Here is a 55,983-nt window from a genome sequence, read left to right on the forward strand (position 1 = left end):
TCGACGCCTGCGGGTTCAAGCGCAAAGGCCGTGGTCCCATCGTCGTCGCCAAGGTGCGGCACGTGGTCAACAAGGGGGCCGAGCGTTACCCGCCCCCGCCGCCTGAAATCAAGCACACGCCTGTGGCCGCCAAGAGCGCCTCCGGCCTGTGCGCGGCCGAATGGCTGAGTGCGGCGAACCCGAAGCAGACCGTGCTGTATTTCCACGGCGGCGGCTACTTCTTCTGCGGCCTGAGCACGCACCGCCCGGCCTGCGCCTACCTGGCCAAGTCGGCCCAGGCGCAGGTGCTGTCGGTGGATTACCGCATGGCGCCCGAGCACATCTTCCCGGCCGCGGTCGACGACGCCGTGGCTTGGTGGAAGGAGCTGCTGGCCCAGGGCATCTCGCCCAAGAACGTGGTGTTCGCGGGCGACTCGGCCGGCGGTGGCCTGGCCCTGGCCTGCCTGGTCGCTTCGCGCGACCAGGGCTTGCCCATGCCTGCTGGCGCCGTGCTGTTCTCGCCCTGGACCGACCTGTCGTGCTCTGGCGAAACGATGAAGACGCTGTCGGACGCGGACGTGATGTTCAACCCCGAATCCCTGCCCCAGGCCGCGGACTTCTACCTGGCCGGTCAGTCGGCCACGCACCCGCTGGCCTCGCCGCTGTTCGCCGATCTGAAAGGCCTGCCGCCTTTGATGATCCACGCCAGCCGCCATGAGATCCTGCTGTCCGACTCGACCCGCCTGCACGACCGCGCCCAGCAACAAGGCGTGCAAAGCGAGATCCACCTGCGCTCGAAGCTGCCGCACGTGTGGCCCACCATGGTCATGTTGCCCGAAGGGCGCCAGAGCCTGAAAGAATCCGCGCAGTTCATCAGCCGCGTCACGTCCGGAGCCTGAGCCCCATGAAATCCTTCAAGAACAAGGTCGCCGCCATCACCGGCGCGGCCTCCGGCATGGGCCGGACCCTGGCCGTCGAACTGGCCAGCCGCGGCTGCCACCTGGCGCTGAGCGACGTCAACGAGGCCGAACTGGTCAAGACCGCCGAACTGGCGGGCGCGCATGGCGTCAAGGTCACCATCACCAAGGTGGACGTGGCCAAGCGCGACGAGGTCTTCGCCTGGGCCGACCAGGCCGCGCGCGACCATGGCCGGGTCAACCTGGTCTTCAACAACGCCGGCGTGGCGTTGACGGTGCCGCTCGAATCCGTGTCGATCAGTGATTTCGAATGGATCATGGGCATCAACTTCTGGGGCGTGGTGCACGGCACGCAGGCCTTCCTGCCCCACCTCAAGAAGTCGGGCGACGGGCACGTCATCAACACTTCCAGCCTCTTCGGCCTGCTGGCCATCCCCAGCCAGGGCACCTACAACGCCGCCAAGTTCGCGGTGCGCGGCTACACCGAATGCCTGCGCATGGAGCTGGACATGGAAGGCGCCTGCGTCAGTGCCACCTGCGTGCACCCGGGCGGCATCGCCACCAACATCGCGCTGGCCGGCAAGGTCGACCCCGCGATGGAGAAGGTCACCGGCATCACGGCCGAGCAACAGAAGCGCCGCGCCAACAAGATGATCAACGTCACCACCGCGCAGAGCGCCGCACTGCAGATCCTGGCCGCCGTCGAGAACAACGAGCGCCGCGTGCTGGTGGGCCCCGATGCCAAGCGCCTGGACAAAATCGTGCGCTTGCTGGGCTCGTGGTACCAGGTGCTGGTGATGCGGCAACTCAAGCGCATGAACAAGCCCCGCCAGCCGGTTCGCGCCACCCACTGACCACCGCATGAACTGGCTCAACCGCGTTTGGTGGTCCAGCATCCTGCTGAGCCTGGGTGTGGCCATCGCCGTCACCGTGTCCTGGGAACCTGATCGCCAGATCGGCCCCCTGGTGGCCAAGTGGGCCAAGGAGCCCTCGACCTTCATCGAACTGGATGGCATGCAGGCGCACATCCGCGACACCGGGCCGCGCAACGATCCGGTGCCCATCGTGTTGCTGCATGGCATGGCCTCCAGCCTGCACACCTGGGAAGGCTGGCAGCATGACCTGCAAGCCACCCGGCGTGTCATCTCGGTCGACCTGCCCGGTTTTGGACTGACCGGCCCCAGCCCCCAGGGCGAATACCACATCGACTCCTACACCCGCTTCCTGTTGCGCCTGCTGGACTCCTTGGGGGTCAAGCGCGTGATGCTGGTGGGCAATGCCCTGGGTGGCGAAGTCGCCTGGCAGACGGCCATCCTGGCGCCGGAACGGGTTCGCAAGCTGGTGCTGATCGACTCGGACGGCTATGCGCAGTCGAGCCTGTCCATGCCCATCGCTTTCCAGATCGCGAGCGCGCGCAGCTGGCGCTGGATCTCCGAACGCATCCTGCCGCGCGCCGTGGTCGAATCCAGCGTGCGCAGCGTGTTCGGCGACCCCGGCAAGGTCACCCCCGACAAGGTTCAGCGCTACTTCGAACTGGCCTTGCGCGTGGGCAACCGCCGGTCGCTGTTCCAGCGCATGGACCAGGCGCAATGGGGTGCCAGCGCTCACATGATCCGGCGCGTGCAGCAACCCACGCTGGTGCTGTGGGGCCTGAAGGATGGCATGGTCTCGCCGGCCAACGGCCCGCAGTTCTGCCGGGACATCCCGCACTGCACCTTGGTGACCTTTCCCGAGCTGGGCCACATCCCGCAAGAGGAAGATCCTCAAGGGACTCTGAAAGCGGCCAGTCCTTTCCTGGCCCGCTGAAGTCGTCGGTACCTCGCGCTCGCGGGGACCGGTTCAGCCGGCCTTGCGCCAGCGGGCTTGCTGGACGACCGAGGCCACCACCTTGTCCAGCACCTTGTCCAGTCCGGGACTCTTCAGGTCGCCAGCGTCGTCAAAGGCCTGGTCGGCCATCGGCACGCCCAGTTGCTCGGGCACGACGACCATGGCGAAATTGGTGCTCAGGAAGGTGCGCACGATGGGCAAGGCCCGGATGCCACCCAACGCCCCCGTCGAGGCCGACAACAGCCCGGCGGGCTTGGTGGGCGTGGTGGCCGAGCCGGCCGGCAAGCCATCGCTGGCCGCCACGGTGGACAACCAGTCGAAACTGTTGATCAGCAAGGGGGTGGGCAAGGCGTTGTACTCGGGGCAGGTCAGCAGCAGGCCATCGTGCGTGGCGAACAGCTCGCGCAGCTTCAAGGCACCGGGGTGCACGCCATGCCGCTCTTCCCAGTTGGCGTGGAAGATGGGCAGGTCGAGGCCGGCCAGGTCGACCGAGGTGGTCTCGGCACCCAAGGCTTGTGCCTTGCGTGCGGCCAGGTCGGCCAGCTGGCGGTTGTGGGAGCCGTGACGGGCGCTGCCCGAAATCACGAGCAGTCGAACGGGGAGGGGGGTATTGCTCATGCCCCGATCATGCCGCGAACACCGATCTTTTCGCGCGCGTGGATCTCCGCTTGCAAAAAGCCGCTACCCTTGCGCCATGTTCAGTTATCGACACGGCTTCCACGCGGGCAACCACGCCGATGTGCTCAAGCACATGGTATTGGTGCAGCTGCTTTCGCACCTGCTGCTCAAAGACAAACCTTTCTGGGTGATCGACACCCACGCCGGCGGCGGCGTCTACGACCTCACCAGCACCTACGCGGCCAAGAGCGGCGAAGCGCTCGATGGCATCGTCAAGGTCTGGCAATCACGCAATGCCGCGGACTTGCCCAAAGGCGTGGCCGACCTGCTCGACCAGCTCCGCGCCATCAACACCGGCGACCGCTTGGATTGGTACCCCGGCTCGCCGCAGATCGCCGCGCAAATGCTGCGCGAAGGCGACCACCTGCGCTTGTTCGAACTGCACCCCAGCGAAATCAAAAACCTGCAGAACCACTTTTCGTCGGTCAAACGCGGCGTGAGCGTGCAGGCCGCCGACGGCTTTGGCGGCCTCAAGGGCTGCGTGCCACCGCCACCGCGCCGTGGCCTGATCCACATGGACCCGTCCTACGAGATCAAGGAAGACTACCGCCGTGTGGTGCAGGTGTTGAAAGACACCGTGCCGCGCTTTTCCTCGGGCGTTTATGCCATCTGGTACCCCGAGGTCGCGCGGCGCGAGTCCAACCAGTTGCCGGCGCAGCTCAAGCGCGCGGCGGCCGAGCTGTCGGTCGACTGGCTGCACGCCACCTTGCGGATCAAGGGCGCCTCGAAAGATGGCCTGGGCCTGCACGGCAGCGGCATGTTCGTGATCAACCCGCCGCACACGCTGTACGACACCCTGGCCGAAGCGTTGCCTTGGCTGGTCGAAACCATCGGCATCGACGAACACGCGGCCTATTCGCTGGAAGTGCAAACGCGCTGATCTGCCGATCAAAGCGCCGAGCCCTCAGGCGCCCATCCCTCAGGCGCCGAGGTCGAACACCAAGACCTCGGCCAACTGCCCTTGTTCCAATTTCAAGCCGGACTCGCCTTCAAGCAGCAGGGCGTCGCCAGCGTCCAGCCGTTCGCCGTTGACCACCACCCGGCCCCGCGCCACGTGCACACAGGCCTTGCGAGCTGGGTTCAGCACCAGCTCGGCTTGCTCGTCCCCATCGAACAGCCCCACCGACAAGCTGGCGTCCGCGTGCACCGTGACCGAGCCCTCGCGGCCGTCCGGTGAGGCCACCAGGCACAGCCGACCGCGCTTGTCGCCCTCCGAAAATCGCTTCTGCTCATAACCCGGCGGGAGGCCGGTGCGGGTCGGGGTGATCCAGATCTGCAGCAGGTGCGTGCGATCGTAGAGCGCGCGGTTGAACTCGCTGTGCACGATCCCCGTGCCGGCGCTCATGCGCTGCACATCGCCAGGCCGGATGTCTTCGCCATTGCCCAGGCTGTCTTCGTGGTGCAGCACCCCTTCCAGCACGCAGGTCAGGATCTCCATGTCGCGGTGGCCGTGCTGGCCAAATCCGCGGCCAGGGGCGATCACGTCCTCGTTGATCACCCGCAAGGGGCCAAAGCCCATGTGCGCCGGGTCATGGTAATCGGCGAAGGAAAAGCTGTGAAAGCTTTGAAGCCAGTCATGGTCGGCATGGCCACGTTCCTGTGATCGGCGAAGGGTCTTCATGGCGTGGCGGGCTCCTGTCCAGACAACTCGGTGGAACATCCACTGTAGGCGGTCGGGCCGGGCCGACCGTTCACCGGCATCTGATGGCATCATTCGATCCATTTGAACGGCACTGCGATGTCCGAACGCCGCCAAGTCCTCACCCCCGACGCCCTGCTGATGATGGACACCATCGACCGCACCGGCAGTTTCGCGGCGGCCGCGCGCGAACTGGGCAAGGTGCCCTCGGCCCTGACCTACAGCGTGCGCCAACTTGAAGAAGCGCTCGACGTGCTGCTGTTCGACCGCCGCTCCCGCCAGGCCAAACTCACCGCCGCCGGCGAAGAGCTGCTGCACGAAGGCCGCCTGCTGCTCAAGCAGATGGACGCCGTGGCCAACCGCGTGCAGCGCGTCGCATCGGGCTGGGAAACCCAACTCACCATCGCCATCGACAACGCGGTGGCGCCCAGCGCCGTGTTCGACCTCATCGAGGCCTTCTACGCCTTGAACCCGCCCACCCGCGTGAAGATCCGCAACGAGGTGCTCAATGGCACCTGGGAGGCCTTGGTCTCGGGGCAAGCCGACCTGGCCATCGGCGTGCCGGGCGACCGCCAGTCCTCGTCCACCCTGCGTTTCGAATTGCTGGGCGACCTGGAGTTCGTTCTGTCGGTGGCGCCGCACCACCCGCTGGCGGGCGAGCCCGAGCCCTTGTCGACCAGCACGCTGGCGCTTCACCGCATCATCGCGGTGGCCGACACCGCGCGCGACCTGCAGCCCCTCACCGTCGGCATCCAGCCCGGCCAGGACGTGCTGACCCTGCCCTCCATGTCCGCCAAGCTGGAAGCCATGCTGAGAGGCCTGGGCTGCGGCTTCCTGCCCGAACCCATCGTGCGACCGCACATCGAGGCCGGCCGGCTGATCCGCAAGAGCGTGGACCAGCCACCGCGCTTGAGCCCGGTCCACTATGCCTGGCGCCAACCCTCGACCCGGCCCGGCCATGCCCTGGATTGGTGGCTTCAGCAACTGGGCCGCCCCGCCACCCGCACCGCCTTGTTGTCGCGGCACGGAGACTTGCAGCTGTGAGCCCTTATGTCGGCCGCTTCGCACCCTCGCCCACCGGCCCGCTGCACGCGGGCTCGCTGGTCGCGGCCCTGGCCAGTTGGCTGGACGCGCGCGCCCATGGAGGCCAGTGGCTGGTGCGCATCGAAGACGTGGACACGCCGCGCTGCGTTCCCGGCGCCGATCTGACCATCCTGGAACAACTGAGGGCCTGCGGCCTGTCACCCGATGCCCCACCGGTCTACCAAAGCCAGCGCGGCCCCCTGTACCAGGCCGCCCTCGACTCGCTGGTGGCGCGCGGCCTGGCCTACCCTTGCGCCTGCACACGCGCCGACATCGCGCAAGCCAACGCCGCGCTGGGCCGACTCAAGCCCCGACATGGCGAACTGGTCTACCCGGGCACCTGCCGGCCCGAGAACGGCGGGCTGCGTGGCCGCCCCGCCCGTGCCTGGCGCTTGAAAGCGCCGCCCGTGGAGCAAGCCTGCTGGCACTGGGTCGACCGCCGCCTGGGCCCGCAGGCGCAGGACCTGGTGGAGACCGTCGGGGACTTCGTCATCAAGCGGGCCGATGGCCTGTGGGCCTACCAACTGGCCGTGGTGGTCGACGATGCCGATCAGCAGGTCACCCACGTCGTGCGCGGCGAAGACCTCGCGGACAACACGCCCCGCCAACAATGGCTGCAGCGCTGCCTTGGCCTGCCAACGCCCAGTTACCTGCACACCCCGCTGGTCACCGATGCGCATGGTGAAAAATTGTCCAAGCAGCATGGCGCGGCGGCAGTGCCAATCAACCAGGCCTTGTCCGAACTTCGAAGGGCAGGGCGTGAACTCGGCGTGCAGGTCGAGGCCGATACCATCCAGGGCTGGCTGAAAAATGCGACTTTGTGCCGTTTCCTTCACCTGAATGAGGGGGAACCCCTGTGATCAAGGGGGCGCGAATTTCCCACGAGACGTCAGGAATCGCAACAATCGATACCAGTTCGCAAGTCATTGGTTGGCCAACGCAGGCCATAGCAAAGGAAAGTACCTTCATGTTGTACCGTGCCGCCATCGCCAGCCTGATCGCCATCGTCGGCGTTCATACCACCGCCCAAGCGGCCCCCGTGGCCGATTACTCGGTCCAGTTCGACAGCAGCTTCAACGCCGCCGCCAACACCCAGCTGACCCTGGTCAACGCCGATGTGCAAGCCGATGGCCTGCACACCAATGAAGCGCTGTGGGGCACCTCCAGCGTCAGCCTGGCCAACGTGCTGAGCACGGGCAGCGAATACACCATCAGCCTGGACTTCGCCTACGTCGGCCGCACCGACTCCAGCCGCAAGATCCTGGACTTCTTTGGTCGCTCCTCGGAAGCCGGCTTCTACCTGAACAGCGGTGGCTTCGTGTTCTACGACGGTCTGGGCCATCCCCAGGCTGAAAGCTTCGCCAGCGTCCTGTCGCCCTACGAAGCCTTCAACGTCACCGTGAGCCGCACCTCGGCCGGCATTTTCACCGCTTATTTCAATGGCGTTGAACAACTGCAGTTCGAAGACAGCGCCGGCCTGGCCGTCTTCAACTCGCCCGGCTTCGCCGCCTACATCCTGACGGACGAGGTCGACGGCTACGAGATCACCAACGGCGCCCTCACCGGCATCAGCGTGTACAAGACGGCGCTCAGCACGTCCGACCTGGGCGGTGGCATCTCGCCCGTGCCGGAACCAGAATCCTACGCCCTGGCGCTGGCTGGCCTGTTGACCGTGGGCTCACTCATGAAGCGCCGCCGCGCCTGATTTTTTCAGCCTGGCTTGACAAAAAAACCGCCCTGCAAGGGGCGGTTTTTTTTGGGGCCAGCGGATCGAATCAACCCCGCTCACTTCACCAGGAAATGCTCGCGGTAGTAGGCGAGTTCATCGATCGACTCGTGGATGTCGGCCAGGGCCGTGTGCTTTTGCGCCTTCTTGAAGCCTTCCGACAAGCCCGGCTTCCAGCGCTTGGCCAGCTCCTTGAGCGTGCTCACGTCCAGGTTGCGGTAGTGGAAAAAGGCCTCCAGCTTGGGCATGTAATTGGCCAGGAACCGCCGGTCCTGGCAAATGGAATTGCCACACATCGGCGACTTGTTGGCCGGCACGTATTGCTTCAGAAACGCGATCACCGCTTGCGTGGCCTGTGCCTCGTCCACCGTCGAGGCCTTGACCCGGTCGATGAGGCCACTGCGGCCGTGCGTGCCCTTGTTCCAGGCGTCCATGCCGTTGAGCATCGCATCGGACTGGTGGATGGCGAACACCGGGCCTTCGACGCGCACGGTCAGGTTCGGGTCCGTCACCACCACGGCGATTTCGATGATCCGGTCGGTGTCCGGCTTCAGGCCAGTCATTTCCAGGTCGATCCAGATCAGGTTCTGGTCGCTGGACGCCAGGGTCGGCGCGGGGTTGGAAGGCGTGGTATCGAGCATGAGGGGCAAACAAGGGATGGTCGAGCCAGGATTGTCGGGCAACTCGTACACTTGCGGCCATGCAATCGAGCACCCTCTCTCTGGTTTTTGCCGCGTTCCTGCTGGCGTCCGTGGCCACCAAATGGTGGCTGGCTCACCGCCAGATCCGGCACGTGGCCCTTCACCGTGGCCAGGTTCCCGCCGGTTTCGACCTGGCCGTGGGCCTGTACAACCACCAGCGCGCCGCCGACTACACCGTCGACAAGCTCCGCTTCGACCTGATCACCACGGCCATCAGCACGGCCGTGCTCGTGGGCTGGACGCTGCTGGGCGGCCTGGATGCCCTCAACGTGGCCCTGCGCGAGGCCCTGGCACCGCGTTTCGGCAACCTCGCCTACCAACTGGCCCTGCTGCTGTCCTTCGGCCTGATCGGTGGCCTGGTCGACCTGCCCTTGGCCGCGTGGAGCACCTTCCGCATCGAGCAGCGCCACGGCTTCAACCGCATGACGTTTGACATGTGGCTCGGCGACCAGGTCAAGGAAGGCCTGCTGGGCCTGGCGCTGGGCGCCCCCATCGCCGCGCTGATCCTGTGGTTGATGGGCGCCGCCGGGCCGCAATGGTGGCTGTGGGCCTGGGGCGCCTGGGTGGCGTTCAGCCTGCTGCTGATGATCGTCTTCCCCATCTTCATCGCGCCGCTGTTCAACAAGTTCTCGCCCCTGGAAGACCTGGCCTTGAAAGACAAGGTCGAATCGCTGATGAGCCGATGCGGCTTCGCGGCCAAGGGCTTGTTTGTGATGGATGGCAGCAAGCGCTCGGCCCACGCCAACGCCTATTTCACCGGCCTGGGGTCGTCCAAGCGCGTGGTGTTCTACGACACGCTGCTCAGCCGCCTCAACCACGGCGAGATCGAGGCCGTGCTGGCCCACGAACTGGGCCACTTCAAGCACAAACACGTGTTCAAGCGCATGGTCGGCATGTTCGTGATGAGCCTGCTGGGCTTTGCGCTGCTGGGCTGGCTGTCGCGCCAGGTGTTCTTCTACGAGGGCCTGGGTGTCACGCCCAACCTGGGCGCGCCCAACGATGCCCTGGCCTTGCTGCTCTTCATGCTGGCCGTGCCGGTGGTGATGTTCTTCGTGGCGCCCGTCTTCGCGCATTTCTCGCGCCGCGACGAATTCCAGGCCGATGCCTACGCCTGCGCCCACGCCCAGGCCAGCGACTTGCGCCAGGCCCTGATCAAGCTGTACAAGGACAACTCGTCCACCCTCACACCCGACCCGCTCTACGTGCGCTTTTACTACTCACACCCACCTGCCGCCGAACGCATGGCGGCCATGGGCCTGTGACGCTTGTGCCCCCCGCCACCATGACCTCAGCCCTGCCCCTGGCCCAACAACACTGCGCGCACCGCACCGGCGACCCCTTGTCCGAACGGGGCTGCCAGATGATGCTGACGCAGGTGCCCGGCTGGTCCATCGACACCACCGTGCCGGGCGGCCTGCTGCGCCGCAGCTTCAACTTCAAGGATTTCCACCACACCATGGCCTTCGTCAACGCGGTGGCCTGGATCGCGCACCAGCAGGATCACCACCCCGACCTGGCCGTGAGCTACAACCGCTGCACCTTGCGCTGGTCCACCCACTCGGTGGGCGGCCTGTCCCTGAACGATTTCATCTGCGCCGCCCGCGTTGATGCACTGAGCCCCTGAGCCCATGCGATCCCACCAACGCGTTTCCACCCGGTCCCCGTCCACCCCCAAAAGCCACGACGTCCCCGCAGGCACCGAGCTCGAAAACGGCCTGGTCGTGTCCACGCACGGCCGCCACTGCTTCGTTGAAACGGCCGACGGCCGCCGCCTGATCTGCCACCCGCGCGGCAAGAAAAGCGATGTGGTGGTAGGCGACCGCGTCACCTGGCACCTCACGCAAGACGGCTCGAACGAAGGCGTCATTGTCAAGATCGAAGACCGCCGCAACCTGCTCTACCGCCAGGACGAATGGCGCAGCAAGTCCTTCGCGGCCAACCTCGACCTGCTGCTGATGTGGATCGCGGTCGAGCCAGTGTTCAGCGAAGCACAGCTCACGCGCGCCCTGATCGCCGCCGAGATCGCCGGCATCACGCCCTGCATCGTCCTGAACAAGACCGACCTGCCTGGCACCGACACCGCGCGCCAACGCCTCCAGCCCTACCGCGACATGGGCTACGAGGTGATCGAGCTGTCGCTCAAGCACCAGGGCGAGGCCGCCAAGGAGATCATCCTGCCCAAGCTGCGCGGCAAGGCCACGCTGGTGCTGGGCCCCTCGGGCGCGGGCAAAAGCACGCTGATCAACACCCTGGCCCCGCACGCGCGGGCCGAGGTGGGCGAGATCTCGCAGGCGCTCAATTCAGGCAAGCACACCACCACGCACTCAACCTGGTACTGGGTCGAAGGCGAAGCCACCAGCGACGCCGACCAGCGCGCCGCCGTGATCGATTCGCCCGGCTTCCAGGAGTTCGGCCTGCACCACGTCACGCCCGTGCAACTGCCCCACCTGATGCCCGACATCGCCCGCCACGCCAATGACTGCCGCTTCGCCAACTGCACGCACCGGCAGGAGCCCGGCTGCGGCGTGCAGGCCGCTGTGCAAAAAGGCGAGATCAGCGCCATGCGCATCAGCCTGTACACCGCCCTGTTCGACGAACTCAGCCAGACCCGCTGGTGATTTTTGACAAGCCCGCCGCACCGCCATGCCCGACCAACTCAGCCCCCTGCCCGCCACGCTCGACGCCTTCAAGCAAGGCAGCCTGCCGCTGACCCAACTCGTCCAGCAATGGCGCACCGCCGCCAAGGACCACCAGCCGGCCCTGCCCCCGCGCTACCACGAGGTGCTGGAACGCATCCTCACGCAGCTGGAATCCAGCGCACTGTTCTCGGAAGAAAGCTGCTCGTTCAGCCAGGCCGACATCGTCAACGCGCTGGGCGACTGGCTGGCCAAGGCGCGGGCCCTGAACGCCTGACCCCGACAACGCTCAAGCCGCGTCGTCCAGCGCGCCAGGACGGGCCACCGAACTCCACGCGGCCTCGGCCAGCATGTCGCGGTACTGCTGTGGCGAGGTCTTCACCCGCCCGGACAACCAGGCCCGGCAGTAGCTTTCGGCCTGACCAATGATGAGGGACGCGAACAGCTCGGCCGGCCATTCTCGCAACACGGCCAGCCGCTCGGGCTGGTTGAACCAGGCGATGAGCGCCTTGCCGCGCTGCCGGTTGCGCTGCTGCAGTTCCGCCCCATGCGGCCCCTTGGCCACGCTGGAACGCGCCTGGTACAGGTAGCGGGCCAGCTCCGGCTGCGCGGTCACCCAGTCCACATAGCTTGTCACCAGGGCCGCCACGCCTTCCCGCACGCTGCGGGCTTGGGCGAACCGCGGCTCGGTCAGGCCCGCCTGGTCGGCCAGGGCACAAAAAAACAGCGCAGCCACCAGCCCTTCCTTGCTGCCGAAGTGGTGGTACAGGTTGCCCACGCTGGCATCGCAGCGCTCTTTCAGCATGTCGATGGTGGTCGACTCGATGCCATGTTCATTGAAGCAGGCCAAGGCGCCCGCGAGGATGCGCCGCTTCAAGTGCGCCCTCGCACCCGGGTAGGCGCGCTCCAGCACGGCATTCAAGGCAGCAGAGGTGGTGGCGGTCATCACAAGGCGATCAAGGCTTTCATGGGTCCGTATTTGACACCGAATAATATTCCAGAATATTATTCTGCAAACGACATCCTTCGTTCATCACTGCGAACCATCCCCATGAGCCAACTTCTCAATCTGTACAACAGCGCGGGAGCCGAACAGTTCACCGCCGCCGTGTGCCAGTTCGCCCCCTACTTCAGCACCATCACCCCGCAATTCGTGGACCTTCGCGCAGGCCGCGCCGAAGCCACCGTGCCCTTTCGCCGTGAAATCACCAACCACCTGGGCACCATCCACGCCATCGCCTTGTGCAACGCGGCCGAGTTGGTGGCCGGCACCATGACCGACGCTTCAATACCCGCCGGCGCGCGTTGGATCCCCAAGGGCATGACGGTGCAATACCTGGCCAAGGCCAAGAGCGATGTCCGCGCGGTGGCCGACGGCAGCCAGGTGGCCTGGACCGAGCCGGGCGACCACGAGGTGCCGGTCGATGTCTTCGACGCGCAAGGCACGAAGGTGTTCCACGCCCGCATCACCATGAACATCAAAATCGACTGAGCAAGGACACCCCATGAACGACATGCTTGCCATGGGCCGCCAGGTGCTGGAAATGCAGAACTTCAGCCGCCTGCTGGGCACCGAACTCACGGCCTACAGCCCCGAGGGCGTCGAACTGCGGCTGCCCATGCGCGCCGAACTGCTTCAGCAGAACGACTTCGCGCACGGTGGCGTGGTCAGCTACCTGGCCGACAACGCCCTGACTTTCGCTGGTGGGTCACGGCTGGGACTGGCCGTGCTCACGGCCGAGTACAAGATCAACTACCTGAGGCCCGGCGTGGGCACCGCCTTGGTGGCACGGGCCCAGGTGGTCTATGCCGGCAAGACCTTGGCCACCTGCCGGTGCGATGTGTTCAGCGTGCTGGAAGATGGCAGCGAAAAGCTGTGCGCCACGGCGCAGGGCACGATCGCCAAGGTGGGCGGCTGACTAACCGATCAGGTTGGCCAGCGACAGCAGCGCCAGCAACAGCATCCACAACACCACCGACCGCCAGATCAGGGCCACCACACTGCGCAGGTGCGCCATCTGGGGCGGTGCGCCGGTGGTGCTGCCGGCCGACGCGGTTGCGTCAGGGTCGTCCCCGCCCGTCAAGGTGCGGCTGACGTCGAGGGTTTCAGAGGCGGCCGGGGGCGCCTTGCCGCCCAGCCGCACGCCCACCGCGCCCGATGCCGCCGCGAGGATCGTGCCCTCGTTGCTGCTGATCCAGAGTTGGGCGTGGCGCCGCCAGGCCTCGACCGCGTCCTCGAAGTTGCCGACCACGGCGAAACCGAAGGCCGTCATGCGCGATGGCACGTGGTCCAGCCACGAGAACAGCTTTTGCGACAGGTTCATCAAGCCATCGTGCGTGGGCGCGCCGGTGACATGGCTCTTGTACGCCCAATAGCGGCTGGTGAACTCGGCCATGCGGTACAGCACCGCGCCCATCGGGCCCAGCCCCAAGGTGGACAAGGCCACGAACCAGAAGAACACGCCGAACACGTGGCGGTGCGCCGCCAGCAGCGAATGCTCGATCACGTGGCGCAGCAATTCGGCGCGGGGCAGCTCGCTGGCGTCCACGTGGCGCCATTCGGCCAGCAGCTCGCGCGCGCGGTCCTCGCGCCCTTTGTCGAGCGCATCGCGGATGTGGGTGAAGTGGTGGCTGAACTGCCGAAAGCCCAGCGTGGTGTAAAGCACAGCCACGTCCCACACCAGCGCCAGCACCGTGCTGTAGCGGTTGAGGAGCACGTAGACCAAGCCCAGCGCCGTGGCCGGCCCCAGCACCGTGATCGCCCACACCACGCGCGAATGCGAGGGTGCACCGGCGTCGAAATTGCGCCCAGTCCAGAGCACCCAGCGCGTGAGGCTGTGGTGGATCGGATTGCGGGTCGACAGGGGCTTGAGCTGTTCGATCAGCAAGGCGAACAGCACGGCGAAGAAACTCATTGGGTGATCATAGCGGTGCACCCCGCTGCCCAAGGTGAAAAACCGGGCACAGGCCTCATGCGGCCAGGAATCGGTACAAATTTCGCAACATCGCGGCCGTGGCGCCCCAGATGAAATAAGGCTCTTCGGCCAGCGTCGATGACCAGGGCATGGCCAGGAATTCGACCGGCGCGCCGCCCAAGATGAGCACCCGACGCTGGTGGTGGGCCGGGTCCATCAGGAACCGCAGTGGCACTTCGAAGATCTCGTCGACCTCGCCGGGCTGGCGCTCCAACCGCAACAACTCGTCGTCCAGGTCCCAGGGCTGCAACAAGCCCACCACCGGGGTCACCAGGAAGCCGGAATTGGTGGTGTAGGTGGGCAGGCTGCCCAGTACCTCGACGCGCTCGGGGTGCAGGCCCACTTCTTCGTGGGCTTCGCGCAAGGCGGTGTTCACAGGAGTGATATCCGCAGCTTCGTGCCGCCCGCCCGGAAAGCTGATCTGACCACCGTGCGCTTTCAGGTGGGCCGAGCGCTGCGTGAGCAACACGGTGGGCTCGTCACCCCGCATCACCAAAGGGATCAGCACGGCCGCGGGGCGCAGGCTGCCTTCGTTGAACCAGCGCTCGATCTCGACATCGGGGGTCCACTCGGGCGGGTTCAGGAAACGCTGCCGCAAGGCGGGTGCCGTCAAGCGATCCGCCGGCACGGCCGGCAGGTGCTGGTCGTATCCAAGGACTTCGGTGGCTTGCGGGTCAAATGGCAGGGCCATGTCGTGTGGTTTGAAAAGCAAAAAACCGCCTGGGCGTGAGCAACAGGCGGTTGAGGGAGTCGCTGAAATTAAGCGAGCTTCTCTTTGATCCGAGCCGACTTGCCGCTGCGTTGACGCAGGTAGTACAGCTTGGCACGGCGGACGTCGCCGCGGCGCTTGACTTCGATCGTGGCGATCAGGGGGCTGTACAGCTGGAACGTGCGCTCCACGCCTTCGCCGCTGGAAATCTTGCGCACGATGAAGCTGCTGTTCAGGCCGCGGTTGCGCTTGGCAATCACGACGCCTTCGTAAGCCTGCACGCGCTTGCGGGTGCCTTCAACGACGTTGACGCTGACAATCACGGTGTCGCCAGGGGCGAACACGGGGATGGTCTTGTTCAGGCGAGCAATTTCTTCTTGCTCAAGCTGCTGGATCAGATCCATGGATAACTCCTAAGTGATCGTGTCTGCGCACAGTCGCCAGTGTGGCGGGCCAGATAGAGGATCGGGGAAAAGACCGCGATTATAGCAGGAAAGTTTTCAGGAAGCGCTCATCTTCTTTGCTGAGCGCGCCAGACTGGCGGGCGATTTCGATCAATTCCGGCCTCCTGCGGGCCGTGATCGCCAGTTGCTGCTCGCGCCGCCACTTCGCGATGTGGGCGTGGTGACCCGACATCAGCACCTCGGGCACGGGCCGATCGACCCCATTGATGGCCAGCACTTCAGGGCGGCTGTAGTGCGGGCAGTCCAGCAAACCATCGGAAAAGCTGTCCTGCTGGTGCGAGGCTGCATCGTTCAGCACGCCGGGCTGCAATCGGGCCACGGCATCGATCAGGGTCAGTGCCGGCAACTCGCCACCCGACAACACGTAGTCGCCCAGGCTGACTTCTTCGTCCACATGGGCATCGATGAAACGCTGGTCGATGCCCTCGTAGCGTCCACACAGCAGCACAGCCCCAGCGCTTTGCGCCAGGGATTGCACACGCGCCTGGGTCAGGGGCTTGCCAGCCGGGCTGAACAGGACCACCGGCAGGGGCGACAAGCCTTGGGCGGCCTGATCCGCCTGAATGGCGGCCAGCGCTTTGCCCAAGGGCTCGACCAGCATGACCATGCCGGGGCCACCGCCATAGGCGCGGTCGTCCACGCGCCGGTAGGTGTCTTCCGCGAAATCGCGCAGCGGCCACAGGCGCACATCAACCGATTTGTTTTCAAACGCGCGGCGCGTCACGCCCACCGACTGGAAGGGCGCGAACAACTCGGGAAACAGGGTGATGACGTCAAAGCGCACGAGCGTGCCGCCTTGTTCAGTAGTCGAGGCCCCAATCGGCCACGATGCGCTTGTCAGCCAAGCTGACGCTGTCGATGTAGGCCGACACGAAAGGGATCAAACGCTCGACGCCAGCCTCGTCCACGCAGCGCAACACGCTGTGGGGGCCCGTGTCGATCAGGTCGGCGACGGTGCCCAGGACTTCGCCCTCGCGGTTGACCGTGGTCAGGCCGATCAGGTCGATCCAGTAGAACTCGTCGTCGGAATCGGGTGTCGGGAAGGCGGAACGCGACACGAACACGCGCGCGCCACGCAGGGCTTCGGCGCCATTGCGGTCGGTGATGCCATCAGCAGTGGCGACGATGCCGTCACCTTGCTCGCGGGCATGCTTGATCTTGAGTGTGCGGGGGGCACTGAGGCGCACCGCGGCGGGCGCACCGGATTTGGCCGGGGCCTTGGCGGCAGGGGCTGCGGTGGCAGCCGACGCACCAGGACGTGCAACCGCGCCCGGCTGAACTTCAGCGGGGCGCAAAAACCAGCGTTTGGTGCAGAACAGGGCCTGAGGATCACCCGAAAAAGGCTGGACCTTGAATCCACCCTGGATGCCCCAGGCCTCGCCGATGCGCGCGACTTCGACCGCGTCCTCGGGCCAGGCGATGTCATCGTCCAGCCCTGCAGAGGGCGCCGCCGCGCGATCGTTCATGCCAATCAAGCGGCCGGAGCAGCCTTGGACTTGGCTTCGCGGAACAGGCGTTCCACGGTGGGCGACACTTGTGCGCCGTGGCTCACCCAGTGCTCGACGCGGTCGAAAGCGACGCGCAGCGACTCGGCTTGACCGGAAGCCACAGGGTTGTAGAAACCCACGCGCTCCAGGAAGCGGCCGTCACGGCGGTTGCGCTTTTCAGCGGCAACGATGTTGAAAAAGGGGCGCTTCTTGGAGCCACCGCGAGCAAGTCGAATCACGACCATGATGTGTCCTTCAAATGAATGGGGCGGCTGCCTTTCCCGGGAGACACTCGGGGTCCGGCGACCTGTCGGCCGGCCTGAGCTGTCCATCTTGGACAAAACCTGGGCCGACACCTTGATCCTTCCAGCACATTTAGATACGCGCCTTGCCCGAGACACACCGTGACAGCGAACCGCCGGGCAAAACACATGCTGGAAAACCGCGCATTATAGTCCGAGCAAATCGTTTTGTGCGCATTCAATGGCGCCGCCCCATGACAAACACCCCCGCGATCGACCTGAATTACAAGTCCAAGACCCTGGCCACGTGGGTGACGCTGATCGGCGGACCGGTGGGATTGCACCGCTTCTACCTCCACGGATTTGGCGATTTTTGGGGCTGGCTGCACCCCATTCCGACCTTGATCGGCGCCCTGGGCATCCACCGCGTGGCCGAGCTGGGCCAGGACGACAAGCTCTCGTGGCTGCTGATCCCCATCCTGGGTTTCATGGTGGCCTACACCATGCTGCAGGCCATCGTCTATGGCCTGATGGCCGATGACAAATGGCATGCGCGCTTCAACCCTTCGCTGCGCGGCAGCCCCGATGCCCCAGCCAGCGGCTGGGCAGCCGTCATTGGCGTGGTCCTGGCCCTGCTGCTGGGCGCCACGGTGCTGATGGCCACCATCGCGTTCTCGGGCCAGCGCTACTTCGAATACCAGGTCGACGAGGCCTTGAAGATCAGCCAGTGATCGGCCTTCTTTTGAACGACCCAACATGAAGAACGATGTGGCCTCAGGGCTGGCCAAGCTGCTCCGCGGTCTGCGTGAAGACACCTTCCTCATGGTTCTCCTCGCCGGCCTGGCATGGCTCAGTGCGTTCGCGCCGGGTCGCGTGAGCTCCTACGCGTCGCTCGTGGACTGGCCGACGATCGCCGCCCTCACGGGTCTGCTGCTGCTCACCAAAGGCCTGGAGGTCAGCGGCGCGCTGCACCGGCTCGGCCACGCGCTGATCAGCAGGCTATCGACCGAGCGCCAAGCCGCCCTGTGCTTGGTGACGGCTGCCGCGCTGCTCTCGACCGTGCTGACGAACGATGTGGCCTTGTTCATCGTGGTGCCGCTGACGATCGGCATGTGCCGCATCGCGAAAATGCCCTCCACCAAGTTGATCGTGTTCGAGGCCATGGCCGTCAACGCCGGCTCGGCCCTGACGCCGATCGGCAATCCCCAAAACCTGTTCTTGTGGCAACTGTCGAAGGTCTCGTTCGGCGAGTTCGTTTGGCACATGCTGCCGCTGGTGTCGCTGATGATGATCCTGTTGCTGGTGCTGACGGCCTGTGCGTTTGGCGGCGGGCGAATTCAAGCCCGCGACGACACTGCTGCCGAACCACTCGACCACACGCTGCTCGGCCTGTCGCTCACGCTGTACCTCCCCTTCCTGATCGCCACCGACATGCACCACGCCGGTGCTGCAGTGGGGGCCGTGTTGGCCGTGTTTCTCGTGCTGCGCCCGCGCGTGCTGGCCCAGCTCGATTGGCGGCTGCTGCTGGTGTTCGTGCTGATGTTCATCGACCTGCGGCTGATCGCTGGGCTGGCGGTGGTGCGCGATGCGATGCAAAGCCTGGGCCTCGATCAGCCTGCGCACCTGTACTTCACGGGCATCGTCGCGTCCCAGTTGGTGAGCAACGTCCCCGCGGCGATTGCCTTGGCAGAGTACTCCCACAACTGGCGTGTGATCGCCTACGGGGTGAGCGTCGGAGGCTTCGGGTTCATGGTCGGCTCGCTGGCAAACCTGATCGCACTGCGCCTGTCCGGCGACCGCCGGGCCTGGCTGAGTTTTCACCTCTACGCCATCCCCGCGCTGTTGGTGGTGGCCGCCGTGGGCTACGCGCTGCTGTTCACCATGCGGTGAGTGGCTTCATGCCGCGGTTTTGAACAAGTGCCGGATAATCGCGCTTTTGCCTTTCCCATCGCTGCGCCATGACTGCTGAAAATCCGTCCACCCCCCTCACCTACGACCAGGCCGGCGTCAACTACGACCTGATCGACCCGTTGAAGGTGGCCGCGCAGCGTGCCGCCGCCCAGACCGGCGTGCACCTGGCCAGCCATGGTTTCAGCGAAGTGGGCGCCTCGCGCGGCGAATCGGCCTACGTGGTCGACGTGGGCCCGATGTACCTGGCCAGCATCGTCGAATGCCTGGGCACCAAGACCCTGGTGGCCGACGACATGGCCAAGCTGACCGGCAAAAGCTATTACGACGGCATCGCGCAAGACACGATCGCCATGGCGGTGAACGACCTGATCACCGTGGGCGCCACGCCCCTGGTGGTGCAGGCCTATTGGGCCGCCGGCGGCTCCGACTGGTTCGGCGATGCCGAGCGATCGCAAGCCCTGGTGGCTGGCTGGAAAAAAGCCTGCGACGTTTGCCAGGTGGCCTGGGGCGGCGGTGAAACGCCTGCGCTGGCCGGTATCGTGGCCGATGGCCGCGTCGACCTGGCCGCGTCCTGCACCGGCATCATCAGCCCCAAGACCCGCCTGTCGGTGGGCGACAAGCTGGGCGCGGGCGACGCCATCGTGCTGCTGGCGTCCAGCGGCATCCACGCCAATGGCCTGTCGTTGGCGCGCAAGCTGGCCGAGCGCCTGCCCCAGGGCTACCTGACCGACATCGGCAACGGCGAAAGCTATGGCGAGGCCTTGCTGGCTCCCACGGTGCTGTACTCGCCCGTGACGGAGGCCCTGGCCGCCGCCGGCATCCACCCGCACTACTGCGCCAACGTCACCGGCCACGGCTGGCGCAAACTGCTGCGCCACCCGAAGCAACTCACCTACCGAATCACCCAGGTGCCCGCCGTGACGCCCGTGCTCGCCTACCTGCAGCGCGAATGCCAACTGGACGACCAGGAAGCCTACGGCACGCTGAACATGGGTGCCGGCTTCGCGCTGTACGTGGCGGCCGCCGACGCGCAACGCGTGGTCGACATCTCGCAAGGGTTGGGCATCCCGGCCATCATCGCGGGCCACGTCGAAGAGGGCCCCAAGCAGGTCGTGATCGAACCTTTGAACGTGGTCTACGGCGCCGACGAACTCCAACTGCGCTGAAACCGTTCAGTGCAGGCTAAACCGAGGTTTAGCCTGCCATTTCCTCGCATGATTCTTGTTACTATTTTGTTCAACGGATTGTTCAAACGCTGTCCGTTCACGACAAAAAAGGCATCTGCTCAGGGAACGTCAGTGGCCTCTATCCGTGGGTTGGAGAAGTTGCAACCATGCGTGTATTGATCATCGACGACCATCCTCTCTTCCGAGAGGGTTTGCAAAGTCTGCTGCTCTCGCTGGATGCCCACAATCAAGTGGTGCAGGCAGCGAGGGTCGCAGACGCTTGCAAGCACCCCCCCGATGGTTTCGACCTGGTCCTGCTGGACCTCAACCTGCCCGGCCAAAGCCGCCTCGACGCCTTGCGCGACGTGCGCCAGCGGTTCGAGTCCGCCTCGGTGGTGATCATTTCCGCCGACGACGAGTTGGACACCATCCACGCCTGCATCCAGGCAGGCGCTTCTGGCTTCATCCCCAAAGACACCGACTCCGACGTGACCATCGAGGCGCTGCGCACGGTGCTGGACCAGGGCATCTATCTGCCCCCGAAAGCCGTCAGCGCACCGGGTTTCGGCCACGCTGCGGCGGCCAGCCAGGACGAAGCGCCGGCCGCACCGGTCACCTTCAGCGACCGGCAACTGGCCGTGTTGCGCAGCCTGCTGCAGGGCAAGCCCAACAAGGTCATTGCGCGCGACATCGGCATCGCCGAAGGCACGGTCAAGGCTCACCTGTGGGCGGTCTACCAAACGCTGGGTGTGAGCAGCCGCGCCCAAGCGATGTACCGCGCCCACGAATTGGGCTTGTTCCGGCAACTGGACACCCTGCAGCGCCCAGCCCCCCGCAAAAAGCGCGACGTGTGATGGACACTGGCGTGCAAGCTTCGGCCGATGCACCCTTGAGCCCGCCGCGTTCGGCAGAGCACGAGGTGCTGAGCCTGGTGGCGCGCCAGGTCGGCCTGATCCCCTGGCCAGTGTTCCTGGCCGCCGTGCTGATCATGTCGATCGCCATGCGCAGCCATCCGACCTGGCTGGTGATGGCCTGGTTGCTGATGGTGACAGGCGTGTTGATCCTGCGCTGGAAGTTGCTGGTCCCGCCCCCGGACGATGACCGCGCCCTGCGCCCTGCGCTTCACAAGGCCATCGCGCTGAGTGGACTCAATGGTGTCACCCACGCCTTGTGCGTGCTCTTCTTCCCGCACATGACCGAGTTGGAGCGCTCGGTGCTGACCATGCTGCTGGCGGGCTTGTCCAGCGGCGCGGTGGGCAGCACATCGGGCCACACGGCCATCTATTCGGCCTACACCGTGCCGGTCATGGGCGGGCTGGCACTGGGCTGGGCCATCGTGCCATCCAATGCGCAACAGGGCTGGCTGGGCACCTCGATGTCGGTGCTGATCGTGATGTACCTGCTGGTGCTGATGTCGCTGGCGCGGGGCAACTACCAGGCCCTGCAACGCGCCGTGAACCTGCGCCAGCGGGCGTTCGAGCTCAACCGCGACCTGCGCGATGCGCTGGAGGCGGCCGAGCACGCCAATGTGGCCAAGACGCGCTTCCTGGCGTCGGCCAGCCACGACCTGCGCCAGCCGCTGCACACGCTCACCTTGTTCAGCGCCTCGCTCAACAACGAGAACCTGTCGGACCGCGCGCAAGACATCGTCGGCCACATGAACACAGCCATCCGGGCCTTGGGCGAACAGCTCTCGGGCCTGCTGGATTTGTCCAAGCTGGACGCCGGCATCATCCAGACGCAGGCACGCGTCATGGACCTGGCCCCCTTGTTGCGGCAACTGCACCATGAGTTCACGCCACTCGCACAGAGCAAGGGCCTGCGCCTGGTGCTGAACTGCCCAGGCACCCTGGGCGTGCATTCCGACGAGGTGCACCTGGGCCGCATCGTTCGCAATCTGCTGGACAACGCCATCAAATACTGCGATGCCGGCACGGTGTGGCTCGCGGCCGAAACCCTCCTCGATCAAGACGACCGTCCTGATCGGGTCTTGATACGGGTGCAGGACACCGGGCGCGGCATCCCGGCCGAGCACCAGAAGCAGGTCTTCGAAGAATTCTTCCAGCTCGACAACCCGGAGCGCGACCGCACCAAGGGCCTGGGACTGGGCCTGTCGATCGTGCAGAGAATGGCGCAGCTGCTGGACATCAGGGTGGCGCTGAAATCCGAGACCGGGGTGGGCACCCAGGTGACGCTGGAACTGAACGCGGCCACCTCGCCCTTGCCGCCAACCTCGGTGGCCGACGATGCCGACACCGCCGTGCCCATGTGCCACATGCTGGTCATCGACGACGAGACCGAGGTGCGCGCGGCCATGAAGGCCTTGCTCACCTCGCGCGGGTGCCGCGTCACGCTGGCCGCCTGCACGGACGAGGCCATTCGACTGGCCGCCGAGGATCCACCCGACATCGCCCTGGTGGACTTCCGCCTGCGCGCCGAGGAAAACGGCATCAAGGCCATCCGCAAGCTCAGGCAGCAACAGCCGGGCTTGCCGGCGCTGCTGGTCAGCGGCGACACCGCGCCCGACCGGCTGCGCGAGGCGCAAGAAGAAGGCCTGCTGCTGCTGCACAAACCCGTGTCCGCAGAGAACCTCCTGCACGCCATCCGCCTGGCACTCGAAGAAGAAAACTGACCATGCCACCCGATCCTTCCGAGCATCTTTTTTCCATGGGCTTGGAATCGTTGATGGCCCGGCAAGATGGTCCTCATGCCGAGCGTGCCGCCGCCAAACCTGGCACCTTCGATTGCGATGTGCTCATCGTGGGCAGCGGTTATGGCGGTGCGGTGACGGCGGACGCGCTGGCCGGCGTCCTTGATGGCCACACGGGCCAGGCCAGCCGGGTGTGGGTGCTCGAACGCGGCCAACCCTATGCACAAGGCAGCTTTCCCGCGCGCCTGTCCGAGCTGCCCGGACACGTGCGCTTCACCACGCCAGGCGGCCCCAGCGCCCAAGGCTTGCGCACGGGCCTCTTCGACGTGCGCCTGGGCCCGGATGTGTGCACCGTGGTGGCCAATGGCCTGGGCGGTGGTTCGCTGATCAACGCGGGGGTGATGGAGATGCCCACGCCCAGCGTCTTCGCGCAAGCGGCCTGGCCAACTGCCTTGAGGCAGGACGCGAGCCAGCTCGTGGCCTTGTCGCACGGCTTGCAGGCGCGGCTTGGCGCGCGGCCCATGCCCGCCGACTCCCAGCGCCTGACCAAGCACGCTGCGCTCGAAGCCTTGTCGCGGGGATCGGCGGTCTCCGAAGGCCGGTTCAGGTCGGTGCCCATCACCGTGGATTGGTCCGCCTGCCAGCGTTGCGGCGATTGCGCCACGGGCTGCAACCACAACGCCAAGCAGTCGCTGGACAAAACCCTGCTCAACACCGCGCGGCACCGAGGCGCGACGCTGGTCACCGGGGCCAGCGTGCAGCGCGTGGAAGCACTGACCGGCGGTGGATGGCGGGTGTGGGTCGAACACACCCACCCCCTGTTCGCGGCCCAGACCGACCAGGCTTTCACCGTCCGGGCCAAGCGGGTGGTGCTGGCGGCAGGCACCTTCGGGTCGTGCGAAATCCTGATGCGCTCACGGGCCCATGGGCTGGCGCTGTCGAGCCGATTGGGCGAGCGTTTCTCCACGAACGGCGATGTGCTCGCCGCCGTGCATGGCCAGACTTCGCCGGTCAACGCCGTGGCCGATGAACAGGACGATCCGGCCGAACGCCAGGTGGGGCCCACGATTTCCGGGATGATCGATGTGCGACAGGCGCCGGGGCAGGGTCCGGGCCTTGGCCATGTGGTCCAGGAACTGGCCATCCCGGGCCCGCTCAAGCGCCTGTTCGCCGAGATGTTCACCACCGCCAAGGCCCTGCACGACCTGGACCGTTTCGACCTGAGCCAGCACCACCCGGACGACGGCGATCCGCTGGTGCTGCAAGACCAGCCACTCAGGCACACGCAGGTGCTGGCCATCATCGGCCACGACAGCGCCAGCGGCCGCTTGTGTCCGCCGGACATGGTCGACTGGCAGGACCCGAGCCGTGGCGAAGGCCTGCTCACCGTGTCCTGGCCCGACCTGCGCGAAGACCAGCGACCCGAGCAGCAACTGGCCGAAGTACGCCGTTGGACCGAGTCCTCGGGCACCCGAGGCCAGGTGCTGCCGATGCCCTTGTGGCAACCCCTGCCGGCCAGCATGAGCGCCTTGACCGGCGACCAGAAGGGCCCCGCCATCAGCACCCACCCGCTGGGCGGCTGCGCCATGGGCGAATCGGGCACCCAAGGCGTGGTCAACCACCTGGGCCAGGTGTTCAAGGGCTCGGGGGAAGAGGTCTACCCGGACCTGGTCGTCCTCGATGGGTCGATCATCCCCACCTCGCTGGGCATCAATCCCGCGCTGACCATCGCCAGCGTGGCCCAACGCGCCATCGACCGACTGCGGGTTTTCTGGAAGTTGACCGAGCCGGCACCAGCGCAACACACCCCCGTGACCGCACCGCGCGTCTACCGCCAGCCGTCGAGCCTGTACTCGGCCACCGCGCGGCACAAGGCCCCCACCACGGTCGAAGTCACCGAGCAATTGCATGGCTGGGTGAACCCCAAGGACTGGATGCAGCCCGCCTGGCCGGCGGACCACCAGTTGGCCCTGCGCCTGACCCTGCGTTTTCGCCCGGTCGAAGCCTTGGCCTTGCTCAGGACCCATCCCGAGGCCCGCACGGTCGAACTGGACCCACAGCACAGCCTGCTGGAGTTCGCCCTGGTCAAGGGCCCGGAATCCCGCGTGGCCACGGCATTCGAATGGGGCCAGGTGGTCTTGTCCGCGCCCTTGTCGGGCCAGCTCCGATTCATGCAACGCGAGGCCTCAGCGCCGTGGACCCGCGCCACCCGCGCCGGCTGGGCCTGGTTCTTCAACCGCGGACTGCGGGACACCGTGCTGCACTTGCTGGGCAAAGATTCGCCATCACCGTCGGCCGCCAAGCTCGGCGCCTGGGGCAAGGCGAAAGGGCTGCTGCGACTGGCGACCCGCGCAGGCGAAGTGCGCCGCTTCGACTACGCGCTGAGCACGCTCGACGCCACCGCCCACCACGACGCGCCCTGGGTCAGGCAACTCAAGGAGGCCTGGCAGGGCCAGACCTTGGCGGGACACAAGCGCCTGAGCTACACACGGCGCGGCAACCCCTGGGCGCAACTGACCAGCATGAGCCTGACGCACCACCCAGGCCAGCCACCCTGGGCCGGCGCCGACATCCCGCTGCAGGTGAATTTGTCCTACTTCGCCGAACAAGGCGTGCCCTTGCTGCGCCTGCTGCGTTTCGAGACCATGCCAGATGCCCTGGCCGACCTGGGCAGCCTGCTGGCCTGGGTGACCCGCGTGCTGCTGCACACCCACATCTGGACCTTCCGCAAACCCGACACGCCGCCGCCTCGACTGGCCCACCGTTTGCCAGGCCAACTCCCGCAGCTCCCGCCCCCCGAGATCATCGAACTGGACATGGGACCGCCCGGCGTGCGCATCCGGCTCACCCGCTATGCCCAAACCACCGGCCGACCGGTGCTGATGATCCACGGCTACAGCGCCAGCGGCACCACCTTCGCCCACCCGGCCGTGCGCCCCAACCTGGCCGAAACCTTGTGGAAGGAAGGCCACGACATCTGGATCCTGGACATGCGCACCAGCCCCGGCATGCCCAGCGCCAGCCAGCCTTGGAGCTTCGAAGAAGTTGCCTACAACGACATCCCCGAAGCCGTGGACCACATCACCCGCGCCACAGGGCATCCGCAGATCGACATCGTGGCCCACTGCATGGGTTCGGCGATGCTGTGGATGGCCTTGCTGGGCGCCCCCACCACCAGCCCCGACCCCATCGACACGCGCCCCAACTTGCGCGCCGCCTTGCAGCAGCGCATCCGCCGCCTGGTGATCTCTCAAGTCGCGCCCAAAGTGGTGTTCAGCCCGGCCAACGTCATGCGCGCCTACCTGGGGCGCTACCTGCGCCAGTTCATGCCCTTGGGCCGCTTCGACTTCCGCCCGGAACACCCCACCCTGGCCGACACCCTGCTCGACCGCCTGCTGGCATCCCAGGCCTACCCCGACCCGGAATACAGCGTCGAGAATCCCTTCTGGCCACCATGGCGCGAAACCCCCTGGACCGGCACCCGGCACCGCATGGACGCGCTGTACGGGCGGGACTTCAACGCCTTGAACCTCTCGGCCGACCTGCTGGCCGCCATCGACGATCACTTCGGGCCGATGAACCTGGCCTCGGTCAGCCAGGCCATCCATTTCGCGCGCTGGCGCTGCCTCACCGACCAGCAAGGCCAGCCGGTGTATGTGACGCCCGCCCGCATGGCCGCCGTGTTCACCTTTCCCTGCCTGTACGTGCACGGCGAGGAGAACGGCCTGTCCGACATCACCGGCATGCGCCTGTTCCGCGACTTCGTGGACAGTTTGGGCCCCAGCCATGCCGCACGCCTGACGTGCCAAGCCATTCCTGGCCATGGCCACCAAGACTGTTTGGTGGGAAAGCACGCCCACCGCGACGTTTTTCCGCACATCACACGCTTCTTGCATTGAGCAAGCTCCGGTGCTTGTTGTCGTCGCCATGCAGTCATGTCAAAAAACACGTCCCAGGGCCCAGGGAGGCTCGCCTGCACATCGCCGGGCCATGGTCCCTACATGGTGCTGCACCAGTGCGCCCAAGGTGGCCACGATGTGGTGCGCGTTGCCATGGGATCGGCGCCCGGTCAATGCGCCCCCCAGTACGCTGCGCTGGTGGCACCGGCCGCGCCGGATTCGCCCGGCTGGCACGTTCACCTGTGGCCCTGGCCTGCGCGAGCAGCCACCGTGCACTTCTTTGACATCCCCGACGACTGGCTGCGGCAGCACACCCATTGCGCGGCCCTGTTGTTGACGGACGAAGCGTCCACGCCGGTGAACTGGTCACAGCAAGGCATCACCGAGGCGATTGACCAGCAGCTGACCCTGGCCGATTTCCAGGGCCTGGCACAACTCGACTTGGTCGCCGCCCGGCACACGCGGTGGCCGGAGGCCGAGCCCCACGGAGGCCGCGACGCCACCCACATCGCCGTGGCCAGTTGCCAATACGCCAGCGGCATGATCGACGGCGCGCCGCCCGCCAGCACCTGGACACCCGGCCCCGCCGACCTGTCCTACCACCGCCTGGGCCAATGGCGGCGCCACACCCACCTGGATGCCTTGTTGCTGGTCGGCGACCAGGTCTACAACGACGCCACCGCCGGCCTGTTCGACCCGGCCGCGGTCGATGACCGTTACCACGGCCCCTACCGGCACTGGCTGTCGCGCCGGGTGGTGCGCCAGGCCCTGGCCGGCCCCATGGTGCACGCCTTGCCAGACGACCACGAATTCCACGACAACTGGTCACCCATCGGCCCGCTGCACACCAGGTTCGGCGACAACAACCACGTCCGAGACAACGGCCTCGCCGCCTACTTCGCCCACCTGCGGGGCAGCGCCGATCAGACGGGCAGGCCGGTCTGGTCTCACTTCCAGCAGGGGCCCATCGCCTGCTTCATGATGGACACGCGCACCGAACGCGAACGGCGCCAGGCGCGCACCTTGGGACAGGCCCGCATCATGTCCAGCGTCCAGCGACACGCCCTGAAGGCCTGGCTGGGCCAACACGCCAGCGGCTGGGCGCCCAAGGTCGTGGCCAGCCCCTCCATGCTGCTGCCACGCCGGCACACCAGCGTGGCCAGCGAGGCCGGCGCGCTGCACTCCGACGCCTGGGACGGCTACCCGGCCGCCCAGCATGACCTGCTGGGCCTCTTGTGGGAGCAACAGGCCAAGAACGTGGTGTTCGTCTCAGGCGATGAACACCTGGGCTGCGTGTGCGAAATCACGATCACTTGCCCCGACCAGCCCGAGCGCAACATCACCGCCTGGTCCGTGCACTGCCCCGCCCTGTACGCACCCTACCCTTTCGCCAACTCGCGGCGCGAGGACTTCGTGCCCCGCGAATCCTTCTCCCTGCGCCGCCCAGGCCCACACCCCGAACTGATCTGCCATGTGGACACCTGGTACCCGCGCCCCGGGGATGGATTTGCCGTGCTGCGCTTTCACCGGCCCAACGAACGCTGGCAAGGCCAGGTGAGCTTCGTCCAGGAAGACATCGCCCACGGTTTGCCCCAATCGCCCGAGGTTTGCCGCACCCTGTTCTGAGTCCTCGTTTACAATGGTCGGTGACGGGCCTTCCCGCATGGGGGCGCGGCCAACCGGGTCAGATTGGGAACGAAGCAGCCCTAACCGTTTGCCTCCAGTGCCGGGGTCAGGCTCGTCACCTTTTTTTGATTGGATGCCCCATGCGTCGCGGCTGGGACGCGGGCCTGGGGACCTTCTTCAGGACCCTCCAGCGCTCATGGCATCGATCCCCTCCAGCACGTCACCCACGGCCACCGTCGCCATCGATCTGGGCGACCGCAGCTACGACATCCTCATCGGCCAGGACCTGCTGGGCCGGCCCGAAACCTACGCTGGCCTGCCCAAATCGGCCACGGCGCTGATCGTCACCAACACCACCGTGGGCCCGCTGTACACGGCCAGGCTGACGCAGGCCCTGCAGGCCCACCACAAGCGCGTGCTGTCGGTCGAATTGCCCGATGGCGAAGCCTTCAAGGACTGGCCTTCACTCAACCAGGTCTTCACCACCCTGCTCGAGCACGCCTGCGACCGCAAGACGGTGCTGTACGCCCTGGGCGGCGGCGTGGTGGGCGACATGACCGGTTTCGCAGCCGCCTGCTACATGCGCGGCGTGCCCTTCGTGCAGGTGCCGACCACCCTGCTGGCCCAGGTCGATTCCAGCGTGGGCGGCAAGACCGCCATCAACCACCCGGTCGGCAAGAACATGATCGGGGCGTTCTACCAGCCCCAGCGAGTGATCTGCGACATCGACACGCTCGACACCCTGGCGCAAAGCGAGCTGCTGGCCGGCCTGGCCGAAGTCATCAAATACGGGCCCATCGCCGACGCCGAATTCCTGAGCTGGCTGGAAGCCAACCTCGACGCCTTGCTGGCCCGCGACCGCGCCGCCTTGCGCCACGCCATCCGCCGCTCCTGCGAGATCAAGGCCTGGGTGGTCGGCCAGGATGAAAAGGAAGCCGGCCTGCGCGCCATCCTGAACTTCGGCCACACCTTCGGCCACGCCATCGAAGCCGGCCTGGGCTATGGCGAATGGTTGCATGGCGAGGCCGTGGGCTGCGGCATGGTGATGGCGGCTGATTTATCGGCCCGACTGGGTCTGATCGACCAGGCCACCTCGCTGCGCATCAAGGACTTGGTCGAACGCACCGGCCTGCCTGTGGTGGGCCCGGCCCTGGGCGCCGACCGCTACATCGAACTGATGCGCGTCGACAAGAAAGCCGAGGACGGCGAGATCCGCTTCGTGGTGATCAACCAGTTGGGCACCGCCAGCATGCGGCCCGCGCCTGACGCCATGGTGCGCGAGGTCATCGCGGCGCACACGGCCTGATCAACCGGATTTCTGAGCGGCGGCTTTGCTGGACACGCCCAGCTTGCCTCCTGCGGGCTGCGGCCGTTGGCACAGCGGCGCCCAGAGTTCGATGGCTTGCTCGGGCGTCGTGATCAGTTGTTCACCCTCGTTGGTGACCAATCGGTATTGCTCGAACTTCTTGCCAGCCGTCGAGGCTTCCTTGGCGCTCTGAAGCGCCGCACACGCTGGCGACTGTTCCTTGCTGAAGGACGAGCCCACGCAGGCAGCCAGGACAGCGGCGATGACCACGTGCTTCATGAACAGACTCCTTCATGCTTCAGCCACGGAAAAACGGTAAGACGCCAGCTTGCCCCAACCCGGGCGCCAACGGGGTCACGCGCTGGCGGATGAATGAAGTGTTCAGTGATTCCTGCACAAAGACACTAAGATTTGGAATCCTTGGCTCTCGCATCAAAAGCTCATGTGGTTAGCGCCTTATGCCTCTCACCCCGACCAGTCCAAAGGCCGGCGGCACGCGGAAGCACCCGCCCCCACGCGCAATGACTACCAGCGCGACCGCGACCGCATCGTGCACAGCACGGCTTTCCGGCGCCTGGTCTACAAGACGCAGGTCTTCCTGAACCACGAGGGGGACCTGTTCCGCACGCGCCTGACGCATTCGCTGGAGGTGGCGCAGCTGGGGCGTTCCATCGCCCGATCGCTGGACCTGAACGAGGACTTGGTCGAGGCCATTGCCTTGGCACACGACCTGGGCCACACGCCCTTTGGCCATGCGGGCCAGGACACGCTCAACGAGTGCATGAGCGGCCATGGCGGCTTCGAGCACAACCTGCAATCACTGCGGGTGATCGACGAACTGGAAGAACGCTACCCCGCCTTCAATGGCCTGAACCTGAGCTTCGAGGCCCGCGAAGGCGTGCTGAAGCATTGCTCCCGCAAGAACGCCGAACTGCTGGAAGCGCGCGAACCCAAGGGCATCGGCCACCGCTTTTTGCAAGGCACGCAACCCAGCCTGGAAGCGCAGTTGTGCAACCTGGCCGATGAGATCGCCTACAACGCCCACGACATCGACGACGGGGTGCGCTCGGGCCTGATCACCATTGAGCAGCTGGAAGACGTACCGTTGTTCACCCGCTTCAGGGACGAGACCTTGTCGGAGTTCCCGGAGGTCAAGGGCAGGCGGCTGTTGTTCGACACCATCCGCCGCATGCTGTCGCAGCAGGTCTACGACGTGATCGACGCCACGCGCGATGCCATCACCGAGCACGCGCCCACCTCGGCCGGCGCCGCGCGCCTGTGCCCGTCGCTGGTGCGTTTCAGCCAGCCCATGCGGGAAGCCAGCACACAGCTCAAGCGGTTTCTGTTCAAGGAGTTGTACCGGCACCCGCAGGTCAACGAGACGACGGTCAGGGCCAAGCAGGTGATCGCCGAACTGTTCGCGGCCTATGTCGAGAAGCCCTCAGAGATGCAGCTGGATTTCGCCCAGCGCGAGGACTTGCACCGGTCCGTGGCCGACTACATCGCCGGCATGACGGACCGCTTCGCCATCCGCGAGCACGAACGGCTCACGGGGCAGCGGTTGTTCTGATCAGGCGGCCAGACCCGCGGCGTGCGGGTGCAGGGGCTCCGCGGCCACGGGTTGATCGCCAATGGGCAGGTCGTCGGGGAGCGCAAAGTCGGCGCGCATGACGCGGGCCGCCGTTCGCTCCTTCATCGTGGTCACCACCTTGGTCAGCACCACGCGCATAAAAGCGGCCTTCTCGCGGCCGCATTCCTTGAGCTTGTCGTCCAGGTAAGTGAACTGGTCCAGCGTGAATCGGTGCTCGAACCAGCCCAGGTACCAGAACCAGTCCGTGTAGTACAGCCAGGATTTCTCGTTCAGGGCACGCAGGTGCGTGGGGTCCTGCCAGGCGGTCGCGGCGTGTTCGTAGGGCACCTCGATGATGAAGCGCCCGCCGGTCTTCAACAGCTTCAGGCAGTTGCCCATCAGCTCCGGCAGGTCGGGCACGTGCTCCAGCACGTTGTTGGCGTAGACCGTGTCGGCGCTCTCGGCCTGAAGGCAGACCGGGCCACCATAAGGCGTGGCGGCCTGCACGGGCCAGGTGACCGGCCGGCCCAGGTCCAGCACCAGGTCGGGCTGGGCGCGGTCGAGCACATCGATGTTCAGCCAGCCCGGCTTGTAGTCCTTGCCCGAGCCCAGGTTGATGCGGCTCGGTTGCCAGGCCTCGTGTGGGCGTGACTGCTGGTGCGTGCGGCCATAACCGGCGGCGAAGGCCAGCAGGTCGGCGTAGGCCTCAAGGGGGTCGGCATCCTGGAAGTTCACCAGCCCCTGGATGGCCTGCTCGTAGAAAGCGGGTGTGCAGAACTGCTCGGCGAAGTAGGTGTCCAGTTGGGCATCCTCCAGCCAGATCACGCTGTTCTCGAAGGCGGCATGCGGCCTGGCCAGCGGCGAGCGTTCCGAAATCACCGGCGTGCCCACCGACAGGCAGTGCGACACGCGGGCCTGCTCGAAGCGGCTGCTGGCGTAAAAATGCGCGTTGAACACGGCCTTGGACTGCACGATGATCTGGTCGCGCTCGGGGCCGTAGAGGGGGCTGTCGAACAGGCTGACCTTTACGCCCTGGGCTTCGATGCGGCTGATCATCGAACGGCGGCGCTCGTTCATGCTGCCAATGAACAGCAGGTCGATCGGGCGGTCCTCCAGCGGCAGGAACTCAACTTGCGACACATAGGGCGCATAGAGGAAAGGCACGAGCGGCACGTCATCGGCGTGCGATGAATAGGCGGCCACGTTGTCGGCGTCGTAATCGACCACGGCGGAGCCGGCCAGCAACTGCAGGTAGTCGCGCGAGACGGGCGCACCGCCCTGCCCCAGCTGTTCCAGATTCACGAAGATGCAGCTGTAGCGCTGGCGCAGCGTGGCGTCGAAGCCCAGGTGCGCGCCAAAGACGAAGTTGACCGCGTCGTGCCGCAGGCGGTTTTTTGCCAGGCTCACGTGCGCGCCCATGCGGCGAAACTGGTGGCGGAAGTACCGCGCTTGGTCCAGGAAGCCCAGCGAGTGCACATAGCCACTGGGCTGGACGATGCACAGGTGGATGTGGGGAAGCTGGGTCATGGTGCGTTTCCGTCGGTGAGGGTGATGTGGTCGCAAGGCAGGCCTTGCGACCAACGCTCGGCCATGGCCCGCAGCAGGCGGCCGAAGTCTTGCGTGAAGCCGTGGCTGTCGAACAGGGGCGCGGTTTCGCGCGCCTGGACGAGGTGGTCCCGGATCGACTGGCGCCGGGCCGGGTCGGTGGCCAGTTGCACCACCCGGGTCTCGTAATCGGCCAGGGTGGTGGTGACGAGGTCGGGCAGCCCGACATCGTTCAGCAGGCTGGCGGCCACGCGCGAGGCAAAGGTCTCGCCAGCATAGGTGATCAAGGGCACGCCTGCCCACAAGGCATCGCTGGCGGTGGTGTGGGCGTTGCAAGGCCAGGTGTCGATGAAGATGTCAGCCAGTGCAAGGCGGCTCATGTGCTCCTTGGCACCGACACGGGGCGCGAAGAACAGACGGCTGGGGTCCACACCCCGGGCTTCGGCTTCGGCGCGCAGTTGCGCGGGCGACTGGTCATTCCACTGCAAGAGCCAAAGCACCGAATCAGGCAGTTGGTGCAACAAGCGGCACCAAACATCGAACACGTCCGGTGACAGTTTGAACGGCTGGTTGAAGCCGCACAGCACCAAGGCATCCTGCGGCAGCCCAATTTCCGCGCGGGCACAAGGCTGTGGCTTGGCGCGTTGGCGGTCATTCGGCTGGTAACAGCGCGGCATCAGGGCCAGCTTCTCGCTGTAGCTGCTCGCATGATCAATGGGCGACACGACGGCATCGCCAATGAAATAGTCCATGTAGTCGGCCCCGGTCGTGCCGGGGAAGCCCAGGAAGCTCGCCTGCACCGGTGCCGCGCGGTACCCGAAGATGCCCAGGCGGCAGGCTCGTGTGTGACCCTTGAGGTCGACCAGCACCTCGATGCCGTCATCGCGCACCATCTGAGCGACCTGCAGGTCGCTCAAGGCATCAACTTTGACGAACCTGGTGCAGGCGCGCTTGAGCCGCTCGCGCATGGGGCTGCCGTCTTCCGGACCATGCGAATACATGGTGACCTCGAAGCCAGGGTCGGCGTGCAGGTGTTCGAAGACCTCGGCCATCAGGATGGCGGTGGCGTGCTGGTGGAAGTCTGCCGACACGAAGCCCACGCGCAAGCGTTCGCCCAGGGTCCGGGGCGTCAAGGGCTCGAACGGCTCGGCCATGCGGGCTTGGAAGCGCGCGCATGAGCGGGCAACACGCAAGTGTTCTTGTGGATCGTCCGTGACCGTGACATGCGCGAACACGGACGCCCATGCGCTTGAATCGGCTGGTAGTTTGGCGGCCAGTCCGCGCAGAACCTCCAGATCGGTCCGCGCATGCCGCCAGGAGCAGATCTCGCGCTCGATGAAGGTCAGCAGGCCTTGCGCGGCCAGATCGCCCGGGCCCATGCCCAAGGCCAATGCCGTGCGAAAGCATTCGATGGCCTCTTGCTTGAGGCCGAGCGCATTGAATGACAAGCCAAGACGGTAGTGGGACAGGACATGACCGATGTCCTGCGCCAGCCCTTCGAACAAGGCGCTGATGGCCTGCTCATATTGACTTGAATTGAACAGGGACTCGCCCAGGAGCTGATAGTGCCGCGCCGAGCGCGTCACGTGCTGGGGCAACTGCTGCATCAGCATGGCGCTTTCAGCGTGGCGGTTCTGCAGGTTCAGGGACTCGCAAGCCATCTCGACCGCGGTGACATTGTCAGGCTCCAGCGCGAGGACCTTCATCGCCGTGAGGTGGGCCAGCCTCGGGTCATCGTTCTTCATCTGCGCGCGGGCCAGATTCAAGAGGTACAGGGCATCCTGTGGCTGCCCTTTCACGGCCTTGTCGAAGGCGACCTGTGCCTTGGCCCAGTCACCCGACTTGGCGTATTTCACACCCGACTCCCAATTTTGATGGGCGAGCCTCAAGACCTGGGCCGGATGGCCGTTATGGATCTTGTTCGGAGTTTTGACGGGTTTCTGGTGAATAGCCATGAGGCCGCAGTCTAGAAAGAAGCCTGGAAACCAGCACCCGAAGTAGGCAGCCGCAAGGCGCTCATTTCACCGGATCTAAAAGTTCCTAGACCCTTTCAAAAAAAAACTCAAGTCCCCGCCAGCACGATCCGATAACAAATTCAACGGCCTTCAGATCATCCAGTAAGTAGGCACGTGGTCCGGTTAGCCGGCCGATGGTTCAGGTGGCCAAGCCACTCGGGCAATGCGGTTGACTAGCGTCGGGCAGGCGAGCTGCAGCAGCTGTATCGCTGCACCAATCTTGTTAGGCGCTTTTCCGCCAGCTTTTTTCACCTTAGGAGTACACCATGGCTTCCATCATCAACACCAATCTGAACTCGCTGAACGCTCAGCGCAACACTTCTTCTTCGCAAATGTCGCTGGCCACGTCCATGCAACGTTTGTCTTCCGGTCTGCGCGTCAACTCTGCCAAGGACGACGCCGCCGGTCTGGCCATCGCCGAACGCATGTCTGCCCAAGTCAAGGGCATGAACGTCGCGGTGCGCAACGCCAACGACGGCATCTCCCTGGCTCAAACCGCTGAAGGCGCGCTGGGCAAGGTCGGTGAATCGCTGCAACGCATGCGTGAACTGGCCGTCCAAGCCCGTAACGCCACCAACAGCGACGGCGACAAGGATTCGCTGGACAAGGAATACCAACAACTGTCGAAGGAAATCCAGCGCGTTCTGGGTGGCACGACCTTCAACGGCAAGGCCATCATCGGCAGCGACGCCGACAACCTGACCTTCCAAGTCGGCGCCAACACGACCGAAAACGACGTCATCGAAGTTTCGACCACCAACATGGCGGCCGATGCCAGCATCATCGCCGTGACCACCGACACGACCAACATCATCGACAGCACGACCACGGTCGATGACCTGGCCACCGTGATTGACAACATCGACGATGCCATCGACCGCGTCAACACCGAGCGCGCTGTGTTCGGTGCCACGCAAAACCGCTTCGATTCGGTGATCTCGAACCTGCAAGTCTCGGTCGAGAACCAGACCGCCGCCAAGAGCCGCATCATGGACGCCGACTTCGCCACGGAAACGGCCAACCTGTCCCGTGCCCAGATCCTGCAACAGGCTGGCAACGCGATGATCGCCCAGGCCAACCAGTTGCCCCAGCAAGTGCTGTCGCTGCTGCGCTGATCCAGGTCGCAAAAGAGGGGCTTCGCCCCTGCGTTCCACAGGAGCCACCTTCGGGTGGCTTTTTCTTTTGATTTGAGCCCTTTTTCCTCCTCACATCCTTCGATTGGCCGCTTCAACTCTCCAGAACAATCGGGGCTACAGGTCAAAGCTTTTCAAACAGCATCTTTGGCCAGCTTTCTAGCAGGCCGGCGTGCGCGCCGGGAGTCACAGGATTTCTCAGGAGTGCCCCATGGCCCAGACGATCAACACCAATCTGAATTCGCTGAACGCCCAGCGGAATCTGAACATGTCGCAGACCTCGCTGTCTGTGTCGATGCAGCGTTTGTCTTCGGGCTTGCGCGTCAACTCCGCCAAGGACGATGCCGCCGGCTTGGCCATCGCCGAGCGAATGAACTCGCAAATTAAGGGCATGAATGTCGCAGCGCGAAATGCCAATGACGGTATTTCCCTGGCGCAGACGGCTGAAGGTGCCTTGGGCAAGATCAGTGACGCCCTGCAGCGCATGCGGGAACTGACCGTTCAGGCGCGCAACGCCTCGAACAGCGACAGCGATCGCGACTCGCTGAACAAGGAATTCCAGCAACTGTCCGCAGAAATCGTCCGTGTGTCCGCCGGCACCACCTTCAACGGCAAGCCCATCCTGGCCACCGATGCCGCGCAAGACTTCCAGATCGGGGCCAACACCACGGCCAACGACATCATCACCATCAGCACCACCGACATGACGGCCGATGCGAGCATCGTGGCCGTCACTGGGGGCGTCGGGGGCACTCCGGTCGTGATCGACAGCACGTCCACCACCACCACGCTGGGCGACGTGATCAACGCGATCGACGGCGCCCTGGACCGCATCAACAGCGAACGCGCTGTCTACGGTGCCACGCAAAGCCGTTTCGACGCGATCATCTCGAACCTGCAGGTGTCCGCCGAGAACCAGACCGCCGCCCGCAGCCGCATCATGGACGCCGACTTTGCCGCAGAAACCGCCGCCATGTCACGCGCCCAGATCCTGCAACAGGCCGGCAATGCCATGGTCGCGCAGGCCAATGCCCTGCCCCAGCAGGTGCTCAAGCTGCTGCAAGGCTGATGCCTGAGGGCTCAAGTTCGCGGCAGCTGGTGCCGATACACCTGTGTCGAGCCACGTCGTGTGACTGGTTGAGACGTTTCGTGGGCTGAAGGAGCAACACATGGCAACCACCAGTAGCATCAGTTCCCTTGGCATCGGCAGCGGCCTGCAGGCCAACGAAATCGTGAGCAAACTGGTCGCGCTGGAAAGCCAGCCGATCGTCAACCTGCAAACCGCCTCCGACAAACTGCAAACCAAGATCTCGGCTTATGGCCAGATCCAGTCCGCCGTGTCCAGCGTGCGCGACGCCGCGCGAAAGCTGACGTCGTCCGAACTGTGGGGCAGCACGGCCGCCGCCTCTGCCGACGCCACCGCCGTGAACGCCACCACCGCTGCAGGCGCCCAGGTGGGCACCTATGCCGTGGACGTGACCGCGCTGGCCAAACCGCAATCCACCGTCACCAAGACCTCGCTGGCCTCTGCCACGAGCACCCTCGGTGAAGGCACCCTCACCCTTGAGCTGGGCACCTGGGGCGCCGGCAACAGCTTCACCGGGAAGTCAGGGGCCACGCCGGTCACCATCAATGTCGCCGCCACGGACACCCTGGCCAATATCCGCGACAAGATCAACAGCAGCAATTCAGGCGTCAAGGCTTCGATCATCACCGACTCGTCGGGCGCGCGCCTGGTCATGCAATCGGCCACCACGGGCGAGGCGAATGGCTTCCGCATCACGGCGGCCGACAACGATGGCGACAACGCGAACGACGCCGGTCTGTCGGCCCTGGCCTACGATCCCGCGAACACGACCGCTGGCACGAACCTGAGCCAGCCTGCGTCGGATGCGATGGCCACGATCAACAACGTGCCCGTCAAGTCGGCCACGAACACGCTGAGCGAAGTGGTCTCGGGCCTGACGATCACCTTGAGCAAGGTGACGAGCAACCCGCCCACCATCACCACCGGCCCGATCAACATCACGGTCAGCCAGGACACTGCGGCCATCACCAAGGCCATCACGGATTTCGCCACCGCGTATTCGTCCATGGCCAGCCTGGTGAAATCGAACACCAAGTACGACGAGGCCACCAAGAGTGCCGGCACCCTGCAGGGCGACAGCGGAGCCTTGAGCGTGCAGAACCAGTTCCGTTCCATCCTGGGCAGCAGCTCGGACGCCTCCGGAACTTTCAAGACCCTGTCGTCGGTAGGTCTGGAAATCCAAACCGATGGCACGGTCAAGGTCAATAGCACCAAGCTGACCAGCGCCTTGGGCAACCTGACCGAGGTCAAGAAAATGTTCATGAACTCGGACTCGGTCGATTCGACCAAGGACGGCATCATGACCCGCTTGCGGGTGCTGAGCGACAACCTGTTGGGCAGCGAAGGCATCATCACCTCGCGAACCAGCGGCCTGCGCCAGTCGATCACCGACAACAGTGCCCGGCAAGAAAGCTTGCAGAACCGTGTCGACCTGTACGAGAAGCGACTGAAGGCCCAGTACACCGCACTTGACACGATCATGGCGGGGCTGTCCAGCCAAGGCAACTACGTGTCGCAGATGATCAACTCGCTTAACAGCAGCAGCAGTTAACAATAATGTAGATTTCCTCTCATTAAAATCAAGGAGTTGCAGCATGTCAGAAAAAAAAGAAAGTTCCCAAGCCATGGGACAATCAAGAGCGAGTTTTTGGGCTTCCAGCTTAATATTAATGGCATTGATCTTAAATACCTCGACTGTCAATGCTGCAATGCCGGTCAGCATAACTTCGGGCGACAATTACAATTGTGCATTGACGACTGCGGGTGGCGTTAAATGCTGGGGCATTAACACCTACGGCCAGTTGGGAAATGGCAATACGATAGCGTCAAGCACGCCAGTCGATGTGATTGGCCTCACGAGCGGAGCTAGTTTTATCAAAGCAGGTGCTTATCACGCTTGCGCCATTTTGGCGTCTAATGGATCAGTTAAATGTTGGGGCCGCAACCACCTTGGTCAACTGGGTAATGGGACCAAAGATACTGCCAACCCCGTCACAACGCCAGTGACAGTCAGTAACTTGACCGGGGCGGTGTCCTTGGCCATCGGCGCATACCACACCTGTGCCATGCTATCGACTGGCAGTGCCAAATGCTGGGGTGATAACGCCAACTCCAAGTTTGGAAATGGCAACACAATTTCCTCACTGATCCCTGTTGATGTTCCCGGTTTGAGTGGGGTGGCGGGTATTACTGCGGGGCATTCTCACACTTGCATTTGGACAACGGGACAATCCGGCAAGTGCTGGGGCTATAATGCCAACGGCCAACTTGGCACAGGGGATCTTGCCAGTGCAAGCACAAAAACCGATGTGGTTAACCTGAGCAATGTTGTTTCCATGTCAGCCGGACAATATCACACTTGCGCACTCACGACAGTTGGCGAAGTGAAATGCTGGGGATTAAATACCAACGGCCAAGTAGGCATTGTTGGTGGGGTGAATGGAAATGTTGTCTCGCCAACCACCGTCACTGGTTTAGCAAACGGTGTAGTTGCATTGGCACCTATGGCAAATATAGGCAATAGCAGTTGTGCCGTACTCTCCAATGGTGAGGCGAAATGCTGGGGATTAAATAATAATAAGCAGTTAGGACTTGGCACCTCCGACAACGCAAGTAAGTTCGCACCAGTTAGCGTTGCGGGCTTGCCAGGCGCAGTAAGTTCAATTTCAATAGGAACAGCCAGTGCATGCGCTTTGGTCCAAGCAGGCGTTCAATGCTGGGGGGCAAATGGGGGGCAGCTAGGAAATGGCTCAACAGCATCTATCCAGATCCCTGTGGCAGTTGTCGGATTGTTTGGAAGCGCGCCTCCGACAACGCCTGAACCTATCAGCCCGATCACTTCACAAACGCCAACCTATGTCTGGAAAGCAATTCCCGGCGCTAGCGACTATCGAATCAATGTCAATGGAAGCATTGCAAGTTATAGCGCTGCGCAATCAGGTTGCGAGGGTGGAGTTGGTCTATGCCGGATTGTGGGTATGCCACTGACCGCAGGCGTCTACACCTGGTACGTTCAAGGTTACAACAGCTATGGCAACGGTCCATGGAGCAGCGGCACAAATTTCGGACTGTAAGTATTGGCTTTAGCCTGCTGAAGTAACAAATCCTGCCCTGCCTCCGGCAGGATTTCACACATCCTTCCCTATCCCCCTAAAGACCTCGCCGTAGGTGCCGAAACCCATGTTGAATGGGTTTTTTGTGCAATTCTTGAGCAGTATCGGGGGCAATATCATGGCTTCAATCTCCATCGCGGGGACGGGCAGTGGCATTGATGTCAATTTGTTCGTCACACAGCAACAACTGACGGTTGAAAAATCATCGGCTGAGCCAACACGGACGACAACGGCGACCCCAAGCGAGACTGTTCAGCCCAACCTGTCGCCCCTCGGCAAGCTGCAAGGCGCCGAGTCCAGTTACGCGGGAGCGGCCCAGAAGCTGGCCGAAGACATGAGCTGGGCCAACGTCCTGGCCCAATCCAGCCAGCCCTTGGCCGTGTCGGCCTCCAGCGATGGCACCGCCGTGGCCGGCGACTACAGCGTCGAAGTCAGCTCGCTGGCCTCCGCCCAAAGCACCTCCTCAGCCTCGTTTTCCGGCTTCGGCACCGTCATCGGACTGGGGACCCTGCACATCGAACTGGGCGGCTTGAACAGCTCGCAAACGGCTTTTTCCACCAACCCGAATTGGCCCAAGGCGGACGTGCGCGTCGGTCCGCACGACAATTCGCTGGAACGGATCCGGGACAAGATCAACGCCGCTGGCGTGGGGGTCGTGGCCTCCGTCATCAGTGACGCCACGGGCACGCGGCTGGTGTTGCGTTCGACCTCCACCGGCGCCGACAACGGCTTCAAGGTGTCGGCCTCCGGCGAGGGTGGCAAGCCACCCAGCCCCGACCTGGCCGCCCTGGGTTTCGACCCCGCCATGGCCCAGCAACAGCAAAGCACCCAGCAAACCCAAGCGGCGAGCGACGCCAAGGCCAAGATCGATGGCGTGGAGGTGGCATCGTCCACCAACACCGTGGCCGATGCCGTGCAAGGTGTGAGCTTCAAACTGGGCAAGGTCACCGACGGGCCGGTCAAGGTGTCGGTGGGCATCGACCAGGACATGCTGAAAAAGTCGATCACCGAGTTCACCAAGTCTTACAACGAACTGAATGCCCTGGGTCAGCCGCCCTTGGCACCCACACAGCGCCTGGCCGAGATCGGCATCGCCCAGGACGCCAGTGGCGCCTTGCAGATCGACGACGCCCGGCTGGACAAGGCGCTGCGCAACCAGACCGAAAAGGTCAAGGACGTGTTCGCTGAAGCGCGGGACCTGGCCTCCACCGCCAAGGCCCAGGAGACCCCGCCCGCGCACGGCACGGACCAGCCTGCGGCCTCCTATGCCCAGAAGCTGCTGGACCAGTACAAATCGCTGGAATCCAGCGAGGTGGCCGCGCACTGATTTTTTCGCGTGGGGAAACAGCGGCCAAAACGCCCCCATTTCGCGCATTCAGGATGGCGTTTCAGGTTCAAGCTGATCAGGGATGTGTCGATAAATAGCTCAACGCTGATCGCAGCATCTTCCGAGAGTCATTTCAGATGTACGCCACCCTCACAGCCTCTTCCACCAACGTCTTTGGTCCCCGCGCCTCAGGCAACATGTACCGCCAGATCGGCCTTGAAACCGGTGTGAGCGGCGCCTCGCCGCATCAATTGATCGGCATGTTGCTCAACGGTGCGCTGGAAGCCATCGCCCAGGCACGCGGTGCCATCAAGTCCAAGAACGTCGAAGCCAAGTGCAAGGCCATCAGCAAGGCCGTGAGCATCGTCGACGAAGGCCTCAAGGCCAGCCTGGACCTGAAGTCCGGTGGTGAACTGGCCGCCAACCTGAACGACCTTTACGCCTACGTCACCCAACGCCTGACGTACGCGAACCTTCATTCGAACGACGAGACCCTGGAGGAATGCGCGAACCTCCTCGGCCCATTGCGCGATGCCTGGGGCTCCATCAGCTCCAGCAACGTCGACCAAGCGCGCACCACCAACCTTTGAGAAGGGGTTCCGCCCATGAATGCCCCAGAACTGATCACCGCCACCGACGAAGACATCCAAGCAGGAAGCCTTTTGAGTTACTACGAAGCCATCGAAACCGCCAGCCACGACATGCTGGAAGCCGCCCGCTCGGGTGATTGGGACACCGTGGTCCGCCTTGAAGGTGCCTGCGCCGTGCTCATCTCCCAGCTCAAGCACGCCGCCGACCAGTACCCACTGGGTGCCACCGAGCGCGCGCTCAAGAGCCGCATCATGCAGCGCATCCTGGTCAACGATGCCGAGATCCGCCACCTGGCCGAACCCTGGATCAACGACCTGAGCAAGATGATGGGCAGCAAGTCGGATCCCTCACAAATGCATTGACCAAGCAAAGCGGCAATGGACGACTATCGAATCACCTCGGCCATTGAAGTCGACGACTACCTCAAGCGTCTGCTCAATGCCAATGCCCTGATGACGCTGAGCGGTCCCGGCGGGACCAGCTACACCACCATGCTGTGGGCGGTCGATTCGACGCGCGGCATCGTGTGCTTCAGCGCCGAGACCGGTGACACCCGCCTGCAAGCCCTCCTCGAAACCGAGGAAGTGGTGGCGGTGGGGTACCTGGACAGCATCAAGCTCCAGTTCGACCTGGATGGCGTGGTGCAGGTGCACGGCAATGGCACGGTTGCCCTCAATGCACAGTACCCGCGCACCCTGTACCGCTTTCAGCGGCGCTCCAGCTTCCGGGTCAAGCCGCTGGTCAGCAGCACGCCGGTGGCCCACATGCGCCACCCCGCCCTGCCCGACATGCAACTCGATTTGCGCGTGCTCGACATCAGCCTGGGCGGCGTGGCGCTGTTTTTGCCGCACAACGTGCCCATGGTCTCGCCCGGCGTCAAGATCGGCCAGTGCTTCCTCGACCTGGACTCGGACACCCGGCTGGAGATCGGCCTGGTCATCCACCACGTCAGTGTCATCAACCCGGAATCCCAAGGCGCCCGCCTGGGTTGCGAGTTGATCAACATGAACAACGCCACCGAGCGCGCGCTGCAGCAGTACGTCAACCAGACCGAGAAAAGGCGCTTGGCCCTGGCCATGAGCCAGGACTGATCGACCCAGGCAGGCCGTCGGCGCTCCGGCGCTGATAGCATCGCCGGATGACTGCCTCCGACACTTCCCCTTCGGCTTGGGTGATCGCCACCCGCGAAAGCCGCCTGGCCCTTTGGCAGGCCGAACACGTTCGCGACCTGCTCCAAAGCCGTTTCCAACGCACCGTTTCCCTGCTGGGCATGACGACCCGTGGTGACCAGATCCTGGACCGCTCCCTGTCCAAGGTGGGCGGCAAGGGCCTGTTCGTCAAGGAACTGGAAGTGGCCCTGGAAGAAGGCCGTGCCGACCTGGCCGTGCACTCCCTGAAAGACGTGCCCATGGAGCTGCCCGAGGGCTACGTGCTGGCTTGCGTGCTGGAACGCGAAGATCCGCGCGATGCCTTGGTCTCCAACGACTTCGCCGGCCTGGACGCCTTGCCCCAGGGCGCCGTGGTGGGCACCTCCAGCCTGCGCCGCCTGACGCAATTGCGCGCCCTGCGGCCCGACCTGAAGATAGAACCCCTGCGCGGCAACCTCGACACCCGCCTGCGCAAGCTGGACGAAGGCCACTATGCCGCCATCATCCTGGCCGCCGCCGGGCTCAAGCGCCTGGGCTTGGCCAAACGCATCCGCCAGGTCATCGAGCCCGAGGTGATGCTGCCCGCCGCCGGCCAGGGCGCGCTGGGCATCGAAGTGCGGCTGGACCACCCGGACCTGCTCTCCCCGCTGGCCACCCTGGCCCACACGCCCACCTGGCTGGCCACGCTGGCCGAACGCGCTGTTTCCCGCGCCCTGGGCGGCAGTTGCTCCATGCCCTTGGCCGCCTACGCGCAATGGACGCCCTCGGAGGCGGCCGCCCCCGGCACCATGGCCTTGCGTGCCTTGCTGGGCCATCCCCACCAGAACAGCCAGGTGCGGGCCCAGGTGTCGGGGTCACCGACCACGCCGGCCGACGCCGAAGCCCTGGGCCAGGAGGTGGCCAGGCAGCTCAAGGCCCAAGCCGGCCCCGATTGGCTGGCCGCGCTGGTGGCCTGAGCGGCGCATGCGCCTGCTGGTCACCCGTCCGGAACCCCAGGCCAGCGCCTGGGTGGGTCAATTGCGCGCGCAGGGTGTGGACGCCCACGCCCTGCCGCTGATCGCCATCCGGGGCCCCGCCGACCCGGCACCCGTGCAGGCCTTGTGGCACCAACTGCAACAGGCGCGCTTGCTGATGTTCGTGAGCCCCAGCGCCGTGGAATGGTTTTTCCGCCTTCGGCCCGAAGACGCCCTGTGGCCCGAAGGCACGCTCGCCGCCGCCCCCGGCCCCGGCACGGCCCGTGCACTGGCGAAAACCGCCCAGGACGCAGGCTTGACGCTGCCCCCCGTCATCTGCCCTGACGAGGACGCTGCCCAGTTCGACTCCGAAACCCTGTGGCCCTTGTTGGAAGCACTGGATTGGGCAGGCCAGTCGGTCTGGACGATCAGCGGCGGGGACCGCCAGGATGCCAAAGGCCGCGCCTGGCTTGGCGGGCAATTGCGCGCGCGCGGCGCCACGGTCGCGCCCTTGCTCACCTACCAGCGCAGCCCGGCCACCTGGGGGCCCGGCGAACAGGCCCTGGCCCTGGCCGCGATCCAGCAGCCGCCGCAGCACCGCTGGCTGTTCAGCAGTTCCGAAGCCATCGAACACCTCATGGATACCCTGGCCCCCGGTCAATCCTGGCAGGCCGCCACGGCCTTGGCCACGCACCCCCGCATCGCCGAGCGGGCCCGCCTGGCCGGTTTTGGGCAAGTCATCGACACGCGCCCCACGCCCGAGGCAGTGGCGGCCACACTACGCGCGGAATCCGCCCCCGCCCGCGTCGATACAATGAATCCATCGTGAGCGAAACCAACGCCGTCCTCCCCCCCGAACCCGACTACCAGCCCGTGCCCACCTCGGACTGGGTGCGCTGGGCCGTGCTGGTCCTCAGCGCCGTTTGCGTGGGTGGCGCCTGGCTGGCCTGGACCACCCAGAAAAAGGTCGATGCGCTGGAGCAAGAACTGGTGCGCCGCCAGCAAGACAGCCAGGTCCAATCCGCCGAAGCACGCGTGCTGGCCAAGCAGGCCCAGGATGTGTCTCGCGAGGCCGCCGCGCGAACCGCCTTGCTCGAAGGCCGCCTGGCCGAAGTCACCTTGCAACGCAGTCAGGTCGAAGACCTCATCAAGTCGATGTCCCTTTCGCGCGACGAAAACCTGGTGGTGGACGTCGAGGCCGCCTTGCGCGTGGCAGTGCAGCAGTCGGCCCTGACCGGCAGCGCCGAGCCTCTCATCGCCGCCATGAAATCTGCCGAAGACCGCATCAGCCGCGCACGCCAGCCGCGCCTGGACGGCGTGCGCCGCGCCCTCGCCAAGGACCTCGACCGGATCCGGTCGACGCGGGTCGCCGACCTGGCATCGCTCACCATCCGCCTCGACGAGGCCATCCGCCTGGTCGATGAGCTGCCGCTGATCAGCCAGCCCGTGGACGAGGCGGGCCGCGCACTGGCGCGCCCAGCGCCGCCCGCCCCCAAAGGCAAGGCCGCACAACGCGCCAGGCAGGCCGCCAGCGCCCCGTCCAGCGCAGAAGCCCCGGCATCACCCGAAACGCCCCTGGGCGACCAGTTGATCCAATGGGGGCAGCTCACCGCCCGCAACGCCTGGCAGGAAGCGCAGGCCCTGGTCCGCATCACCCGGATCCGCCAGCCCGAAGCCATCCTGATCACGCCCGAGCAGTCTTTCTTCCTGCGCGAGAACCTCAAACTGCGCTTGCTGAACGCCCGGCTGGCGCTGCTCAGCCGGCAATCGGCCTCGGCCGTGGCCGATGTGAACGTGGCCCAGGCCGCCCTGGGCAAGTACTTCGACACCCAATCGCGCAAAACCCAACTGCTGCAAAGCCTGCTGGCCGACGTGGCCACGCAGAGCCCCCAATCCCTGGTGCCGCGTCCGGACGACACGCTGGCCACCCTGGCGGCCATCGCTGGCGGGCGCTGAGCAGGCATGCGCACCATCGTCTGGCTCCTGTTGCTGGCGGTCGTGGCCGTCGTGGCCGCTTCCGGCCTGGGTGGCAACGATGGCCTGGTCAGCATCTACTGGCTGGGCTGGCGCACCGACCTGTCGTTCAACCTCTTCGTGATCGGCATGGTGTTGCTGTTCCTGGCCATCTATTCCACGATCCGCGGCCTGGACTCCTTGATCGGACTGCCCGAGCGCGCCAAGCGCTGGCGCCTGATGCAACGCGACCGCGCCGCCCAAACCGCCCTGCGCGAAGCCTTGGCCCTGTACCTCGCGGCCCGTTACACGCGCGCCCACCGGGAAGCCCAGCGCGCCATCGCCATTCAGGCCGACACCCCAGACCTGGCCTTGGACGCCGAGTTCACCGCCCTGGCCCACCTGCTGTCCGCGGGCAGCCTGCACCGCCTGCAGGATCGAAAACACCGTGACGAACACCTTCAGCGCGCCCTTGACCTGTCCCTGTTGACGCGCCGCCCGCGCGCCACCGAAGAGGGCGCCCGCCTGCTGGCCGCCGAGTGCGCCATCGACGACCGCGATGCCTCGCGCGCCCTGCGCGACCTGGCCGACATGCCGCCCGGCGTGGCCCGCCGCACCCAGGCTCTGCGCTTGAAACTGCAGGCCGCCCGATTGGCGCGCCAGCCCCTGGAAGCCCTCAAGACCGCACGGCTCCTGGCGAAGCACCAGGGCTTCACCGAAGGCGCAGCCGAAGGCCTGCTGCGCATCCTGGCCACCGAAACGCTCGAAACCGCCCGCGATGCCGAGCAACTGCGCAAGATCTGGCAGCAACTGGACCCGGTCGACCGCCGCGATCCCATCGTGGTGGCACGTGGCGCCACCCGCATGGCCGAACTGGGCGCCCCGACCGAAGCTCGCCAATGGCTGGCCCCTCTGTGGGACCAGATCAGCCGGCAGACACCGGAAGCCACCGATGCCCTGGCCCGGGCCCTGTCGAACAGCCTGTTGGGCCTGGAAGCCGAATGGCTGCCTCGCCTCGATGCCGCCACGCCCACCGCCCTGCGCAGCGCGGGCCTGGCGCTGGCCGTGGGCCTGGCCTTGGCCGAACGACAACTCTGGGGCAAGGCCCGCAGCCTGCTGCTGTCGGCGGCCAACGACCTGCAGCTCGACAGTCACCGCCGCCGCCTGGCCTGGACCCGACTGGCCCAGTTGGCCGAGCAGGAGCACCGTGCCGACGAGGCCGCGCGCTTCTACCGGTTGGCCGCCCTGGCCGACGCCTCATGAACGAGAAATTCATGGCAAATATTTTGGCCTTTCTTGACAGCTCATCCAAATTGATGCTACATTAATGGTCTTGGCGGCTGTAGCTCAGTTGGATAGAGTACTTGGCTACGAACCAAGGGGTCGTGGGTTCGAATCCTGCCAGCCGCACCAGAAATGACGAGGGTCAGCAAGTGAAAACTTGCTGACCCTTTAGTCTTTCTGGGCCTCGAATTCAAGTGGCGCACCGCTCTGCCGATAACGACGCATCGAGTCATTGCACACGGCGCCCATGAGGTCAAAACCATTTCCGCTTCTGAGTTTCAGAACGCACATCGCGATTGTTTTCGGTGCGCTGGTCATCGTCGTGGCCGCTGCCCTCACCTTCGCCCTGGGCCAGATGCTGACGACCCAGATCCAGCGCGACACCGGGGGCGCCCTGAGCGTGATCGCCAAGAATGCCTCCCAGATGTTGGCGGACGGCCTTTTTGACCGCAGCCGCGAGGTTCAGGTCCTGACCGAATCCGCCGCCATCTGGAGCGAAGGCCTGGACGGCCCCGAAGTGGCGCAGACCCTGGCGCGCAGCCAGGCGATGCGGCCCAACAGCCTCTGGATCGGCGTGGCCGACACCGAAGGGGTGGTCAAGTCGGCCACCGGCGGGCTGCTGCTGGGCAAGAACGTCAAGGAACGGCCCTGGTTCGCCGCGGGCATCCAACGCAATTTCGTGGGCGATGTCCACGCCGCCAAACTGCTGGCGTCTCTGCTACCGCGCTCTGCCACCGGCGAGCCCTTGCGCTTCGTGGACTTCGCTGCCCCGATCAAGGTCGGCGGCAAGGTGGTGGGCGTGCTGGGCGTCCACGGCAGCTGGGATTGGGCACGTGACGTGGTGGAGTCGCTCTACCCCGCCAACGCCAAGGCCCGCGAACTGTCGGCCTTCATCTTCGACCGTTCTGGCGCCGTCATCTATGCACCACAAGGCAAAACCGCCGACTACGCGGAGGCTGGCATGCGCCTGCCCGTGAGCCTGCCCATCGCGCCCAGCCAAGATGGCGGGGAGCACCCGGCCTCGGTGATCAAGTGGCAGGACGGCAAGGAATACCTGACCGCCATCGTCCGCGTGAAGGCGCGCAGCGTGGCCAGCGACATGGGCTGGTACGTGGTGGTGCGCGAGCCCGTCGAGATCGCCTTCGCCGACAGCCACGACGCCATGCTGCGCAGCCTCATCGTCGGACTCGCGATCGCCTTCGTGGCCGGCGTGATGGCCTGGATGGCCGCTGGCCGCCTCAGTGACCACCTGACCACCATGGCCAAGTCGGCCCGCGACGTGGAGATGGGCCTGCCCGGCGCCTCCATCGCCTTGCTGGACAGCAGCGCCGAAGTGCACGCGCTGTCGACCGCGCTCAACAGCATGACGCGCCGGCTGATCACGCTGAACGAGCAGATGGAAGACAAGGTCAAGCTGCGAACGCAGGAACTGGAAGCGGCCAACCGCGAACTCGACCGCCAATCCCGCAGCGACCACCTGACTGGCGTGCTGAACCGCCGGGGTTTCGAAGCCCAGCTCAAGATCGCCTTGTCTTCGGCCCGGCGCCGCAACAGCCCATTGAGCGTCGTCATGGTGGACCTGGACCACTTCAAGCAGGTCAACGACACGCACGGACACGACGTGGGCGACCAGGTCATCCGCCACTTGTCGGACACCATGCGCCAGCGCGTGCGGGACTCCGACATCGTGGCCCGCCTGGGTGGCGAGGAGTTCATCGTGATGTTGCCCGACACCGATGCCAAGGGCGCTCAGATCCTGGCCGAGGAACTGGTCAAGGTCGTGGCCTCGCGGCACACGCCCATCGCCGGCCAGGTGACCATCAGCGCGGGCGTCTCGCAACTGGACATCAAGCAGGAAGACCTGGCCGAGATGCTCAAAGGCGCCGACGAGGCCCTCTACGTGGCCAAGCGTTCGGGCCGCAACCAGGCCGTGCTGCACGACGCCAATGCGCTGGCATCCATGGCCTGACCTGCTGGGCCATCAATTGCCGAGGTAGTCGCGCTTGCCGATCTCCACGCCGCCATGGCGCAGGAGGTTGTAGGCGGTCGTCACGTGGAAGAAGAAGTTGGGCAGCACCTGCTCGGTCAGGTAGGCCTGGCCTTTGTACTTGACGGTGCCGCTGCTGCGCGTGATCTCGATGTCCTTGTCTTCGCTGCCATCCACCTGCTCGGGCTTGAAGGTCGACAGGTAGTCCACCGTCTTGGCGATGCGCGCCTGCAGTTCGGCGAAGCTGGCTTCGTTGTCTTCGAAGCGCGGGATCTCGGCACCAGCCAGGCGCGAAACGCCACCCTTGATCATGTCGCCGGCGATCTGTACCTGGCGGCTCAGGGGAAACATGTCCGGGAAGATGCGCGAATTCAGCAGCGCGGTTTCGTCGATCTTGCGGGCTTCGCAATGCGCGGCGGCCTTGCCCAGGATGGCCGACAGGTTGTTCAGGAGGCGGATGGCCACGGGCACGCTGGCCGAGTACATGGAGATGGACATGTTGTGCTTTCAAGGGGGTGGGGAAGAAGCGCATTACACCTCAGCTCTTGAAATCCTGCAGGCGGCCTCTATCTCCTGCAACGGACGCGCACCGCGTCACCTCATTTGCCAACAGGAGATAGCCATGTACCCATCACTGCAAAGCTTCCCGAGCGGCGTCTTCGGCGACTTCGAGCGCCTGCGCCGTGAACTGGACGATGTCTTCGGCCTGGGCACCGCGCCGACCAGCATACGGTCAGCCGGCCCGGGCGCGTTTCCCGCCATCAACGTGGGCCACACCCCCGCCAGCGTCGAGGTCTATGCATTTGCACCTGGCATCGACCCCGACAAGGTGGAAGTGACGCTGGACCGCGGCGTGCTGATCCTGTCGGGCGAACGCCCGTCCTCCTTGCCCGAGGGCAGCGACCAGCAACCCGTCGTCAGCGTCTACAGCCGCGAGCGCCTGAGCGGCCGCTTCAAGCGCGCCATCAGTCTGCCGGACGACGTCGACCCCGAGCGGGTCACGGCCACCTACCGTGACGGCGTGCTGCACATCAGCGTCGGCCGACGCGAAGCCGCCCAACCCAAGCGCATCACCATCCAGTGAAAACCACAGGAGACCCCACCATGAGCACCGAAGTCACCAAACCATCCTCCGATCAAGCCACCCGCGCCATGGTGCCCCGCGTGGACGTGCTGGAAGACCAGACCGGCATCACGCTCCTGGCCGACTTGCCGGGCGTGGCCAAGGATCAGCTCGAGTTGAAGGTGGACGGCGACACCCTGCTGATCGAAGGCAGGGTGGGCGGCCTGGCAACCGAAGGGCTGGAGCCCACCTATGCCGAAGTCCGGCTGCCGCTGTACCGCCGCTCCTTCACCCTCAGCCGCGAGCTGGATTCGACGCGCATCGAGGCCAACCTGAAGCACGGCGTGCTGAACCTGCGCATTCCCAAGCAGGCGCACGCGCAACCACGGCGCATCCCGGTCCAGGTCAACTGATCGCCGGGAGTGGGACAATGGCGGGGTTTCCTCCAACCTCGCCAGAAAGTCAGCACGATGCCCATCCAGTGGTTTCCCGGTCACATGAACCTGACCAAAAAAGCCATCAGCGAACGCATCAAGGAAACTGACGTCGTGATCGAGCTGCTGGACGCCCGCCTGCCGGGCTCCAGCGCCAACCCCCTCTTGCACCAGCTGACGGGCCACAAACCCAAGCTGAAGATCCTCAACAAGCAGGACCTGGCCGACCCGGCGCGCACTGAAGCATGGCTGGACCACTACAACGCCCAGCCCGACACCCGCGCCATTCCCTTGGATGCGTCAGAGACTGCGCCGGCCCAGCGCCTGATTCAGGCCTGCCGAGCCCTGGCGCCTTCGCGCGGCGGCATGGCCAAGCCTTTGCGCGTGATGATCTGCGGCATCCCCAACGTGGGCAAGTCCACCCTGATCAACACGCTGACGGGCAAGAAGGCCACCAAGACGGGCGACGAGGCCGGCATCACGAAGATGGAACAGCGCATCGCGCTGGCGCAAGACTTCTACCTCTTCGACACGCCGGGCATGCTCTGGCCCAAGATCATCGTCGAGAAGAGCGGCTACAACCTGGCCGCCAGCGGCGCCGTGGGCCGCAATGCCTACGATGAAGAAGAAGTGGCGCTGGAGCTGATCAACTACCTGCGCCAACACTACGCGCCCTTGCTGGAAGCGCGCTTCAAGCTCAGCGACACCAGCGCCCTGCACGACGAAGAACTGCTGACCGAGATCGGCCGCAAGCGCGGCGCGGTGCTGGGCGGCGGCCGCATCAACCTGCAAAAGGCCGGCGAGCTGGTGCTGACGGATTTCCGCTCGTCGATCATGGGCCGCATCACGCTGGAAACGGTCGATGAATTCCAGGCCTGGTGGGCAGCCGGCATGGCCATCGAGGCCGAAAAGGCCGCGAAGAAGAACAAGCGCAAGAAGGGCACCCGCGAAGCGCAAGCCGAGATCGACGCTGACGAGACCGACGCCGAGCCGGACGGTGAATGACGGACGCGGTGTTCAAACCCAAGGGCCTCACGCCCACGGCCGAGCAACTGGCCATCCAGCTTGAACGCCATCGTCATGTGGTCGTCGAGGCCAATGCCGGCGCGGCCAAGACCACCACGCTGGCCCTGCGCCTGGCCCAGGCTTTGGCGCGCGGTGCCAGCCTCGACCACATCCAGGTGTTGACCTACACCGAAGCGGCCGTCACGTCCCTGCGCCTGGCACTCGACCGCATCGGCATCGCCGCCGCCGTGCGCAACAAGCTGCGCATCCAGACCTTCGACCAGTTCTGCGCCGACCGCCTGGCCAGCATCGAAGGCCCCGGTGTGACCCGCTACACCGCGCCCGAGCAGCTCAAGCCCCACGTGCTGCAGGCCATTGACCGCGTGCTGTCCAACCAGGACGAACGCCACCGCGACGAGTTCACCATCGAAGGCTCGGGCGAAGGCAGCGTGGAAGGCCTGCTGGCCTCCTTCGCGCGCCTGAAGGGCACGCTGCAGTTGACCCTGGAAGCCCCCGACCAACCCTTGACACCGGCCCTGGCCAGCGAACTGGGCCACGACTACCTGACCCTGCGCGTGTTCTGGGCCTACGAACACATTCGCCGCGGCGGCCACCCCGACCGCCACGCCTTCCGCGCGCCCGACGACGCCACCCACGACCTGGCCAAGCTGCTGCTGAGCGAAGATGCCCTGCTGGAAGGCGAGCACCCCGTGGCCCTGGGCCTGCACCTCATCCTGCTGGACGAGATGCACGACACCAACCGCGCCATGTTCACGGTGCTGCAACAGGTGCTGCGCGAGAATCCTGCCGCCTTCATCGGCTTTGGCGACCGCGACCAGGTGATCCACGCCACCGCCGGCGCCGATGCGCGCTTCATGGGCGAGGCCTTCGACCGCGAAATCGGCACCGCCCAGCGCCTGCCTTTGAACAGCTCTTACCGCTTTGGCCCGGCCTTGGCGCATCACGTGGGCCGCCTGTCGGTCAAAACCTATTTGTCGCAAAGCGCGCGCGGCACCACCGTGAACGTGGTGCGCTGTGAGCAGGCCAAGGAAGTGCACTGGCACATCGCCCAGGCCATCCGCCACCGCGAGGGTCTGGGCGCCGATTCACCGCTGTCAGAAACCGCCATCCTGCTGCGCCAGCCCCACCAGTCGGTCGAGCTGGAAAACCACCTGCTGGACCAGGGCCTGGACTACCGCACCGCCGGCTTCGACCCCTACCTGATGCGGCCCGAGGTGCTCTTCGTGCGCGGCCTGATGGCCCATGCCCGCGAAGAGTTTCCCGCCATCGAGGACGTGGACACGCGCATGCGCATCCTCCAAGCCCTGCTGCTGTTCTGCGGCTCCTTCGTGGAGTCCGACAGCACTGACCACGACAAGCGGCAAAAGGACGAACTGGCCGCCATCAAGGAAGTGGCCAAGCAGCCCGGCCTGGCACCGCACTTCGTTCAGAACCAGGTGCTGCGCAACGCGCCACCCCACATCCGCGGCCTCATCTACGACGCGCTGGACGTGATCCGCGCCAACGCCACCGACCTGCTGCTGGCGCGCTTCACCGAAGCGCTGGCGCCGCAGCGCCTGGCCGCCCGGGTCATGGTGCGTGCCGACGACATCGAACAGGTCAGCGCCAACGTCCGCGGCCTGATCCAGTCGGCCGCCACCTTCGACAACGTCGAGTCTTTCTTCCGGGCGATGAATGCGCGTGAAGTGCGCCAGAAATCCATGCGCAGCAAGCATTGCGTGCTGTTGTCGAGCATCGAAGCCGCCAAGGGCCTGGAGTTCGAGCACGTCATCATGCCCGGCCTGAACAAGGGCGAATTCGCCGTCGGCGGCAACACCACCGACAACCGCAACCTGCTGTACGTGGGCATGACCCGCGCCAAGAACCGGCTGACCATCCTGTACGACGGCGCCCGCCCCAGCAAATACCTCATCGACGCCGGGCTGATCTAGCTCACCGGCTTGGAAAGGGCATTCCCCAAGGCACGAAGGTGACAGTGGCAATGGCGTGCATTTCGCACACCCGTGTGATGATGTCGGACTGGATCCACCTGAAAAGACACCATGGCCTCACCCCAAGACCACATCAGCATGGCGCTGTTCTGCGACTTCGAGAACGTTGCCCTCGGCGTGCGCGATGCGCAATACGACAAGTTCGACATCAAGCGCGTGCTCGAACGACTGCTGCTCAAAGGCAGCATCGTCGTCAAGAAGGCCTACTGCGACTGGGAGCGCTACAAGGGCTTCAAGGCCACCATGCACGAGGCCAACTTCGAGTTGATCGAGATCCCCCACGTGCGCCAGTCGGGCAAGAATTCGGCCGACATCCGCATGGTGGTCGATGCCCTGGACCTGTGCTACACCAAGTCGCACGTCAACACCTTCGTCATCATTTCGGGCGACTCGGACTTCTCGCCCCTGGTGTCCAAGCTGCGCGAGAACGCCAAATACGTGATCGGCGTGGGCGTCAAGCAATCCACGTCCGACCTGCTGATCGCCAATTGCGACGAGTTCATCTTCTACGACGACCTGGTGCGCGAAAGCCAGCGCCAGGCCGCGCGGCGTGAACCGCAGAACAACCAGCAAGCCGCCCGACGCTCCCCCGAAGACGAGAACCGCCGCCGCGAGACCATGGACGCGCGCCGCACCAAGGGCGTCGACATGGCGGTGGAAACCTTCGAGGCCCTGGTGTCCGAGCGCGGCGACAGTGGCAAGATGTGGGCCTCGGTGCTGAAAGAGGCCATCAAGCGGCGCAACCCCGGCTTCAGCGAGTCGTACTACGGCTTCCGCACCTTCGGCAACCTGCTGGAAGAAGCCCAGTCGCGCGGACTGCTGGAGTTCGGCCGCGACGAAAAATCCGGGGCCTACGTCTACCGGGGCAATGGCGGCGGCGCCGCCCAGGCGCCCCAGCCCAGCCGGACCGAAGTCCATCACACGGCACAGCCGGTCCAGGCCGGCACACCCGCGCCAGAACCCCGGACCGCGGACGACGCGCCAGAGAAGTCGGAATCCCGCCGACGTGGTGGCCGAGGGGGCCGCAAGTCGTCTGGCAAGCCAGACACCGTGGCGACCGAGGCGCCCGCCGTGAGCGCCCCAGCGGAGACCGTGGAGACCGTGGAGACCTGGTACGAGCCCGTGGCGCCCGAGTTGATGCAGCCACCAGCCTTCTCCCACGCCGATGCCTTCATCCCCCAGGACGAGGACGCGGAAACGGCCGCCGAGGAGGCTGCGCCGGCCAAGCCGGCCCGCAGCCGACGGCCACGCCAGGCTGCGGCCAAATCGGCACCGAAGCCCGCCACCAAGCGCGCGCCCCGGGCCCGCAAGAACGCGGACCAGGCTTGAACTGGCGCAGCCCCAACCAGGGGGCCGCGCCCATCACCAAATAACGCCCTTTCGTGGCGCATTTCACGTGCATTGACCACCGGTTGTCCTGCATGCTTCGGTTGTCTGGCCGATATCAAGTCAGATCCGATCAAACGCCACGGGCGATCGGGATCCGTTCCAGCTTGTCCAGCACCAGCTCGTCTAACCGACGGACTTGTCAAGCCGAAGCGTGATGACAAAAAAAGGGAATCACTGGCGCTGCTGGCGTCGTTCCACACTCAATCAGTGAAGGACAACTCAGCATGAGCGCACCCGCAAAGCATCCGTCGTGGATCATCCGCCTGTTCAACAACGCGAAGTACCGCGAACTGCAGGCACAGGCCGAGCAAGCCCAGCGCGATCTCGAAGCCAAGCTCGCCGACATGACGGGCCAGATCAACGCGATCCACAAAGCGCAAGCGGTCATCGAGTTCACGCTGGATGGCAGGATCCTGCATGCCAATGACAACTTCCTGAAAACCCTGGGCTACAGCTTGGCCGAGGTCAAGGACCAGCACCATGGCATGTTCGTGGACGCCGAGCACCGCGCCAGCGCCGAGTACCGCCTGTTTTGGGAAAAGCTGGGCCGGGGCGAATTCGACGCGGGCGAATACCGCCGCATCGGCAAGGGCGGCAAAGAGGTCTGGATCCAGGCCTCCTACAACCCCATCATGGACGTGAGCGGCAAGCCTTTCAAGGTCGTGAAGTACGCCACCGACATCACCGCCACCAAACTGATGGCGGCCAATTTCTCGGGCCAGCTCAGCGCCATCAACAAAGCCCAGGCGGTCA

Annotated in this window: 55 protein-coding genes, 1 tRNA gene and 1 other RNA gene (1 of these 57 only partly in view); 43 read left to right on the forward strand and 14 right to left on the reverse strand. The window is 65.1% G+C overall.

Annotated elements, in window-relative coordinates; all coding sequences use genetic code 11:
* From ACREB4_RS07060 to ACREB4_RS07070, 3 genes are all read left to right on the forward strand, one after another.
* Positions 1–878 (forward strand): alpha/beta hydrolase (locus ACREB4_RS07060; protein WP_431587503.1); only part of this gene is annotated, 878 nt, incomplete at its 5' end.
* A gap of 5 nt (positions 879–883) precedes the next feature.
* A complete protein-coding gene (locus tag ACREB4_RS07065) occupies positions 884–1,750 on the forward strand; it encodes an SDR family NAD(P)-dependent oxidoreductase (RefSeq protein ID WP_431587504.1) in 867 nt (288 codons plus the stop codon).
* A gap of 7 nt (positions 1,751–1,757) precedes the next feature.
* On the forward strand, positions 1,758–2,702 hold the full coding sequence (locus ACREB4_RS07070) for an alpha/beta fold hydrolase (protein ID WP_431587505.1): 945 nt from the start codon (positions 1,758–1,760) through the stop codon (positions 2,700–2,702).
* Positions 2,703–2,735: 33 nt separating this feature from the next.
* Here ACREB4_RS07070 and ACREB4_RS07075 read toward each other — a convergent pair whose 3' ends face one another.
* Positions 2,736–3,341 (reverse strand): NADPH-dependent FMN reductase, encoded by a 606-nt coding sequence (locus ACREB4_RS07075; RefSeq protein WP_431587506.1) that lies wholly within the window; start codon positions 3,339–3,341, stop codon positions 2,736–2,738.
* Between the two features lie 76 nt (positions 3,342–3,417).
* On the opposite strand from ACREB4_RS07075, the gene ACREB4_RS07080 reads away from it, so the two are divergent.
* Positions 3,418–4,281, forward strand: a complete 864-nt coding sequence (locus ACREB4_RS07080; RefSeq protein ID WP_431587507.1) for a 23S rRNA (adenine(2030)-N(6))-methyltransferase RlmJ — start codon at positions 3,418–3,420, stop codon at positions 4,279–4,281.
* Between the two features lie 39 nt (positions 4,282–4,320).
* Here the strand turns inward: ACREB4_RS07080 and ACREB4_RS07085 are convergent, their stop codons facing one another.
* Positions 4,321–5,022, reverse strand: coding sequence for a pirin family protein (locus ACREB4_RS07085; RefSeq protein WP_431587508.1), 702 nt, complete (start codon positions 5,020–5,022; stop codon positions 4,321–4,323).
* A gap of 117 nt (positions 5,023–5,139) precedes the next feature.
* On the opposite strand from ACREB4_RS07085, the gene ACREB4_RS07090 reads away from it, so the two are divergent.
* From ACREB4_RS07090 to ACREB4_RS07100, 3 genes are all read left to right on the forward strand, one after another.
* Positions 5,140–6,084: a LysR substrate-binding domain-containing protein gene (locus tag ACREB4_RS07090; RefSeq protein ID WP_431587509.1), complete on the forward strand. Its 945-nt coding sequence runs from the start codon at positions 5,140–5,142 to the stop codon at positions 6,082–6,084.
* Positions 6,081–6,983, forward strand: coding sequence for a tRNA glutamyl-Q(34) synthetase GluQRS (gluQRS, locus tag ACREB4_RS07095; protein ID WP_431587510.1), 903 nt, complete (start codon positions 6,081–6,083; stop codon positions 6,981–6,983). The genes ACREB4_RS07090 and gluQRS overlap by 4 nt, the downstream gene beginning before the upstream one ends.
* A gap of 107 nt (positions 6,984–7,090) precedes the next feature.
* A complete protein-coding gene (locus tag ACREB4_RS07100) occupies positions 7,091–7,828 on the forward strand; it encodes a PEP-CTERM sorting domain-containing protein (RefSeq protein WP_431587511.1) in 738 nt (245 codons plus the stop codon).
* A gap of 80 nt (positions 7,829–7,908) precedes the next feature.
* Here ACREB4_RS07100 and orn read toward each other — a convergent pair whose 3' ends face one another.
* The gene (orn, locus tag ACREB4_RS07105; protein ID WP_431587512.1) at positions 7,909–8,490 is read right to left on the reverse strand and encodes an oligoribonuclease; all 582 of its coding nucleotides are present in this window, start codon (positions 8,488–8,490) and stop codon (positions 7,909–7,911) included.
* A 59-nt stretch (positions 8,491–8,549) separates the two neighbouring features.
* Here orn and ACREB4_RS07110 point away from each other — a divergent pair, with 59 nt between their 5' ends.
* From ACREB4_RS07110 to ACREB4_RS07125, 4 genes are read left to right on the forward strand one after another with little or no spacing between them, the layout of a single operon-like run.
* Positions 8,550–9,812 carry a M48 family metallopeptidase gene (locus ACREB4_RS07110; RefSeq protein WP_431587513.1) on the forward strand — a complete coding sequence of 421 codons (1,263 nt, stop codon included), beginning with the start codon at positions 8,550–8,552 and terminating at the stop codon, positions 9,810–9,812.
* 20 nt (positions 9,813–9,832) lie between these two features.
* Positions 9,833–10,174 (forward strand): 4a-hydroxytetrahydrobiopterin dehydratase, encoded by a 342-nt coding sequence (locus ACREB4_RS07115; RefSeq protein ID WP_431587514.1) that lies wholly within the window; start codon positions 9,833–9,835, stop codon positions 10,172–10,174.
* A gap of 4 nt (positions 10,175–10,178) precedes the next feature.
* Positions 10,179–11,168 (forward strand): ribosome small subunit-dependent GTPase A, encoded by a 990-nt coding sequence (gene rsgA / locus ACREB4_RS07120; protein ID WP_431587515.1) that lies wholly within the window; start codon positions 10,179–10,181, stop codon positions 11,166–11,168.
* A gap of 25 nt (positions 11,169–11,193) precedes the next feature.
* On the forward strand, positions 11,194–11,463 hold the full coding sequence (locus tag ACREB4_RS07125; protein WP_431587516.1) for a hypothetical protein: 270 nt from the start codon (positions 11,194–11,196) through the stop codon (positions 11,461–11,463).
* Positions 11,464–11,475: 12 nt separating this feature from the next.
* On the opposite strand, the gene ACREB4_RS07130 is transcribed toward ACREB4_RS07125, so the two are convergent.
* Positions 11,476–12,132, reverse strand: coding sequence for a TetR/AcrR family transcriptional regulator (locus ACREB4_RS07130; RefSeq protein ID WP_431587517.1), 657 nt, complete (start codon positions 12,130–12,132; stop codon positions 11,476–11,478).
* A 105-nt stretch (positions 12,133–12,237) separates the two neighbouring features.
* On the opposite strand from ACREB4_RS07130, the gene ACREB4_RS07135 reads away from it, so the two are divergent.
* Positions 12,238–12,678, forward strand: coding sequence for a hotdog fold domain-containing protein (locus ACREB4_RS07135; protein WP_431587518.1), 441 nt, complete (start codon positions 12,238–12,240; stop codon positions 12,676–12,678).
* A gap of 13 nt (positions 12,679–12,691) precedes the next feature.
* Entirely contained in the window at positions 12,692–13,105 is a 414-nt protein-coding gene (locus ACREB4_RS07140; RefSeq protein ID WP_431587519.1) for a PaaI family thioesterase, read from the forward strand.
* Here ACREB4_RS07140 and ACREB4_RS07145 read toward each other — a convergent pair whose 3' ends face one another.
* From ACREB4_RS07145 to rpsP, 6 genes are all read right to left on the reverse strand, one after another.
* Positions 13,106–14,101 carry a CobD/CbiB family protein gene (locus ACREB4_RS07145; protein ID WP_431587520.1) on the reverse strand — a complete coding sequence of 332 codons (996 nt, stop codon included), beginning with the start codon at positions 14,099–14,101 and terminating at the stop codon, positions 13,106–13,108.
* Positions 14,102–14,156: 55 nt separating this feature from the next.
* Positions 14,157–14,852, reverse strand: coding sequence for a CoA pyrophosphatase (locus ACREB4_RS07150; RefSeq protein ID WP_431587521.1), 696 nt, complete (start codon positions 14,850–14,852; stop codon positions 14,157–14,159).
* A 68-nt stretch (positions 14,853–14,920) separates the two neighbouring features.
* Positions 14,921–15,274, reverse strand: a complete 354-nt coding sequence (gene rplS / locus ACREB4_RS07155; protein WP_431587522.1) for a 50S ribosomal protein L19 — start codon at positions 15,272–15,274, stop codon at positions 14,921–14,923.
* Between the two features lie 79 nt (positions 15,275–15,353).
* Positions 15,354–16,118, reverse strand: a complete 765-nt coding sequence (gene trmD, locus ACREB4_RS07160) for a tRNA (guanosine(37)-N1)-methyltransferase TrmD (RefSeq protein WP_431587523.1) — start codon at positions 16,116–16,118, stop codon at positions 15,354–15,356.
* Positions 16,119–16,134: 16 nt separating this feature from the next.
* A complete protein-coding gene (gene rimM, locus ACREB4_RS07165) occupies positions 16,135–16,800 on the reverse strand; it encodes a ribosome maturation factor RimM (protein ID WP_431587524.1) in 666 nt (221 codons plus the stop codon).
* Positions 16,801–16,805: 5 nt separating this feature from the next.
* Positions 16,806–17,066, reverse strand: a complete 261-nt coding sequence (rpsP, locus tag ACREB4_RS07170) for a small ribosomal subunit protein bS16 (RefSeq protein ID WP_431587525.1) — start codon at positions 17,064–17,066, stop codon at positions 16,806–16,808.
* 251 nt (positions 17,067–17,317) lie between these two features.
* On the opposite strand from rpsP, the gene ACREB4_RS07175 reads away from it, so the two are divergent.
* The 9 genes from ACREB4_RS07175 (at position 17,318) to aroB (ending at position 29,621) form a co-directional block, all read left to right on the forward strand.
* Positions 17,318–17,794, forward strand: a complete 477-nt coding sequence (locus ACREB4_RS07175) for a hypothetical protein (protein ID WP_431587526.1) — start codon at positions 17,318–17,320, stop codon at positions 17,792–17,794.
* A gap of 25 nt (positions 17,795–17,819) precedes the next feature.
* Positions 17,820–18,953 carry an SLC13 family permease gene (locus ACREB4_RS07180; protein ID WP_431587527.1) on the forward strand — a complete coding sequence of 378 codons (1,134 nt, stop codon included), beginning with the start codon at positions 17,820–17,822 and terminating at the stop codon, positions 18,951–18,953.
* Between the two features lie 68 nt (positions 18,954–19,021).
* Entirely contained in the window at positions 19,022–20,140 is a 1,119-nt protein-coding gene (locus tag ACREB4_RS07185; protein ID WP_431587528.1) for an AIR synthase-related protein, read from the forward strand.
* Between the two features lie 167 nt (positions 20,141–20,307).
* Complete coding sequence (locus tag ACREB4_RS07190; protein ID WP_431587529.1) at positions 20,308–20,994, forward strand: response regulator; 687 nt, start codon at positions 20,308–20,310, stop codon at positions 20,992–20,994.
* 11 nt (positions 20,995–21,005) lie between these two features.
* The gene (locus ACREB4_RS07195) at positions 21,006–22,772 is read left to right on the forward strand and encodes an ATP-binding protein (protein WP_431587530.1); all 1,767 of its coding nucleotides are present in this window, start codon (positions 21,006–21,008) and stop codon (positions 22,770–22,772) included.
* Between the two features lie 35 nt (positions 22,773–22,807).
* Positions 22,808–26,689 (forward strand): alpha/beta fold hydrolase, encoded by a 3,882-nt coding sequence (locus tag ACREB4_RS07200; protein ID WP_431587531.1) that lies wholly within the window; start codon positions 22,808–22,810, stop codon positions 26,687–26,689.
* A gap of 102 nt (positions 26,690–26,791) precedes the next feature.
* Entirely contained in the window at positions 26,792–28,315 is a 1,524-nt protein-coding gene (locus ACREB4_RS07205) for an alkaline phosphatase D family protein (RefSeq protein WP_431587532.1), read from the forward strand.
* Positions 28,316–28,337: 22 nt separating this feature from the next.
* Positions 28,338–28,435: signal recognition particle sRNA small type (gene ffs / locus ACREB4_RS07210), an RNA gene on the forward strand.
* Positions 28,436–28,511: 76 nt separating this feature from the next.
* A complete protein-coding gene (aroB, locus tag ACREB4_RS07215) occupies positions 28,512–29,621 on the forward strand; it encodes a 3-dehydroquinate synthase (RefSeq protein WP_431587533.1) in 1,110 nt (369 codons plus the stop codon).
* Here the strand turns inward: aroB and ACREB4_RS07220 are convergent, their stop codons facing one another.
* A complete protein-coding gene (locus tag ACREB4_RS07220; protein WP_431587534.1) occupies positions 29,622–29,900 on the reverse strand; it encodes a hypothetical protein in 279 nt (92 codons plus the stop codon).
* Positions 29,901–30,063: 163 nt separating this feature from the next.
* Here ACREB4_RS07220 and ACREB4_RS07225 point away from each other — a divergent pair, with 163 nt between their 5' ends.
* Positions 30,064–31,191 (forward strand): deoxyguanosinetriphosphate triphosphohydrolase, encoded by a 1,128-nt coding sequence (locus ACREB4_RS07225; protein ID WP_431587535.1) that lies wholly within the window; start codon positions 30,064–30,066, stop codon positions 31,189–31,191.
* On the opposite strand, the gene ACREB4_RS07230 is transcribed toward ACREB4_RS07225, so the two are convergent.
* Positions 31,192–32,718: a methyltransferase domain-containing protein gene (locus tag ACREB4_RS07230; RefSeq protein WP_431587536.1), complete on the reverse strand. Its 1,527-nt coding sequence runs from the start codon at positions 32,716–32,718 to the stop codon at positions 31,192–31,194. It lies immediately after the preceding gene.
* Complete coding sequence (locus tag ACREB4_RS07235) at positions 32,715–34,592, reverse strand: tetratricopeptide repeat protein (protein ID WP_431587537.1); 1,878 nt, start codon at positions 34,590–34,592, stop codon at positions 32,715–32,717. Before ACREB4_RS07235 ends, ACREB4_RS07230 begins: the two co-directional genes overlap by 4 nt.
* 425 nt (positions 34,593–35,017) lie before the next feature.
* On the opposite strand from ACREB4_RS07235, the gene ACREB4_RS07240 reads away from it, so the two are divergent.
* From ACREB4_RS07240 to ACREB4_RS07305, 14 genes are all read left to right on the forward strand, one after another.
* The gene (locus ACREB4_RS07240) at positions 35,018–35,866 is read left to right on the forward strand and encodes a flagellin (protein WP_431587538.1); all 849 of its coding nucleotides are present in this window, start codon (positions 35,018–35,020) and stop codon (positions 35,864–35,866) included.
* A 229-nt stretch (positions 35,867–36,095) separates the two neighbouring features.
* Positions 36,096–36,953 carry a flagellin gene (locus ACREB4_RS07245; protein WP_431587539.1) on the forward strand — a complete coding sequence of 286 codons (858 nt, stop codon included), beginning with the start codon at positions 36,096–36,098 and terminating at the stop codon, positions 36,951–36,953.
* A 100-nt stretch (positions 36,954–37,053) separates the two neighbouring features.
* Positions 37,054–38,523: a flagellar filament capping protein FliD gene (fliD, locus tag ACREB4_RS07250; RefSeq protein WP_431587540.1), complete on the forward strand. Its 1,470-nt coding sequence runs from the start codon at positions 37,054–37,056 to the stop codon at positions 38,521–38,523.
* A 43-nt stretch (positions 38,524–38,566) separates the two neighbouring features.
* Positions 38,567–40,045 (forward strand): RCC1 domain-containing protein, encoded by a 1,479-nt coding sequence (locus ACREB4_RS07255; RefSeq protein WP_431587541.1) that lies wholly within the window; start codon positions 38,567–38,569, stop codon positions 40,043–40,045.
* A gap of 157 nt (positions 40,046–40,202) precedes the next feature.
* Complete coding sequence (fliD, locus tag ACREB4_RS07260) at positions 40,203–41,411, forward strand: flagellar filament capping protein FliD (RefSeq protein ID WP_431587542.1); 1,209 nt, start codon at positions 40,203–40,205, stop codon at positions 41,409–41,411.
* Positions 41,412–41,548: 137 nt separating this feature from the next.
* Positions 41,549–42,001 carry a flagellar export chaperone FliS gene (gene fliS / locus ACREB4_RS07265; RefSeq protein ID WP_431587543.1) on the forward strand — a complete coding sequence of 151 codons (453 nt, stop codon included), beginning with the start codon at positions 41,549–41,551 and terminating at the stop codon, positions 41,999–42,001.
* A 15-nt stretch (positions 42,002–42,016) separates the two neighbouring features.
* Positions 42,017–42,364 carry a flagellar protein FliT gene (locus tag ACREB4_RS07270; protein WP_431587544.1) on the forward strand — a complete coding sequence of 116 codons (348 nt, stop codon included), beginning with the start codon at positions 42,017–42,019 and terminating at the stop codon, positions 42,362–42,364.
* A 15-nt stretch (positions 42,365–42,379) separates the two neighbouring features.
* Complete coding sequence (locus ACREB4_RS07275) at positions 42,380–43,093, forward strand: flagellar brake protein (RefSeq protein WP_431587545.1); 714 nt, start codon at positions 42,380–42,382, stop codon at positions 43,091–43,093.
* Between the two features lie 47 nt (positions 43,094–43,140).
* Positions 43,141–44,106 carry a hydroxymethylbilane synthase gene (hemC, locus tag ACREB4_RS07280; RefSeq protein ID WP_431587546.1) on the forward strand — a complete coding sequence of 322 codons (966 nt, stop codon included), beginning with the start codon at positions 43,141–43,143 and terminating at the stop codon, positions 44,104–44,106.
* A 7-nt stretch (positions 44,107–44,113) separates the two neighbouring features.
* Positions 44,114–44,932 carry a uroporphyrinogen-III synthase gene (locus tag ACREB4_RS07285; RefSeq protein WP_431587547.1) on the forward strand — a complete coding sequence of 273 codons (819 nt, stop codon included), beginning with the start codon at positions 44,114–44,116 and terminating at the stop codon, positions 44,930–44,932.
* On the forward strand, positions 44,929–46,059 hold the full coding sequence (locus ACREB4_RS07290; protein ID WP_431587548.1) for a uroporphyrinogen-III C-methyltransferase: 1,131 nt from the start codon (positions 44,929–44,931) through the stop codon (positions 46,057–46,059). The genes ACREB4_RS07285 and ACREB4_RS07290 overlap by 4 nt, the downstream gene beginning before the upstream one ends.
* A gap of 6 nt (positions 46,060–46,065) precedes the next feature.
* Positions 46,066–47,319 carry a heme biosynthesis HemY N-terminal domain-containing protein gene (locus ACREB4_RS07295; protein WP_431587549.1) on the forward strand — a complete coding sequence of 418 codons (1,254 nt, stop codon included), beginning with the start codon at positions 46,066–46,068 and terminating at the stop codon, positions 47,317–47,319.
* 73 nt (positions 47,320–47,392) lie between these two features.
* Positions 47,393–47,469, forward strand: a tRNA-Arg gene (locus ACREB4_RS07300).
* Between the two features lie 193 nt (positions 47,470–47,662).
* Positions 47,663–49,309 carry a sensor domain-containing diguanylate cyclase gene (locus ACREB4_RS07305; protein WP_431587550.1) on the forward strand — a complete coding sequence of 549 codons (1,647 nt, stop codon included), beginning with the start codon at positions 47,663–47,665 and terminating at the stop codon, positions 49,307–49,309.
* A 12-nt stretch (positions 49,310–49,321) separates the two neighbouring features.
* Here the strand turns inward: ACREB4_RS07305 and ACREB4_RS07310 are convergent, their stop codons facing one another.
* Entirely contained in the window at positions 49,322–49,825 is a 504-nt protein-coding gene (locus ACREB4_RS07310) for a DUF1993 domain-containing protein (protein ID WP_431587551.1), read from the reverse strand.
* Between the two features lie 124 nt (positions 49,826–49,949).
* Between ACREB4_RS07310 and ACREB4_RS07315 the strand changes: the two genes are divergently transcribed.
* The 6 genes from ACREB4_RS07315 to ACREB4_RS07340 all read left to right on the forward strand — a co-directional run.
* Positions 49,950–50,411 (forward strand): Hsp20/alpha crystallin family protein, encoded by a 462-nt coding sequence (locus ACREB4_RS07315; protein ID WP_431587552.1) that lies wholly within the window; start codon positions 49,950–49,952, stop codon positions 50,409–50,411.
* Positions 50,412–50,431: 20 nt separating this feature from the next.
* Positions 50,432–50,803 carry an Hsp20/alpha crystallin family protein gene (locus ACREB4_RS07320; RefSeq protein WP_431587553.1) on the forward strand — a complete coding sequence of 124 codons (372 nt, stop codon included), beginning with the start codon at positions 50,432–50,434 and terminating at the stop codon, positions 50,801–50,803.
* A gap of 57 nt (positions 50,804–50,860) precedes the next feature.
* Positions 50,861–51,829, forward strand: a complete 969-nt coding sequence (gene ylqF / locus ACREB4_RS07325) for a ribosome biogenesis GTPase YlqF (protein ID WP_431587554.1) — start codon at positions 50,861–50,863, stop codon at positions 51,827–51,829.
* Entirely contained in the window at positions 51,826–53,781 is a 1,956-nt protein-coding gene (locus ACREB4_RS07330) for a 3'-5' exonuclease (protein WP_431587555.1), read from the forward strand. Before ylqF ends, ACREB4_RS07330 begins: the two co-directional genes overlap by 4 nt.
* 111 nt (positions 53,782–53,892) lie before the next feature.
* On the forward strand, positions 53,893–55,170 hold the full coding sequence (locus ACREB4_RS07335) for an NYN domain-containing protein (protein ID WP_431587556.1): 1,278 nt from the start codon (positions 53,893–53,895) through the stop codon (positions 55,168–55,170).
* A gap of 284 nt (positions 55,171–55,454) precedes the next feature.
* Positions 55,455–55,983 carry the start of a methyl-accepting chemotaxis protein gene (locus ACREB4_RS07340; RefSeq protein WP_431587557.1) on the forward strand. 1,604 nt of this gene lie beyond the right edge of the window, so only the first 529 of its 2,133 coding nucleotides appear in the window; the start codon lies at positions 55,455–55,457; its stop codon lies beyond the right edge, outside the window.

The organism is Aquabacterium sp., assembly GCF_050725395.1.
In the GTDB taxonomy this organism is placed as follows: domain Bacteria; phylum Pseudomonadota; class Gammaproteobacteria; order Burkholderiales; family Burkholderiaceae_C; genus Aquabacterium.

Excerpts from the sequence above, each read along its gene's own strand:
- ACREB4_RS07065 (WP_431587504.1), top strand. The coding sequence starts at position 884 with ATGAAATCCTTCAAGAACAAGGTCGCCGCCATCACCGGCGCGGCCTCC.
- ACREB4_RS07070 (WP_431587505.1), top strand. The coding sequence starts at position 1,758 with ATGAACTGGCTCAACCGCGTTTGGTGGTCCAGCATCCTGCTGAGCCTG.
- ACREB4_RS07075 (WP_431587506.1), bottom strand. The coding sequence starts at position 3,341 with ATGAGCAATACCCCCCTCCCCGTTCGACTGCTCGTGATTTCGGGCAGC.
- ACREB4_RS07080 (WP_431587507.1), top strand. The coding sequence starts at position 3,418 with ATGTTCAGTTATCGACACGGCTTCCACGCGGGCAACCACGCCGATGTG.
- ACREB4_RS07085 (WP_431587508.1), bottom strand. The coding sequence starts at position 5,022 with ATGAAGACCCTTCGCCGATCACAGGAACGTGGCCATGCCGACCATGAC.
- ACREB4_RS07090 (WP_431587509.1), top strand. The coding sequence starts at position 5,140 with ATGTCCGAACGCCGCCAAGTCCTCACCCCCGACGCCCTGCTGATGATG.
- ACREB4_RS07100 (WP_431587511.1), top strand. The coding sequence starts at position 7,091 with ATGTTGTACCGTGCCGCCATCGCCAGCCTGATCGCCATCGTCGGCGTT.
- orn (WP_431587512.1), bottom strand. The coding sequence starts at position 8,490 with ATGCTCGATACCACGCCTTCCAACCCCGCGCCGACCCTGGCGTCCAGC.
- ACREB4_RS07110 (WP_431587513.1), top strand. The coding sequence starts at position 8,550 with ATGCAATCGAGCACCCTCTCTCTGGTTTTTGCCGCGTTCCTGCTGGCG.
- ACREB4_RS07115 (WP_431587514.1), top strand. The coding sequence starts at position 9,833 with ATGACCTCAGCCCTGCCCCTGGCCCAACAACACTGCGCGCACCGCACC.
- rsgA (WP_431587515.1), top strand. The coding sequence starts at position 10,179 with ATGCGATCCCACCAACGCGTTTCCACCCGGTCCCCGTCCACCCCCAAA.
- ACREB4_RS07125 (WP_431587516.1), top strand. The coding sequence starts at position 11,194 with ATGCCCGACCAACTCAGCCCCCTGCCCGCCACGCTCGACGCCTTCAAG.
- ACREB4_RS07130 (WP_431587517.1), bottom strand. The coding sequence starts at position 12,132 with ATGACCGCCACCACCTCTGCTGCCTTGAATGCCGTGCTGGAGCGCGCC.
- ACREB4_RS07135 (WP_431587518.1), top strand. The coding sequence starts at position 12,238 with ATGAGCCAACTTCTCAATCTGTACAACAGCGCGGGAGCCGAACAGTTC.
- ACREB4_RS07140 (WP_431587519.1), top strand. The coding sequence starts at position 12,692 with ATGAACGACATGCTTGCCATGGGCCGCCAGGTGCTGGAAATGCAGAAC.
- ACREB4_RS07145 (WP_431587520.1), bottom strand. The coding sequence starts at position 14,101 with ATGAGTTTCTTCGCCGTGCTGTTCGCCTTGCTGATCGAACAGCTCAAG.
- ACREB4_RS07150 (WP_431587521.1), bottom strand. The coding sequence starts at position 14,852 with ATGGCCCTGCCATTTGACCCGCAAGCCACCGAAGTCCTTGGATACGAC.
- rplS (WP_431587522.1), bottom strand. The coding sequence starts at position 15,274 with ATGGATCTGATCCAGCAGCTTGAGCAAGAAGAAATTGCTCGCCTGAAC.
- rimM (WP_431587524.1), bottom strand. The coding sequence starts at position 16,800 with ATGAACGATCGCGCGGCGGCGCCCTCTGCAGGGCTGGACGATGACATC.
- rpsP (WP_431587525.1), bottom strand. The coding sequence starts at position 17,066 with ATGGTCGTGATTCGACTTGCTCGCGGTGGCTCCAAGAAGCGCCCCTTT.
- ACREB4_RS07175 (WP_431587526.1), top strand. The coding sequence starts at position 17,318 with ATGACAAACACCCCCGCGATCGACCTGAATTACAAGTCCAAGACCCTG.
- ACREB4_RS07180 (WP_431587527.1), top strand. The coding sequence starts at position 17,820 with ATGAAGAACGATGTGGCCTCAGGGCTGGCCAAGCTGCTCCGCGGTCTG.
- ACREB4_RS07185 (WP_431587528.1), top strand. The coding sequence starts at position 19,022 with ATGACTGCTGAAAATCCGTCCACCCCCCTCACCTACGACCAGGCCGGC.
- ACREB4_RS07190 (WP_431587529.1), top strand. The coding sequence starts at position 20,308 with ATGCGTGTATTGATCATCGACGACCATCCTCTCTTCCGAGAGGGTTTG.
- ACREB4_RS07200 (WP_431587531.1), top strand. The coding sequence starts at position 22,808 with ATGGGCTTGGAATCGTTGATGGCCCGGCAAGATGGTCCTCATGCCGAG.
- ACREB4_RS07205 (WP_431587532.1), top strand. The coding sequence starts at position 26,792 with ATGGTGCTGCACCAGTGCGCCCAAGGTGGCCACGATGTGGTGCGCGTT.
- aroB (WP_431587533.1), top strand. The coding sequence starts at position 28,512 with ATGGCATCGATCCCCTCCAGCACGTCACCCACGGCCACCGTCGCCATC.
- ACREB4_RS07220 (WP_431587534.1), bottom strand. The coding sequence starts at position 29,900 with ATGAAGCACGTGGTCATCGCCGCTGTCCTGGCTGCCTGCGTGGGCTCG.
- ACREB4_RS07225 (WP_431587535.1), top strand. The coding sequence starts at position 30,064 with ATGTGGTTAGCGCCTTATGCCTCTCACCCCGACCAGTCCAAAGGCCGG.
- ACREB4_RS07230 (WP_431587536.1), bottom strand. The coding sequence starts at position 32,718 with ATGACCCAGCTTCCCCACATCCACCTGTGCATCGTCCAGCCCAGTGGC.
- ACREB4_RS07240 (WP_431587538.1), top strand. The coding sequence starts at position 35,018 with ATGGCTTCCATCATCAACACCAATCTGAACTCGCTGAACGCTCAGCGC.
- ACREB4_RS07245 (WP_431587539.1), top strand. The coding sequence starts at position 36,096 with ATGGCCCAGACGATCAACACCAATCTGAATTCGCTGAACGCCCAGCGG.
- fliD (WP_431587540.1), top strand. The coding sequence starts at position 37,054 with ATGGCAACCACCAGTAGCATCAGTTCCCTTGGCATCGGCAGCGGCCTG.
- ACREB4_RS07255 (WP_431587541.1), top strand. The coding sequence starts at position 38,567 with ATGTCAGAAAAAAAAGAAAGTTCCCAAGCCATGGGACAATCAAGAGCG.
- fliD (WP_431587542.1), top strand. The coding sequence starts at position 40,203 with ATGGCTTCAATCTCCATCGCGGGGACGGGCAGTGGCATTGATGTCAAT.
- fliS (WP_431587543.1), top strand. The coding sequence starts at position 41,549 with ATGTACGCCACCCTCACAGCCTCTTCCACCAACGTCTTTGGTCCCCGC.
- ACREB4_RS07270 (WP_431587544.1), top strand. The coding sequence starts at position 42,017 with ATGAATGCCCCAGAACTGATCACCGCCACCGACGAAGACATCCAAGCA.
- ACREB4_RS07275 (WP_431587545.1), top strand. The coding sequence starts at position 42,380 with ATGGACGACTATCGAATCACCTCGGCCATTGAAGTCGACGACTACCTC.
- hemC (WP_431587546.1), top strand. The coding sequence starts at position 43,141 with ATGACTGCCTCCGACACTTCCCCTTCGGCTTGGGTGATCGCCACCCGC.
- ACREB4_RS07285 (WP_431587547.1), top strand. The coding sequence starts at position 44,114 with ATGCGCCTGCTGGTCACCCGTCCGGAACCCCAGGCCAGCGCCTGGGTG.
- ACREB4_RS07295 (WP_431587549.1), top strand. The coding sequence starts at position 46,066 with ATGCGCACCATCGTCTGGCTCCTGTTGCTGGCGGTCGTGGCCGTCGTG.
- ACREB4_RS07310 (WP_431587551.1), bottom strand. The coding sequence starts at position 49,825 with ATGTCCATCTCCATGTACTCGGCCAGCGTGCCCGTGGCCATCCGCCTC.
- ACREB4_RS07315 (WP_431587552.1), top strand. The coding sequence starts at position 49,950 with ATGTACCCATCACTGCAAAGCTTCCCGAGCGGCGTCTTCGGCGACTTC.
- ACREB4_RS07320 (WP_431587553.1), top strand. The coding sequence starts at position 50,432 with ATGAGCACCGAAGTCACCAAACCATCCTCCGATCAAGCCACCCGCGCC.
- ylqF (WP_431587554.1), top strand. The coding sequence starts at position 50,861 with ATGCCCATCCAGTGGTTTCCCGGTCACATGAACCTGACCAAAAAAGCC.
- ACREB4_RS07330 (WP_431587555.1), top strand. The coding sequence starts at position 51,826 with ATGACGGACGCGGTGTTCAAACCCAAGGGCCTCACGCCCACGGCCGAG.
- ACREB4_RS07335 (WP_431587556.1), top strand. The coding sequence starts at position 53,893 with ATGGCCTCACCCCAAGACCACATCAGCATGGCGCTGTTCTGCGACTTC.